Origin of the sequence: Streptomyces sp. URMC 129 (assembly GCF_051386415.1) — a bacterium.
Taxonomy (GTDB): domain Bacteria; phylum Actinomycetota; class Actinomycetes; order Streptomycetales; family Streptomycetaceae; genus Streptomyces.
Genome location: NZ_JBPQTQ010000034.1, coordinates 1 through 44,945 on the forward strand (window position 1 = coordinate 1; position 44,945 = coordinate 44,945).

31 protein-coding genes are annotated in these 44,945 nt (G+C 72.3%); 9 read left to right on the forward strand and 22 right to left on the reverse strand.

Translation table 11 applies throughout. The features are described 5' to 3' along the window. Nucleotides 1–115: 115 nt before the first annotated feature. From zwf to pgl, 3 genes are read left to right on the forward strand one after another with little or no spacing between them, the layout of a single operon-like run. Nucleotides 116–1,651, forward strand: a complete 1,536-nt coding sequence (gene zwf / locus ACSNOC_RS09890; RefSeq protein WP_436746935.1) for a glucose-6-phosphate dehydrogenase — start codon at nucleotides 116–118, stop codon at nucleotides 1,649–1,651. Next, the gene (opcA, locus tag ACSNOC_RS09895; RefSeq protein WP_436746936.1) at nucleotides 1,648–2,697 is read left to right on the forward strand and encodes a glucose-6-phosphate dehydrogenase assembly protein OpcA; all 1,050 of its coding nucleotides are present in this window, start codon (nucleotides 1,648–1,650) and stop codon (nucleotides 2,695–2,697) included. The genes zwf and opcA overlap by 4 nt, the downstream gene beginning before the upstream one ends. After that, nucleotides 2,694–3,416 carry a 6-phosphogluconolactonase gene (gene pgl, locus ACSNOC_RS09900; RefSeq protein ID WP_436746937.1) on the forward strand — a complete coding sequence of 241 codons (723 nt, stop codon included), beginning with the start codon at nucleotides 2,694–2,696 and terminating at the stop codon, nucleotides 3,414–3,416. The genes opcA and pgl overlap by 4 nt, the downstream gene beginning before the upstream one ends. Before the next feature lie 23 nt (nucleotides 3,417–3,439). Here pgl and pgi read toward each other — a convergent pair whose 3' ends face one another. The 13 genes from pgi to uvrC all read right to left on the reverse strand — a co-directional run bounded on the left by pgi (nucleotide 3,440) and on the right by uvrC (nucleotide 26,512). Beyond that, complete coding sequence (gene pgi, locus ACSNOC_RS09905; RefSeq protein WP_436746938.1) at nucleotides 3,440–5,092, reverse strand: glucose-6-phosphate isomerase; 1,653 nt, start codon at nucleotides 5,090–5,092, stop codon at nucleotides 3,440–3,442. 618 nt (nucleotides 5,093–5,710) lie between these two features. Further along, nucleotides 5,711–5,959, reverse strand: a complete 249-nt coding sequence (locus tag ACSNOC_RS09910) for a hypothetical protein (RefSeq protein WP_436746939.1) — start codon at nucleotides 5,957–5,959, stop codon at nucleotides 5,711–5,713. Between the two features lie 11 nt (nucleotides 5,960–5,970). Continuing rightward, nucleotides 5,971–12,831, reverse strand: a complete 6,861-nt coding sequence (locus ACSNOC_RS09915) for a polymorphic toxin-type HINT domain-containing protein (RefSeq protein WP_436746940.1) — start codon at nucleotides 12,829–12,831, stop codon at nucleotides 5,971–5,973. 67 nt (nucleotides 12,832–12,898) lie between these two features. Next, nucleotides 12,899–17,173, reverse strand: a complete 4,275-nt coding sequence (locus ACSNOC_RS09920; protein ID WP_436746941.1) for a LamG-like jellyroll fold domain-containing protein — start codon at nucleotides 17,171–17,173, stop codon at nucleotides 12,899–12,901. A 286-nt stretch (nucleotides 17,174–17,459) separates the two neighbouring features. Continuing rightward, nucleotides 17,460–17,795: an RNA polymerase-binding protein RbpA gene (locus tag ACSNOC_RS09925; protein WP_079032138.1), complete on the reverse strand. Its 336-nt coding sequence runs from the start codon at nucleotides 17,793–17,795 to the stop codon at nucleotides 17,460–17,462. Between the two features lie 83 nt (nucleotides 17,796–17,878). Further along, nucleotides 17,879–18,109, reverse strand: a complete 231-nt coding sequence (gene secG / locus ACSNOC_RS09930; protein WP_436746942.1) for a preprotein translocase subunit SecG — start codon at nucleotides 18,107–18,109, stop codon at nucleotides 17,879–17,881. Between the two features lie 128 nt (nucleotides 18,110–18,237). Continuing rightward, nucleotides 18,238–19,014 carry a triose-phosphate isomerase gene (gene tpiA / locus ACSNOC_RS09935; protein ID WP_436746943.1) on the reverse strand — a complete coding sequence of 259 codons (777 nt, stop codon included), beginning with the start codon at nucleotides 19,012–19,014 and terminating at the stop codon, nucleotides 18,238–18,240. 5 nt (nucleotides 19,015–19,019) lie between these two features. After that, nucleotides 19,020–20,222 carry a phosphoglycerate kinase gene (locus tag ACSNOC_RS09940; protein WP_436746944.1) on the reverse strand — a complete coding sequence of 401 codons (1,203 nt, stop codon included), beginning with the start codon at nucleotides 20,220–20,222 and terminating at the stop codon, nucleotides 19,020–19,022. A 109-nt stretch (nucleotides 20,223–20,331) separates the two neighbouring features. Beyond that, nucleotides 20,332–21,336, reverse strand: a complete 1,005-nt coding sequence (gap, locus tag ACSNOC_RS09945) for a type I glyceraldehyde-3-phosphate dehydrogenase (protein ID WP_436746945.1) — start codon at nucleotides 21,334–21,336, stop codon at nucleotides 20,332–20,334. Nucleotides 21,337–21,513: 177 nt separating this feature from the next. Further along, nucleotides 21,514–22,491 carry a DNA-binding protein WhiA gene (whiA, locus tag ACSNOC_RS09950; protein ID WP_436746946.1) on the reverse strand — a complete coding sequence of 326 codons (978 nt, stop codon included), beginning with the start codon at nucleotides 22,489–22,491 and terminating at the stop codon, nucleotides 21,514–21,516. Continuing rightward, the gene (locus ACSNOC_RS09955) at nucleotides 22,482–23,537 is read right to left on the reverse strand and encodes a gluconeogenesis factor YvcK family protein (RefSeq protein ID WP_436746947.1); all 1,056 of its coding nucleotides are present in this window, start codon (nucleotides 23,535–23,537) and stop codon (nucleotides 22,482–22,484) included. Before ACSNOC_RS09955 ends, whiA begins: the two co-directional genes overlap by 10 nt. 2 nt (nucleotides 23,538–23,539) lie before the next feature. Continuing rightward, nucleotides 23,540–24,460 (reverse strand): RNase adapter RapZ, encoded by a 921-nt coding sequence (gene rapZ, locus ACSNOC_RS09960; RefSeq protein WP_436746948.1) that lies wholly within the window; start codon nucleotides 24,458–24,460, stop codon nucleotides 23,540–23,542. Nucleotides 24,461–24,535: 75 nt separating this feature from the next. Then, on the reverse strand, nucleotides 24,536–26,512 hold the full coding sequence (gene uvrC / locus ACSNOC_RS09965) for an excinuclease ABC subunit UvrC (RefSeq protein ID WP_436746949.1): 1,977 nt from the start codon (nucleotides 26,510–26,512) through the stop codon (nucleotides 24,536–24,538). A 170-nt stretch (nucleotides 26,513–26,682) separates the two neighbouring features. Here uvrC and ACSNOC_RS09970 point away from each other — a divergent pair, with 170 nt between their 5' ends. Then, on the forward strand, nucleotides 26,683–27,048 hold the full coding sequence (locus tag ACSNOC_RS09970; protein WP_436746950.1) for a cupin domain-containing protein: 366 nt from the start codon (nucleotides 26,683–26,685) through the stop codon (nucleotides 27,046–27,048). A gap of 50 nt (nucleotides 27,049–27,098) precedes the next feature. Here ACSNOC_RS09970 and ACSNOC_RS09975 read toward each other — a convergent pair whose 3' ends face one another. Continuing rightward, the gene (locus tag ACSNOC_RS09975; RefSeq protein WP_436746951.1) at nucleotides 27,099–27,755 is read right to left on the reverse strand and encodes an MBL fold metallo-hydrolase; all 657 of its coding nucleotides are present in this window, start codon (nucleotides 27,753–27,755) and stop codon (nucleotides 27,099–27,101) included. 13 nt (nucleotides 27,756–27,768) lie between these two features. Continuing rightward, a complete protein-coding gene (locus tag ACSNOC_RS09980) occupies nucleotides 27,769–28,350 on the reverse strand; it encodes a maleylpyruvate isomerase family mycothiol-dependent enzyme (RefSeq protein ID WP_436746952.1) in 582 nt (193 codons plus the stop codon). Between the two features lie 175 nt (nucleotides 28,351–28,525). Between ACSNOC_RS09980 and uvrA the strand changes: the two genes are divergently transcribed. Together uvrA and ACSNOC_RS09990 are read left to right on the forward strand one after the other, a co-directional pair. After that, on the forward strand, nucleotides 28,526–31,435 hold the full coding sequence (gene uvrA / locus ACSNOC_RS09985; RefSeq protein WP_436746953.1) for an excinuclease ABC subunit UvrA: 2,910 nt from the start codon (nucleotides 28,526–28,528) through the stop codon (nucleotides 31,433–31,435). A 127-nt stretch (nucleotides 31,436–31,562) separates the two neighbouring features. After that, entirely contained in the window at nucleotides 31,563–34,985 is a 3,423-nt protein-coding gene (locus ACSNOC_RS09990) for a phosphodiester glycosidase family protein (protein ID WP_436746954.1), read from the forward strand. A 44-nt stretch (nucleotides 34,986–35,029) separates the two neighbouring features. On the opposite strand, the gene ACSNOC_RS09995 is transcribed toward ACSNOC_RS09990, so the two are convergent. Then, complete coding sequence (locus tag ACSNOC_RS09995; protein ID WP_436746955.1) at nucleotides 35,030–35,614, reverse strand: TerD family protein; 585 nt, start codon at nucleotides 35,612–35,614, stop codon at nucleotides 35,030–35,032. Continuing rightward, a complete protein-coding gene (uvrB, locus tag ACSNOC_RS10000) occupies nucleotides 35,611–37,716 on the reverse strand; it encodes an excinuclease ABC subunit UvrB (RefSeq protein ID WP_436746956.1) in 2,106 nt (701 codons plus the stop codon). The genes ACSNOC_RS09995 and uvrB overlap by 4 nt, the downstream gene beginning before the upstream one ends. Before the next feature lie 155 nt (nucleotides 37,717–37,871). Between uvrB and ACSNOC_RS10005 the strand changes: the two genes are divergently transcribed. From ACSNOC_RS10005 to ACSNOC_RS10015, 3 genes are all read left to right on the forward strand, one after another. Beyond that, nucleotides 37,872–38,798, forward strand: a complete 927-nt coding sequence (locus ACSNOC_RS10005) for a glycerophosphodiester phosphodiesterase (protein WP_436746957.1) — start codon at nucleotides 37,872–37,874, stop codon at nucleotides 38,796–38,798. Between the two features lie 113 nt (nucleotides 38,799–38,911). Beyond that, a complete protein-coding gene (locus ACSNOC_RS10010; RefSeq protein WP_436746958.1) occupies nucleotides 38,912–39,463 on the forward strand; it encodes a methylated-DNA--[protein]-cysteine S-methyltransferase in 552 nt (183 codons plus the stop codon). Nucleotides 39,464–39,514: 51 nt separating this feature from the next. Next, nucleotides 39,515–40,126 carry a hypothetical protein gene (locus tag ACSNOC_RS10015; protein WP_436746959.1) on the forward strand — a complete coding sequence of 204 codons (612 nt, stop codon included), beginning with the start codon at nucleotides 39,515–39,517 and terminating at the stop codon, nucleotides 40,124–40,126. 13 nt (nucleotides 40,127–40,139) lie between these two features. Here ACSNOC_RS10015 and ACSNOC_RS10020 read toward each other — a convergent pair whose 3' ends face one another. The 5 genes from ACSNOC_RS10020 to ACSNOC_RS10040 form a co-directional block, all read right to left on the reverse strand. Then, entirely contained in the window at nucleotides 40,140–40,838 is a 699-nt protein-coding gene (locus ACSNOC_RS10020) for a M23 family metallopeptidase (protein ID WP_436746960.1), read from the reverse strand. Nucleotides 40,839–41,211: 373 nt separating this feature from the next. Further along, nucleotides 41,212–41,943: a PIG-L deacetylase family protein gene (locus tag ACSNOC_RS10025; protein ID WP_436746964.1), complete on the reverse strand. Its 732-nt coding sequence runs from the start codon at nucleotides 41,941–41,943 to the stop codon at nucleotides 41,212–41,214. A 154-nt stretch (nucleotides 41,944–42,097) separates the two neighbouring features. Then, a complete protein-coding gene (locus ACSNOC_RS10030) occupies nucleotides 42,098–43,531 on the reverse strand; it encodes an exonuclease domain-containing protein (protein WP_436746961.1) in 1,434 nt (477 codons plus the stop codon). Nucleotides 43,532–43,535: 4 nt separating this feature from the next. Then, nucleotides 43,536–43,985, reverse strand: coding sequence for a type II toxin-antitoxin system PemK/MazF family toxin (locus ACSNOC_RS10035; RefSeq protein WP_436746962.1), 450 nt, complete (start codon nucleotides 43,983–43,985; stop codon nucleotides 43,536–43,538). 210 nt (nucleotides 43,986–44,195) lie between these two features. Next, nucleotides 44,196–44,834: a TetR/AcrR family transcriptional regulator gene (locus tag ACSNOC_RS10040; RefSeq protein ID WP_436746963.1), complete on the reverse strand. Its 639-nt coding sequence runs from the start codon at nucleotides 44,832–44,834 to the stop codon at nucleotides 44,196–44,198. Nucleotides 44,835–44,945: the final 111 nt, after the last annotated feature.

Below are 44,945 nucleotides of genomic sequence, written 5' to 3' on the forward strand. Positions count from 1 at the left end.
GTCCAGCTCCTCGAAGACGAAGGCGTCGAGAAATTCGAGACCGCCTGGAACGGCCTCCTCGAATCCACCCAGGCCGAGCTGGAGCGTCTGGCCGGCGGAGAGGGCTGAGAGACCGGTGAGCGGCAGCTCGAAGTCCAGCAATCCCCTGCGCGGTCCGCAGGACCGGCGGCTCCCGCGCATCGCGGGGCCGTCGGGCCTGGTCATCTTCGGGGTGACCGGGGACCTGTCCCGCAAGAAGCTGATGCCCGCTGTCTACGACCTCGCCAACCGGGGGCTGCTGCCGCCGGGTTTCTCGCTGGTGGGCTTCGCCCGCCGGGACTGGGCGGACGAGGACTTCTGCGCGGTGGTCCACGACTCCGTCAAGCAGTACGCGCGCACCCCGTTCCGCGAGGAGGTGTGGCGCCAGCTTGCCGAGGGGATGCGCTTCGTCCCCGGCGTCTTCGACGACGACCAGGCGTTCACGACGCTGCGCACCACCATGGAGGAGCTGGACAAGCAGCGCGGCACGGGGGGCAACTTCGCGTTCTACCTCTCGGTGCCGCCGAAGTTCTTCCCCACGGTGGTGCGGCAGCTCAAGAAGCACGGGCTGTCGCAGGGCCAGGGCGACAGCTGGCGGCGGGCGGTGATCGAGAAGCCGTTCGGGCACGACCTGTCCTCCGCCCAGGAGCTGAACCGGGTCGTGCACGACGTCTTCCCCGCCCACGAGGTCTTCCGGATCGACCACTACCTGGGCAAGGAGACCGTCCAGAACATCCTGGCGCTCCGCTTCGCCAACACGATGTTCGAGCCGATCTGGAACCGGTCGTACGTCGACCACGTGCAGATCACGATGGCCGAGGACATCGGCATCGGCGGCCGGGCCGGGTACTACGACGGCATCGGCTCGGCCCGCGACGTCATACAGAACCACCTCCTGCAGTTGCTGGCGCTCACGGCGATGGAGGAGCCGTCGTCGTTCGACGCGGACGCCCTGGTCACCGAGAAGCTGAAGGTGCTGAAGGCGGTCAAGCTCCCCGCCGACCTCGGCCGGCACACCGTGCGCGGGCAGTACACGGCGGGCTGGCAGGGCGGCGAGAAGGTGCGCGGCTACCTGGACGAGGAGGGCATCGACCCGGCGTCGGTGACCGACACGTTCGCGGCGATGCGGCTGGAGATCGACAACCGCCGCTGGGCGGGCGTGCCGTTCTACCTGCGCACCGGCAAGCGGCTCGGGCGGCGGGTCACGGAGATCGCGGTCGTCTTCCAGCGCGCGCCGTACTCGCCGTTCGACGCGACCGACACCCAGGAGCTGGGCCACAACGCGCTGGTCATCCGCGTCCAGCCGGACGAGGGCGTCACCGTGCGCTTCGGCTCCAAGGTGCCGGGCACCCAGATGGAGATCAGGGACGTGACGATGGACTTCGCGTACGGCGAGTCGTTCACGGAGTCCAGCCCGGAGGCGTACGAGCGGCTGCTGCTCGACGTGCTGCTGGGCGACGCGAACCTGTTCCCGAGGCACCAGGAGGTCGAGCGGTCCTGGGAGATCCTCGACCCGGTCGAGGAGTTCTGGGCCAAGCACGGCAAGCCCGAGCCGTACACGGCCGGCACGTGGGGTCCCAGGGCGGCGGATGACATGCTCGCGCGCGACGGACGGAGCTGGCGGCGGCCATGAAGATCGACCTGACGGACACCACATCCAGCCAGATCAACGCGGGCCTGATCCAGGCGCGCCGCGCGGTCGGCTCGGCGATCGGCATGGTGCTGACCCTGGTCATCGTGACCGACGAGGGACATCACTACGACGCGCTGAAGGCCGCCAGCGAGGCGTCCAGGGAACACCCGTGCCGGATCCTCGTGGTCATCAAGCGCCCGGGCCGCTCGCCGCGCGAGCGGTCCACCGCCCGGCTCGACGCCGAGGTGCGGGTCGGCGGCGAGGTCGGCAACGGCGAGACCGTGCTGCTGCGGCTGCACGGCGAGCTGGCGGCGCACGCGTACAGCGTGGTGCTGCCGCTGCTGCTGCCCGACGCGCCGGTGGTCGTGTGGTGGCCCGAGGAGGCCCCCGGCGATCCGGCCGAGGACCTGCTCGGCACGCTGGCGCAGCGGCGGATCACGGACGCGGCGGCGACCGAGGACCCGGTGGCCGCCCTGGGCATGCGGGCCGAGGTGTACGCGCCGGGCGACACGGACCTGGCGTGGACCCGCCTCACGCCGTGGCGCAGCGTGCTGGCGGCGGCGCTGGACCAGAAGCAGGCGGAGATCTCCTCGGCGCGGGTGGAGGGTGAGGAGTACAACCCGAGCACGGAGCTGCTCGCGCTGTGGCTCGCCGAGCGGCTCGGCGTGCCCGTCGAGCGGGACGTCTCGCCGGGCCCGGGGATCACCGCCGTGCGGCTGACCACCGAGGACGGCACGATCGCGCTGGACCGGCCGGACGGCGCGCTGGCCACGCTGTCGGTGCCGGGCCAGCCGGACCGGCACGTGGCACTGCACCGGCGGGCGACGGCCGAGCTGATCGCGGAGGAGCTGCGCCGGCTGGACCCGGACGAGGCGTACGCGCAGGCCGTCCGGTACGGCGTGGGCAGGCTGGGCACGCCCGGGCAGGAGCCCGGGGCCGACGCGGCGTCGCCACCCGCCCCGGGGGCCGCGGAGGCCGCGGAGGCCACGGGCAAGAAGGCGGCGAAGAAGCCGGCCGCGAAGCCCGCCGCGAAGCCGGCCTCATGAGCGGTCGGCAGGTCGTCGTCCACCCGGACCAGGACGTGATGGCGCGGGCCACGGCCGCCCGGCTGATCACGGCGATCGTGGACGCCCAGGCGGCGCGCGGCGCGGCCTCGGTGGTGCTGACCGGCGGGCGGAACGGGAACGGCCTGCTGGCCGCGCTCGCCGCCTCCCCGGCCCGGGACACCGTGGACTGGGCGCGTCTCCACCTGTGGTGGGGCGACGAGCGCTTCCTCCCGGCCGGGGACCCGGACCGCAACCACACGCAGGCCCGCGCGGCCCTGCTGGACGCGGTCCCCCTCGACCCGGCACGGGTCCACCCGGTGCCGCCGTCGGACGCCGCCGCCTCCCCGGAGGCGGCGGCCGAGGCGTACGCCGCCGAACTCGCGGCGGCGGACGGCCCGTTCGACGTGCTGTTGCTGGGCGTCGGCCCGGACACGCACGTGGGGTCGCTGTTCCCCGGCCACCCGGCGCTGAAGGTGACGGACCGCACCGTGGTGGCGGTCCACGACGCGCCCAAGCCGCCGCCGGTCCGGGTCAGCCTCACCCTGCCGGCGATCTGCTCGGCGCGCGAGGTGTGGCTGCTGGCGGCGGGCGAGGACAAGGCGGAGGCGGTGGCCGCCGCCCTGTCCGGCGCCGACACGTCGGCCCCGGCCGCGAGCGTCTCCGGCACGGAGCGCACCCTGTGGCTCCTGGACCGCACGGCGGCACCACCCACCGCCTGACGCCTGACGCGCCGCCTGCCGGATCAACGGCCGCGCAGCTCGCGGTACTTCGCTACGAGACCGGCGGTGGAGGGGTCGAGGCCCGGGACCTCGGCCCCCTCCGTCAGCGCGGGCTCCACCCGCTTGGCGAGGACCTTGCCCAGCTCGACTCCCCACTGGTCGAAGGAGTCGATGTCCCACACGGCGCCCTGCACGAAGACCTTGTGCTCGTACAGCGCGACCAGCTGCCCCAGCACGGACGGGGTCAGCTCGTCCGCCAGGATGGTGGTGGTCGGCCGGTTCCCCGGGAACGTCTTGTGCGGCACCAGCTCCTCCGGAGCGCCCTCCGCCCGCACCTCGTCCGCCGTCTTCCCGAAGGCGAGCGCCTGCCCCTGCGCGAAGAGGTTCGCCATCAACAGGTCGTGCTGCGCCTTCAGCCCGTCCGCCAGCTCCTCCACCGGCCGGGCAAACCCGATGAGGTCCGCCGGAATGAGCTTCGTCCCCTGGTGCAGCAACTGGTAGTACGCGTGCTGCCCGTTGGTCCCCGGCGTGCCCCACACCACCGGCCCGGTCTGCCAGGCGACGGGCCGCCCCTCGCGGTCCACGTACTTGCCGTTGGACTCCATGTCGAGCTGCTGCAAGTAGGCGGTGAAGCGCGACAGATAGTGGCTGTAGGGCAGGACGGCGTGCGCCTGCGCGTCGAAGAAGGCCCCGTACCAGATGCCGAGCAGCCCGAGCAGCACGGGCGCGTTCTCCTCGAACGGCGCGGTGCGGAAGTGCTCGTCGACCAGCCGGAACCCGTCCAGCATCTCCCGGAACCGCTCGGGCCCGATGGCGACCATCAGCGACAGCCCGATGGCCGAGTCGTACGAGTATCGGCCGCCGACCCAGTCCCAGAACTCGAACATGTTGGCGGTGTCGATGCCGAACTCGCCCACCTTCGCGGCGTTGGTCGACACGGCGACGAAGTGCCGGGCGACGGCGGCCTCGTCCCCGCCGAGCCCGTCGAGGAGCCAGCGTCGCGCCGAGGTGGCGTTGGTGATGGTCTCGATGGTGGTGAAGGTCTTCGACGCCACGATGAACAGCGTCTCGGCCGGGTCCAGGTCCCGCACGGCCTCGTGGAGGTCGGCGCCGTCCACGTTGGAGACGAACCGGAAGCCCAGCTCCCGCGCGGTGAACGGCCGCAGCACCTCGTACGCCATGGCGGGCCCCAGATCCGAGCCGCCGATGCCGATGTTGACGACGGTCCTGATCCGCTTCCCGGTGTGCCCGGTCCACTCCCCCGACCGCACCCGGTCCGCGAACGCCGCCATCCGGTCCAGCACGGCGTGCACGGCCGGCACGACGTTCTCACCGTCCACCTCGACCACGGCGTCGCGCGGCGCCCGCAGCGCGGTGTGCAGCACGGCCCGCCCCTCGGTCACGTTGATCTTCTCGCCCCGGAACATGGCGTCCCGCAGCCCGGCCACCCCGGTGGCGTCCGCCAGCTCCCGCAGCAGCCGCAGCGTCTCGTCCGTGACGAGCTGCTTGGAATAGTCGATGAAGAGATTCCCGACCCGCACCCCGTACCGCCCGGCCCGCCCGGGATCCCGCTCGAACAACTCCCGCAGCCGCACCTCCCCGAGCACTTCCCGGTGCTTCGCCAGCGCACTCCACTCCGGCATCCGATCAAGCCTGGCCCGACCAGCAGCGTTCATTCAGTCCTCAGCCCATCATCCGCGTCACTGTGTCCCCGCCGCCCCCCAACGCTAGTCGATCCCCCCACCGGGGCGATCCGGCACCACCGAACTGCCACCAGGTGACACCGCGCGTCGGTGCACGTGAGCAGGCACCCGTCATCCGAGCGACGGGCCGACACCCTCGTTCTCACCGCGCCGGATACCTTCCCGCGCCCCGACCCGCGCATCGCGAGTCCCTACTCCCGGGACCAGTTCCCAGCGATCCAGACGTACCCCTCAGCCGAACCGCTCGTTCCAGTACCTCCGTCAGCCCCTCCACCTGCTCGGTACGGCCCGGATGAGAAAGAAGAATGCCGGGAAGGTCCTCGATGATTTGTCTGACCTGCAGCAGATCGAACATGGTATCCCCATATTCAGCGACCCACCGCCTTGCTCCTCTCTCGATGCCACCACGCCTGTGGTTCTGGTCCTCCAGGGCACCCCCTTGCGGCCCGGATTCCGCATCGCGGGAGGTCAAATCATTGAAAACAGGCATACGACATTCTCGCCCCAAGACGACCTCTCCCAGCGGGCACACAGATCCGCCGAAGAGATATTCCGCCACATGGAGAAAAGCATTGGACAAAGATCAATTCATCAAGGCATGAGGGATGTCAGCCAGTGCCAGTCACCAGGTTTCTCACGCAAGTAACTCACGCCTTGCTCGACACACGCGGCAAGGCTCGAAGCATCAACTCGAATGAATTCTCCCTCCCCTACGCCGGGGCCCGACATCACGATTGTCCACGGCTCGGTTCCATCGGATACTCGTTCGTGGTCGATCTTGAGGATGACGGTGATCCCCTGGGCCGCCAATGCACTCATGATCGCTTCGACGTTCTCCAAGACCTTCTCCTTCAGTAGCCCCGCAAAGCAGATGAGATGTCATCGACAGTGCGCAACTCCCCTCGCGCCACAGCACCGATGACGCTTCTCAGCTCGCTCGAACTTGGACCGCTCAGTACATTATTGCGCTCCATCAATTCTTCGACGACGGCTTGAGCAGTTCGCTTGTTCCCGTTGTCGAACATGTGGCCGCCAGCCACGTCCCGAATAATGACAGCCGACCTGTCCCAAAAACCGTCATACCGACTGGCATTCGCCAAGGTATTCGCCGGAGACCCGTGCATGACGGTAAGGCCGCCATAGGATCGATTTATGTCCGTTATCTCTTCCGCTGTCACACCGTGCCTGAAGCCACCAGTAAGGCAGTTGTTGTTGTGAACGAGGAGAGGCGTGTCGCCAGCCAGCACATAGTACGTGTGCGGGCCTTCCACCGTGAGGTTGTGGACCAGGGCCCGGGTGGTGTGGTGGTGCACGGCCGTGACGTGGACTCGGGTGCCGGTGGTATCCAGGAGCCAGGTGCCGGGGCGGAGGTCGTCGGCCGTGGTCCAGGTTTGTGAGTCCGGTGTCCAGTAGGGGTGGGCGTCCGTCGAGGTGATAGTGGCGGATTCGCCGTCAGGCGTGGTGACGGTGAGGGTGGTGAGATCCTTCCGGCCCTCGTTCCACAACTCCGCGGTGACCGTTCTGGCTTCCGTTTCCCCGCTCTCCGGGTCGGTCGCCAGGATCTCGTCACCGATCTCGACGTCCTCGATCGGCTTGTACGTCCCGTTCGCCATCAGGACCTCGGTCCCCGGCAGGAAGCTGTTGCGGCAAGCGGACGGAGTATGGCGGGCGTCCCCCGCCGCCTCGTCGCCGCGGCGCAGGAACTCGTCAGCCTTGTCCCACAGTTTGTCCAACTTCCCGAACTTCAAGGGCGTGAACTCCAGATAGTTGAGAAGGCAATCCCAGCTGAAGTCGAGCCCGGACAGGCACGCTCCCGTCGCCTCGATATCAGGAAGCAGCAGGTCCCGGGCGAGTCTCGCGCTGTCCTCCACGAACTCAATGCCCCGGCCGATGCCTTCCTCGACGAAGTCCGTGACCCCCCACGGGTCGTCGTCCGGCACTCCAGGGATGTCGAAGCCGATCCCCTGGACATGGCCCCCGCCGCCCGTGCCGGCGACCGCCGGAACGGCGGAGGACGCCGGCATGGGCGATCCCTTGCCGGAGGCGCTCGATCCGCCGCGGGAGCCGCCGCGGCCGTGCTTGCTGCCGCCCTTCGTGCCGCCTCCGGTGGCCTTGCCCGGCTTGGGCCAGATCCGCGGGATGTACATCAGGCCGGTGGGGTCCGCGTAGGTGACCGGGTTGTTGGCGGCGTACGTGTAGCCGTGGATCTGCTGCGGGTCGGTCAGGTCCATCACCGGGTCGAGGGAGACGAACCGCCCGAGGGCCGGGTCGTACTCGCGCGCTCCCAGATGCGTCAGGCCCGTCGTCGTGTCCGTCGTGCCGCCGACGAAGCCGCGGGTGCCGGGCCAGGACGTCGGCTCGTCGCCGCGGAGGCCGCCGAAGGGCAGCGTGCGGCGCTGGGTGACGGCGGACGTGGCGGCGTCGACGCCGATCTGGCCGGTTCCGTGGTGGTCGGCCAGGGTGAAGGAGACCGAGCCGTCGTTCTTCCGGACGGCCGTGTGGCCGCCGCCCAGGTCGATGTAGCGGGTCGCCTCGACGGTGGACGACCCGGCGCGCAGGACGAGTTCGGTGTGCCCGAGGTAGACGGTCGTCTCGGTCGGGGTCCGCCCGATCAGCCGCCCGCCGTCGGCGTCGTAGAGGTACTCGGTCGTGGCGCCGTCGGCCTCCTCCACCGCCGCCAGGTGCCCCTCAGCGTCCCAGGTCAGCGTCTGGGTGTCGCCGCCGGTCTGGCGGGTGCGCGTGTTGCCGGTGGCGTCGTAGGTGTACTCCTCCAGCGACTGGATGCCGGGCGCGTTCTCCGTGACCGACGTCAGGGTGTGCGCCCGCGCGGTCCCCGGGTCGGGGTAGTCGTAGGTGCGCGAGGTGTCCTGCTCGTGCAGGGTCTCGGTCAGGCGGTTGCCCACCGCGTCATAGGTGTACGAGTGCCAGTACGGCGCCGGGCCGCCCATGGCGGCGGCCGACGGCGTGCTCGCGCAGCCCTCGGCCCCCTGCGCCCACGCCTCCGTCATGCGGCGCAAGTAGTCGTACTGGAAGCACTGCACATCCGTGCCGGTCCGGGACAGGTCCGCGATGGAGCGGACGTTGCCCGCCTCGTCGTACGTGTACGACTCGCCCCGGTCCCAGCCGGGCTGGTTCTCGCGCCGGATCTGCGTGGTGGCCAGCCGCTGGGTGCCCCACTCATAGGTGTTGGCCACCGTCACATCGCCGCCGCCGCGGTCGGACATGACGTACTGGAGCGGCTTGCCGGTCGGGCTGTACCCGACGTTGACGAGCAGGCCGGGATCGCCCAGGCCGTCGATCAGGGTGGGCCGGAGCGTGTCCGGCTCGTACCCGTACGCGTAGCTGTAACCGGCCTGGCCGCCCGCCGCGTTGAAGGCGACGCTGCGGACGGTCCCGGACAGGTCCCACTGGGTCTGCGTGGTGTAGGTGCCGGCGAGCGCCCCTTCCGCCGCGGGGATCACCGTCTGGGTGCGCGCGGGCCGGTAGAGGGAGTCGTAGTCGGTGACTTCCTGCGTGTAGGCCGCGCCGCCCTCGTGGCGGATGGACTTGGCGAGTTCGCCCTCCGCCCCGGCGACGGTGTCCCACACCCATTCGGCGCGCAACGGACCGGTCGCGGTGCCCTCCCGTAGCTGGGTCTGGCGCCCGAGACCGTCGTAGAGGTAGGCCAGCGTGATGTCACGGGCGTTGGTGCGGGTGGTCAGCAGGCCCCGGTCGTCGTACGTGCTGACGGTCCGCCCGGCGTCGGGGTCGGTCGTCGCGGTGTTCCGGCCGAGCTGGTCGTAGGTGTACGTCCACCTGTTCCCGGCCGGGTCGGTCACCTCGGCAAGCTGACCGGCCGGGGTGTAGCGGTAGCGCGTGGCGTCGTACGCGGCGGTCGCCGACCGGCTGTGGTGCTGGCGCAGTTCCGCGACCTGGCCGCGGGCGTCGACCAGCGTGGTGGTGGCGGTGGCGCCCTCGGGCGGGATCACCGTGGTGCGGTCGCCCCGGTAGGTGGTCGTGGTGGTGGACAGCACGTCTCCGCCGTCGGTGCTGCCCGCCATGACCCGGGACTCGGTCTCGCGGCCCAGCGCGTCGTAGGTGTGACGGGTCTGGGTCTCCACCTTGTCGACCTCGACCGGCACGAAGATCGTCTGACTCGGCGCGCCGGACGTGTGGTAGGCGGCGTTGGTTCTGGCGACCAGGCCGCGTTCGTCGTACAGGACGTCCGTCAGCAGGCGGGTGCCGCCCGGCCCCGGTGTCTGGGTCTGCCGTTCCCGCAGAAAGCCGTCGAGCAGTCCGTAGGAGATGATCTGGGTGCCGTCGAAGTCCAGCACCCGGGTGCCGACGGCGACCGGCTGGCCGTCGCTGATCTGGTAGGTGAACTGGTAGTTCGGGAGCTGAGTCGTCTGGCGGTTGGGAAGCCAGATCTTGGTGGCGCGGCCCAGCGCGTCGTACTGGGTCACCGTGCGCAGGTTGTTGGTGTCCGTGATGTCGGTCGGCAGGCCGCGCAGCGGGTCGAGCTTGGTGACGGTGACCTGTGCGGAGGTCGCCACGGACGGATTGGCCCGGGGAGACGTCTCGGTCACCTGCGTCGCGAAGCCCGTCGTCGGGCTGTACGCGGTGGTCGTGGTGCGGCCGTCGGAGCGGGCGGTCCGGGTGAGTGTGCCCCCGGTGACCGTCACGTTCGCGGTCAGGTCGGTGGCGGTCAGCGCGCGGCCGTAGACGTCGTACGTGGCGCCGCTCTCCAGGTAGGTCGCGGTGGTGCCGTTGTGGTCCTTCAGCACGGCGGTCGCGGTGACGTTCCCCGCGGTGGGTGCCTGGCCGTACGAGCCGCCGTCGTAGGCGAAACGCTCGTCCGCGATGACGTCCGTGTCCCGGTCCGGGGTGGCGCCGCAGGCCACGGCGACGGTCTCGGTCCTGCTGGGCAGGGTCAGCAGGTTGGCGCCGGAGTTCGTGGCGTAGGTGGTGCGTACGCACCGGTCATCCGCCGTGGTGGCGGTGTCCGCGAGTTCGTTGGTCTCCGTCAGGCGTCCGGCGACGGTGTCGTAGGTGTGGTCGACGCGGGTGGTGCGCCACTGGCCGCCCGCGCCGCCGTCCAGCGAGGTCCACGCGGTGATCCGGGCCTCGCCGGTGAAGTCGGAGGTGATCGTGCCCCAGTCGCGGACACTGCGCGCCGTCTCGTGGTGCCACGGCCGGGTCACCGACTTCTCCAGCACCGGGCCGCCGACCCCGTCGTAGGTCACCGTCCGGTAGGCGAAGCCCTGCGTCGCGGGATGGTCGGTGATGGGGTCGCCCTCCCCGGCGGGCAGGGTGACGGACACGTCCTTGGTGCCCCCGGACTCGTTGAGCCGGTCGCCGTCCATGCCGCGCAGGAAGAACGTGTCCTCCTGGCTGATCATGCCGTCCGTGCCCTGACCGCCGGTCTGTACCCGCACCTGGCCGTAGCCGCGCCACTGCGACCACGTCTTCTCGTCGTCGGGGACGAGCCCGTTGTCGTCGTCGAAGTGCCAGGCGGCGCCCCCGGGATACTGGTACCGCCGCACCTGGTCGGGTGACCCGCCGGTGCGGTCGGTCGCGGTCACGGACGTCACCACGTACTTGTTGAACCACTCCAGATCGGGGGCGATGTCCCCGCCGCCGCCGATGTACTGCGGGAAGCAGCGGGTGGTGTTGGTCTCCGGCACCGGCAGGTTCCCGGCGTCGCACGCTTCGCCGGAGTACTCGACGTCGATCTGCCCGCCGAACTCGTCCGTCACCGTGGCCAGCCGCTCCTTGACGAACGGGGCGTAACCGTCGCCGACCGCGTCCAGCCGGTTGGCCCGCTGCTCGTAGGTGAACGAGACCCTGGGCAGCGTGATCGGGGACGTCGTGCCCTGGCCGGTGCGCTGGACCGTGTCCAGCAGGAGCTGGTAGTCGACGTCCGCCGTGCCCCAGCGGTGTGTCAGGGCCCAGGAGTCGACGGGCGCGTAGGAGCCGGAGCGCAGCACCTGGGCGCTGACGCCGGTGAGCCGGTACCGGGTCCAGAAGGTGGGCGAGTACCGTCCGGTGTCGCAGTCCTCGGACGCGCCGCAGTTGAGGTCCCACGGAGTGTCGTACCAGTGTGTCTCATTGGCGTCGATGGCGGACTCCGAGCAGTCCACCCCGATCTGCGGCAGGCACCGGGTGCTGCCGGTGAAGTCCACCTTGGCGAGGGCCGGGGTGGCGTAGACCGTGTCGGACCGCAGGCCGTACTCGATCCGGTCCAGCGTGCCGCCCCGGATGTAGGAGGCGTTGTCGGTCTTGTCGAGGAACCGGCCGTAGGTGTTGGTCTCGGTGTCGTAGTAGTACGCGATGGCGTTGCCGCGCACGTCCACCACGTAGTCGAGGTTCCAGCGCCACGCCTGGGTACAGGAGGAAGCGGCCGTCGTGGACGCGTGGCAGGGCTCGCCCGCGTCGTTGCCGTAGACCGGCACGGTCCACGTCGAGTCGGTGGTCTCCTTGCCGGAGGCCCAGCCGGGCAGCCGGTGATAGCCGAAGTAGTACCGCGTGCCGTCCGGAGTGGTCAGCTCCCAGTACTCGTTGTTGTTGTCGCCGTTGGCCCGCGCGCTGTCCGTCAGATGCCGGATACGGGTGCCGTCGTCCTGCTGGAACTTCCACAGGTCGCCGCCGGCCGGGACCAGTTCACCACCGTGGCCGTTGAACGAGATGAACGCGTTGTCGTACTCCCAGCACAGGTCCCCCACCGTGTTGCCGTCGGCGTTCTCCACGCCCTCCTCGGCACACGACTGGTACGTCCGCTCGATGTAGCCGGGCCACAGGTCGAACCCGTCACCCACCCACGACGCCTGGTTGTTGGTCCCGCCGGTCTGGCCGTCGATGGCTCCCGAGGAGTAGGACAGTCCGACGGTCGGCATCAGCCCGCCGGGCACGGCCGGCACCGGCATCTCGTAGGACCACTGGAAGTCACCGGTGTTCAGGCCGACGTCCCAGGTGGAGGAGGGCGAGAGCTCGGTCGCGGTGTAGTCGCTCTCGACGCCCTGCTCGTCGGCCACGGCGGCCAGCACCACCGGGTCGTCGCCGCCCAGCCGCAGGCCACTGGCCGTCAGGGTCTCCCGCTCGGTGTCGTTCCGGGAGGTCACCGGAGTGGCTTCGCGACACCCGGGCTCGTCCGGCGTCCGGAGCACGCAGGCCGGCAGCGCGTAGAAGGTCAGGCGCGATCCATAGCCGCCGCCGTACGCACCGGCGAAGTCGCCGTACGCCAGCTCCACGTCCACGCCACCGGGCCGCCCGCGCGATCCGTCCCGCCGCTCGACGGTCAGCAGCACCCCCTCGACACCCGCCGCCGCGCTCGCGTCCTGGTCCAGGACCCGCACCTCGGCCGTGGCGCCCGCCGGTTCCTCGGCGGCCAGCCGCACGGGCAGTTCGCCGGATCGCGCGGACTCGGCGGTGGCCGCCTCTTCGGAGAGCCGCACGGAGCCTGTGCCGGCCTCCGGCCAGGCGGCGCGCGGGTCCTCCCGCGGGATGCGGGGAGTCTCCTCCTCCGGCCGCGGCTCGACCGGTATCCCGTCCCGGCCGCCGACCGGCTCCTCGGAGGAGAGGTGACTCCCGAAGTCGTCGCTGTCGCTGTCCGCGGCGATCGCGGACGGCAGCGACAGGGCCTGCAGCAGCGAGGCCACCATCATGAGCGAGAGCCACCACGCGACTCTTCGCCGCGTCACCGTGCGCGCTCGGCGCAGCCGGACCGTGCCGTTCATCCGTCACTCATCCTTCGTCGAGAACGTCGGCCGGGCCTCGCGGCGGACCGGCGGTACGGAGCGCCTGTCAGGGCACCTCGGTCGGGGCGTCGGGAGTGCCCGCCGCCAGGTTCGCGATCTGTCCGGGCGAGAGGGTGCCCTGGAAGGTCCACAGGTCGTCGACAGCACCGGGCCAGTACTCGCCCCAGGCACCGCCGGAACGAGTGCGCCCCGCCTGGAGGGAGTTCCCCGCGCGGAACGTCAGGACGTTTTCGGCCGTGGAGCCGGGCTCGCAGGCGGTGTCGCCCTCGTCGGTGCAGACGCTCCCGGCCAGCCGGCCGTTGACGTAGAGCTGGGCCTCGCGCCGGAACCCGTCGTGGACCAGCGCGACATGGTTCCAGTCACGGACATCGGGCGCCTGGCCGTGGTGGACCCGGGTGACGGTCGCCGTCGTGGAGTCAGCACTGGGCAGGGCGAGTTGCCACGCGCCCCAGCCGGGCACCTCCGGATCGGGCACGAAACGCGCGGAGAAGGCGCTCTGTGTCGTGCCCGCCGCGCTGACCAGGGTCACCGCGCCGTCCGGGGCAGCCGCCGCCTGGGCCCACGCCGCGACGGTGAAGCTGGCCGTCGTGTCCACGGGCACACGGGGCGTGGCGGCGTAGTCGTCCACCCCGTCCAGCGTCAGGGCACCGCTGTCGACCCAGCCGGGCCCGATCACGGGACCGCCGCCGAGCCGGAGCGCATTGGCCGCCGCGGACGAGTCCGGCGTCACCACCCCGCCGTCGCCACTCGGGCCCGTGGTCTCGAACTGCCACCGCGAGGCCAGCACCGGCCGCTGTTCGAAGAGCTGCCGCACCTCGCTGGCGGTGACGGTCCGGTCGAAGAACCGGACGTCGTCCAGCGTGCCCTCCATCTGGTTGTAGAGACCGGCGGAGTTCCGCGCCGACCCGAGCAGGACGGGCCCGGTCGCGTTCCAGCGCGGGGTGAACGAGGCCGTGCCCTCCAGATCGCCGTTGATGTAGAGCCGCATCGTCTGGGCGTCGCCGTCGTATACGCCGACCACATGGGTCCATGTCCCCAGGCCCGCCGCCGGGCAGTTGGGGGTGGTGGCGGAACACGGATTCTGGTTGACGCGCACGTGGGAGGCGTCCGCGGTGTCGGCGGTGGATCGCAGGAACGACCACCCCACGCCGTCTGCCCGGTGATAGAGCGCGAAGCCGTGTTGTTGCGCGCCCAGTTGGTCCGCCGCCACCATGACGCGGTTTTCCTTGTCGGCCGGGAGCTTCGCCCACAGCGAGACGGTGAACGACTGGTAGGTGTCGAGCACCGGCTGCGTGGTGGCCGCGTGGCCGGTCGAGCCGTCGAAGGAGACACCCCGGCCCTGGAGTCCGGCCTGTCCCGCCTGCGCCGCGCCGTGCAACTGGGCCTGCGTCGGCTGGCTGTGGCCCACGACGGACACCGCGCCGGCGGGCTCGTCCATGGACCAGATCGCCTTGGCGGGGCGGCTTGTCTGCGTGATGGGCTGGTGGGCGTGGAGCTGACCGACCTGCGCGGCGCTGAGCCCGTAGTCGTAGAACTGCACCTCGTCGAGACGGCCGTTGAAGAAGCTGTACGGATGCGTCCCGGTCAGCCTCGCGCCGAGCGTCGTGGCGCCTCGCGCCTCCCAGGGGGCGACGCTGACCGGCGAGGAGTCCACCAGCCGGCCGTCCACATAGAGGAGCAGTTCTTGCGTCACGTTGTTGAAGACGGCGACCACATGGGTCCACTGGCCCAGTGCGGGTGGTGTGTCCTGACGCGCGAACCAGCCGGTCGTCGGCGACGCGTCCGCGCTGGAGCGCTTGAAGCTCCAGCCGTCCTCGGGGTCGGCGGTGATCAGGAATGCCCAGGTGTTCATCCCGTTCGCGGAGACGGCGGTCCTCTCGCCCGTCAGCCCCGACTCCGGGAGGCGGGCCCACAGCGAGACGGAGTAGCTCTTGGACGTGTCCAGGACCGGCGTCGCCATCGAGGCGTAGCCGCTCGCCCCGCCGAGTTCCAGCGCCTCGCCCCGTATCCCCGCCGCACCGGCCGCCACATCCCCGGAGAGGGCGGCTTCCCACGGCTCACCCTGGCCGGTGACAGCCGTGGCCCCGCTCTCCTCGTCCAACCCCCACACCATGCGCTCGGGTTCCCCGGCGCGCACCGAGAACAGGTAGGTGCGCTCCTCCGATCCGTTGCCGGCACCGTCGAAGGACCGGACGATGATGCGGTTGACGCCGGCGGTCTCCGGGAGGACCTGCACGGTCCTGGCCGCGCCGCTGCTGGTGGTCACGGCCGTGGTCGGGGTCGTCGTCCCCGTCGGCGCCATGACGCGGAACTCGTAACGGACGACGTCCGTCTCGGCCGCGTCGAAGGTGAAGCTGCCGTACTTGCCGACGCCGTCGTGCCAGGGGTCGTTGGGGTCCGCGGTATTGGGCTCCGGGTACTGCGGTGACGTCACCGCGGGGGCCTTGGGCTTGGTGGCGTCATAGACGAAGGCGCAGCGCTCGGGCGTGCCGGTGGAGGACCATGCCCCGTACTGCGCGCCGTCGTACGCGCGGGCCGCCCACTCGATGCGGCGGTTCTGCGGGATGTTCGACGGCAGTGTCACGGAGTAGGTGGACCCGGACGCCTTGGCGGTGGTCGTCGTGGACCAGCGGATGATGTTGCCCTGGCCGTCGCCGGTGTCCCAGCGCGCGGCGAACTCCACGCTCACCCGGTCGCCGTCCGGGTCGGTGACGTTGACGGCGTAGAGCTTGCCGCGGGTGGCGACCATGGCCGGGCTGGAGGGCGGCTTGCAGGTGCCGCCGTACTCCATGCTGAGCTGGGACGTCCTGATCTGCGCGGGCGGCCGGTTGTACTCCACGCGCAGGTGGGCGTCGTCGGAGAACCGCTTCCACGTCAGCGGGTCGCCCTCGCTGGTGGCCCGCATGCCGAAGGTCAGCGTCGACCAGCGGCCGTCGGCGGCCTGCTGGACGGCGGAGGTGACGTCGAACTCGGCGTCCTGGGCGGCGCAGCCGTCCCAGCCGTGGGCGAACGACCGGGTGTCCAGGTGGTCGACCCAGAAGCCGGAGGCGTTCTGGCTGTCCCAGGTGGTGCTGGAGCTGATGCCCCGGGTACGCCACAACTGCACCTCTCGGGCGGTGCAGGAGGCGGAGTGCACGTTGGGCACGACGAACTCGGCGGACAGGATGTCGGTGTCCGCGAAGCGTGAGGTGGGGACGCGGTAGAACAGCCGCTTGAGGTCCTTCGGCATGCAGCCGTCCCAGCCGCAGTAGCCGAGACCCGCGTTGTTCTCGCCGTTGAACAGCCACTGCGGGGAGTCGTGCCAGTACCGCGAGGCCATCGTCCAGGCGGAGGCGCGTGGGCTGTACCACTGCGGGTCGATGTAGACGGGGTAGGTGGTGTCCTCGCCGTGCAGGATCTCCTGGTCGGGGGTGAGGACGAGGTGGTCGTCCGTCACCTCGACGTCCACGCGGCCCTGCCGCGCCGATTCACCGGCTCCGGGCTCGCCGGCCTGCTCGTCCGTCGTCCCGGAGTCGGCGGTGGCCGCCGCCGTGCGGGCGGCGGTTTCCTCCCCGGTGCTGGAGTCCCACATCAGCGGGGCCGGCGCCTCGAAGACCGCCGTGCCGGCGCCGTCGTCGATCGCCTCCAGACCACCGTCGGCGGCGACCCGGGTGCTCATGCCCTCGGCCTCCAGCCGCAGCGACAGCTCGGCCAGTTCGGGACTGGCGGCGGCCTCCGCGCTGTGGACAACAAGGAGTTGGGTGAAGCCGTCCGCCTCGGCACCCAGCCGGAGGTCGGCACCGGGGAGCACGTTCTCGTAGACGGCGAGCGATCCGTCCAGGCGCGGCTCGGGCAGGGCGCCCGGCCAGTACAGCTCAAGGGTCCGGCCCGCGCGCGTCATCCGCGCCATCGGCTGCTGGTCGCCGCCACCGGAGAAGGCCAGGTCGACGGTCGCCACGGCCGGGGCGACCATGCCGCCCTCGGCCGGGACGAGATCCGTGTCGACGTCCCGCCACGCGCCGTCCACGCGGGCGCGGACCGGGCGCAGGTACTCGCGGGCCTCCAGGGTGCCCTCGGGGGTGGCGTGGACGTCGCTGCTCTCGCCGCGCAGCGACAGCACTTCGACCGGCTCCCCGGTCCGCGCGGCCTCCGCCAGCGCCTCCTCCTCCGACGCGGCCCCGGCGTCGGGGGCGGCCGGCGCGGCGGGCTCCTCGGTGGTGTGCGCCGGCCGGCCGGCGGCATGGTCCGCGCCGCGCGAAGGCTGCGCCGTGCCCAGCAGGCCCGCCGCCAGCACCAGTCCCAGACCGGCGCGCAGCAGCAGCCCGTGTGTCCTTGCCCCCATGCCCGCCCCTCCCCCGTGCCCACATGGACTTCACGTGGCACACGCAGATCCAGAGGAACGGTAGAGACCACTCGCACACCCGTCCACACCGCCAAAACGGGCATACGCCGACGTACACGGCCCGCGTGGCGAGAAATCGCGCACAGGCCACAGCGGCCACGGCCCCGGCAGCGGGGCGGCACCGGCGCGGCAGCGGCCCGGCGGCCCGGGCGGAAAGTGGCCGGAAAACGCCGGTGCCCGGCGCCGCTCGGGAGAGCGGGCCGGGCACCGGGACGGCGGAGGCGCGTCAGATCTCGCCGCGGAGCTTCGCCAGGGCCTCGGCGAGGATCGCCTCGCCGTCGGCGTCGCTGCGGCGCTCGCGGACGTACGCGAGATGTGTCTTGTACGGCTCGGTGCGCGGCGGCGCCGGCGGGGCATCGCGCTCCGTGCCCGCCGGGAAGCCGCAGCGCGGACAGTCCCACGTGTCCGGGATCTGTGCGTCGCTGGCGAAGCTGGGCTGCGTCTCGTGCCCGTTCGCGCACCAGAAGGAGACCCTCAGCCGAGGCGCCGACTCCCCGCGTTCGGCCTCACCCATGGGCCCCGCCCCGACCCGGCTGCCCCGGATCGCGTTGCCACCTGCCACGGTCGTTACTCCCTGCCTGATGTCCTGCGAAGTCCTCAGTCTATGCAAGGCACAACGCACGTCCAGTGCTACGAGTTACTGACTTAGGACTTCATGAGCAGACCGAGCACCACGACGATCGAGGCCCAGATGAGTCCCACGACCACCGTGATCCGGTCCAGGTTCCGCTCGGCGACCGACGAGCCGCCGACCGAGGACTGCATGCCCCCGCCGAACATGTCGGAGAGGCCGCCGCCCTTGCCCTTGTGCATCAGCACGAGCAGTCCCAACAGGAAGCTGAAGACGATCAGGGCGATCTGGAACGCCGTTTCCACGACTGGACCAACTCTCTCGACGACGGACGAACGATGAACGGACGATGGACCGGGGGCCGGACGCGCGAGGTCCGGCCCCCGACAGGGTACAACCCGCGCGGCGGACCGCGCCGGTCATGGATCACTGATCACTGATCGCGGAAGCGCACGATCTTGACGAACTCCTCGGCGTCCAGCGACGCGCCGCCCACCAGGGCGCCGTCCACGTCGGGCTGGGCCATGATCGCCGCGACGTTCCCGGACTTGACCGAGCCGCCGTACTGGATGCGGACCTTGTCGGCCAGCTCCCCGTCGTACAGCTCCGCCAGCCGCGCCCGGATCGCCGCGCAGACCTCCTGGGCGTCCTCGGGGGTCGCGACCTCGCCGGTGCCGATGGCCCACACCGGCTCGTAGGCGATGACGATCGTGGCGGCCTGCTCGGCCGGGACGTCCTTCAGGCCGCCGTCGAGCTGGGCCAGGGTGTGCGCGACGTGGGTGCCCGCCTTGCGGATCTCCAGCGGCTCCCCGATGCACAGGATCGGGGTGAGCCCGTGCCGGTAGGCCGCCTTGACCTTGGCGTTGCAGATCTCCTCGTTCTCGCCGTGGTACTGCCGGCGCTCGGAGTGACCGACCACCGCGTAGGTGCAGTTGAGCTTGGCGAGCATCGGCCCGGACACCTCGCCGGTGTACGCGCCGGAGTCGTGCGCGGAGATGTCCTGCGCGCCGTACTTGATCTTCAGCTTGTCCCCGTCCACCAGGGTCTGCACGGAGCGCAGATCGGTGAACGGCGGGAGCACGGCCACCTCGACCTCGTCGAAGTCCTTGTCCGACAGGCCGAAGGCCAGCTTCTGGACGTGGGCGATGGCCTCCAGGTGGTTGAGGTGCATCTTCCAGTTGCCCGCCATGAGCGGGATGCGCGACGCCATGGTCGTCAGTCCTCCAATGCCGCGAGGCCGGGGAGCGTCTTGCCCTCGAGGTATTCGAGGCTCGCCCCGCCGCCGGTCGAGATGTGGCCGAAAGCGTCCTCATCGAAGCCGAGGATGCGCACCGCCGCGGCGGAGTCGCCGCCGCCGACGACGGTGAATGCCGGGCTGTCGAGCAGCGCCTGCGCCACGGCACGGGTGCCCTCGGCGAAGTCGGGGTGCTCGAAGACGCCCATCGGGCCGTTCCAGAAAACGGTGGCCGCGTCGGCCAGCTTCGCCGCGTACAGCTCGCGGGTCGCCGGGCCGATGTCGAGGCCCTGCAGGCCGGCCGGGATGGCGTCGGCGCTCAGCACCACCGGGTCGGCGGGGGCCTTGGTCTTCAGGTCGGGGAAGTCCTTGGCCGCGATGACGTCCACCGGGAGCACGAACTCCACGCCGCGCTCCTCGGCCCGCCGCAGGTACTCGGCCACGGCCGGGACCTGGTCCGCCTGGAGCAGCGAGTCCCCGACCTCCAGGCCCTGGGCCTTGAGGAAGGTGTACGCCATGCCGCCGCCGATGAGGATGCGGTCGGCCTTCTCCAGCAGGTGGTCGATCACGCCGAGCTTGTCGGAGACCTTGGCGCCGCCGAGGACGACGGCGTAGGGACGGCTGACGTTCTCGGTGAGCTGCTTCAGCACGCCGACCTCGGTGGCGATCAGGCCGCCCGCCGCGTGCGGGAGCCGGGCCGGGAGGTCGTAGACGGAGGCGTGCTTGCGGTGCACGGCGCCGAAGCCGTCCCCGACGTAGAGGTCGGCCAGCCCGGCGAGCCGGTCCGCGAACGCGCCGCGCTCGGCGTCGTCCTTGCTGGTCTCGCCCGCGTTGAACCGCAGGTTCTCCAGCAGCGCCACCTCGCCGTCGGCCAGGCCGGCGACGGTGTCCCGGGCGCTGTCCCCGACGGTGTCGGCGGCGAACGCCACGCTCCGGCCCAGCAGCTCGCCGAGGCGCGCGGCGACGGGGGCGAGGGAGAACTGCGGGTCGGGGGCGCCCTTGGGGCGGCCCAGGTGCGAGGCGACGATCACCCGGGCACCCGCCCCGGCGAGCTTCTCGATGGTCGGGACGGCGGCGCGGATGCGGCCGTCGTCGGTGATGGTCCCGTCGGCGAGCGGGACGTTGAGGTCGGCGCGGACGAAGACCCGCTGTCCGGCGACCTGGAGGTCGTCGATCGTCTTCATGGTTGTGTGGACTCCTAGAGACTCTCTGCCGCACTTGCCTGCCGTATGGCGCAAGGGCCCGCAGCGCGCGGTGAAGATCGCGCCCTGCGAGCCCTGCGGTGGCGAACGGTCAGAGCCGCTCGCCGACGTACACGGTGAGGTCGACGAGACGGTTGGAGTAGCCCCACTCGTTGTCGTACCAGCCGACGATCTTGACCTGCTTGCCCTGCGCCATGGTCAGCGAGGAGTCGAAGGTGCAGGAGGCCGGCCAGTTGACGATGTCCGAGGAGACGATCTCGTCCTCGGTGTACTCCAGGATGCCCTTGAGCTGGGTCTCCGCCGCGGTCTTGAAGGCGGCGTTGACCTCTTCCTTGGTGACCTCGCGGTCCAGCTCCACGACCAGGTCGGTGACCGAGCCGGTGGGGACCGGGACGCGCATGGCGATGCCGTCGAGCTTGCCCTTGAGCTGCGGGAGCACCAGGGCGGTCGCCTTGGCGGCACCGGTGGTGGTCGGGATGATGTTCAGCGCGGCGGCGCGGGCGCGGCGCAGGTCCTTGTGCGGGAAGTCCAGGATGCGCTGGTCGTTGGTGTAGGCGTGGACGGTCGTCATCAGGCCCTTGACGATCCCGAAGCCCTCGTCGAGCACCTTGGCCATCGGCGCCACACAGTTGGTGGTGCAGGAGGCGTTGGAGATGACGTCGTGGGCGGCCGGGTCGTACTTGTCCTGGTTGACGCCCATCACGACCGTGATGTCCTCGTTCTTCGCGGGCGCGGAGATCAGGACCTTCTTCGCGCCGGCGGCGAGGTGCTTGGCGGCGTCGTCACGCTTGGTGAAGATGCCGGTGGACTCGATGACGATGTCGGCGCCGAGCTCGCCCCAGGGAAGCGCGGCCGGGTCGCGCTCGGCCAGCGTCTTGAAGGTCTGGTTGCCGACCGTGATGGTGTCCTCGGTGTGGGTGACCTCTGCCTTGAGGCGGCCGAGGATGCTGTCGTACTTCAGCAGATGCACCAGGGTGGCGTTGTCGGTCAGGTCGTTCACTCCGACGATCTGGACATCCGCTCCCTGTTCAAGGAGCGCGCGGAAGTAGTTGCGACCGATACGGCCAAAGCCGTTGATTCCTACGCGGATCGTCACGAACCGATCTCCTCGTTGGTACGCCGGTGAAACGATCACCGGCGATGCTGTATTGGGATGTCCCCGACCGCTTCCGACCCTACCGCGCCCCGGTTTCGCGGCTGACATTGGCCATGCGTGTTCGGGCCTGGATACACGGGCCGGGCGGATCCCGCCGGCCGCTCGGTGGCGGCCGGATCAGCCGACCATCTCCTCGGTGAGGCTGGCTTCGGTGCCCGGAATGCCCAGATCCTGCGCCCGCTTGTCGGCCATGGCCAGCAGGCGGCGGATGCGGCCGGCGACGGCGTCCTTGGTGAGCGGCGGGTCGGCCAGCGCGCCCAGCTCCTCCAGCGAGGCCTGCTTGTGCTCCATGCGCAGCCGCCCGGCGGCGGCCAGGTGCTCGGGCACCTCGTCGCCCAGGATCTCCAGGGCGCGCTGCACGCGGGCCCCGGCGGCGACGGCGGCGCGGGCGGAACGGCGGAGGTTGGCGTCGTCGAAGTTGGCCAGGCGGTTGGCCGTGGCCCGCACCTCGCGGCGCATCCGGCGCTCCTCCCAGGCCAGGACGGAGTCGTGGGCGCCGAGCCGGGTGAGGAGGGCGCCGATGGCGTCGCCGTCGCGGACGACGACCCGGTCCACACTGCGGACCTCGCGGGCCTTGGCGGCGATCTGGAGGCGGCGGGCCGCGCCGACCAGGGCGAGGGCGGCCTCGGGCCCGGGGCAGGTGACCTCCAGCGAGGAGGAGCGGCCGGGCTCGGTGAGGGAGCCGTGGGCGAGGAACGCGCCGCGCCAGGCCGCCTCCGCGTCGCACGTCGCCCCGGAGACCACCTGCGGGGGCAGGCCGCGGATGGGCCGGCCGCGGCCGTCGACCAGGCCGGTCTGCCGGGCGAGCTGGTCGCCGCCGGCCACCACGCGCACCACGTAACGGCTGCCGCGGCGCAGCCCGCCGGGGGCCATCACCACGAGATCCGAGGAGTGCCCGAAGATCTCCAGGATGTCCCGGCGCAGCCGCCGCGCGGCGATCCCGGTGTCCAGCTCGGCTTCGATCACGATCCGCCCGCTGACCAGGTGCAGGCCGCCCGCGAAGCGCAGGATGGACGACACCTCCGACTTGCGGCAGCAGGTGCGGGTGACGGGAAGCCGGGAGATCTCGTCCTTCACCGCAGCCGTCATCGCCATGGGCCGATCCTTCCATGCATCCGAAAAATACGGTCGTACGCGGCGGCCAGCAGCTCCGGGTCGTGCCGGGCGGAACGGTCCGGCGCCGCCACCGGCGCCAGCTCGACCCCGGCTCCCAGCCGCTGCGCCGCGCGGCGCAGGCTCTCTTCGTCCGGCACGGCGGCGCGGTCCGCCAGCACCACGTCGAAGGCGAGTTTAGGGGCGTGTTGTACCAAAACCTCCACATGACGCTGCGGGGAGAACCCATCAGTTTCGCCGGGCTGGGGGGCGAGGTTGAGGGCGAGCACCCGGCGTGCCTTGGTGTCGGTCAGGGCCTGGAGGAGGTCGGGCACCAGCAGGTGCGGGATGACGGAGGAGAACCAGGATCCGGGCCCGAGGATCACCCAATCGGCGTCCAGGACGGCCTGCACGGCCTCCGGCACGGCGGGCGGATCGTGCGGGACGAGCACGACCCGGCGCACCTCGCCCGGGGTGAGGGCGACGGCGGCCTGGCCGCGCACGCGGCTCAGCTCCTCCGGGCGCGCCGGGTCGTGGCCGTGGACCAGGGCCTCCAGCTCCAGCGGCACGGCCGACATCGGCAGGACGCGGCCGTGCGCGCCGAGCAGCTTGCCCATGAGGTCCAGTGCCCGCACGTGGTCGCCCAGCTGCTCCCAGAGGGCCACCAGCAGCAGATTCCCCACGGCGTGGTCGTGCAGGGCGCCGCCGCTCTTGAAGCGGTGCTGGACGACCTCGGACCAGGTGCGGCCCCACTCGTCGTCGCCGCACAGGGCGGCCAGCGCCTTGCGCAGGTCGCCGGGGGGCAGCACGCCCAGCTCGGACCGGAGCCGCCCGCTGGAGCCGCCGTCGTCGGCCACGGTGACGACGGCGGTGAGGTCGCCGGTGATCCGTCGCAGCGCGGTGAGCGAGGCGGACAGCCCCATGCCGCCGCCGAGGGCGACCACCTTGGGCTGGGCGCCGCGCCGCCCGCCGCGCGGCGGCCTGACCGCCCGGCGGGCGCGGCTCTCGCTCTCCGCTGTCCGGCGCTGCCGGAGACCCTTTCGCGGCATTCCTACTCGCGTCCCATGTCGCGGTGCACGACGACCGTTTCGACGCCCTCGGCCGAGAGGCGGCGGGCGAGCTTCTCCGACATGGCGACGCTGCGGTGCTTGCCGCCGGTGCAGCCGACGGCGATGGTCACGTAGCGCTTGCCCTCGCGCCGGTACCCGGCGGCGACGAGCTGGAGCAGCTCGGTGTACCGGTCGAGGAACTCCTTGGCGCCGGGCTGGTTGAACACATACCCGGCGACCTCCTCGCTGGTGCCGGTGTAGGGGCGCAGCTCGGGGACCCAGTGCGGGTTGGGCAGGAACCGGCAGTCGACCACGTGGTCGGCGTCAACCGGGAGGCCGTATTTGTACCCGAAGGACATCACCGTGGCCCGCAGGCCCGGCTCGTCGCCACTGGTGAACTGGGCGTCCATCTTGGCGCGCAGCTCGTGCACGTTGAGGTTGGAGGTGTCGATCACCAGGTCGGCGTCGCCGCGCAGCTCGCGCAGCAGGTCGCGCTCGGCGGCGATGCCGTCCACGATGCGCCCGTCGCCCTGGAGGGGGTGCGGGCGGCGCACCGATTCGAAGCGCTGGACCAGCGCGTTGTCCGACGCCTCCAGGAAGACGACGCGCCGGGTGACGCCCTTGGTGTCCAGGTCGGTCAGGGATTGGCGCAGGTTGTCGAAGAAGCCGCGGCCCCTGACGTCGACGACGACGGCGATGCGGGCCACGTTGCCCTGGGAGCGGGCGCCGAGGTCGACCATGGTGGGGATCAGGGCCGGTGGCAGGTTGTCCACCACGAACCAGCCGAGATCCTCCAGACACTTGGCCGCCGTGCTGCGGCCGGCGCCGGACATGCCGGAGATGATGACCAGCTCCGGGTTGGTCAGCGCTTCCTCCCCGGCCGCCGCGGTCGGGTCGTCGTCGCCGCTGATGTGTTCGCTCATGATGCAGTCCCCCCGTATGCCTCTCGGGTCGTGCCGTGGGTGTCGATGGTGTCCGTGGTGTGCTGATGCCCCCGCTCAGTCCTCGATGATCTCGCCCGTGGCGGTGTTGACCGCCGGGGCGGGCCGGTCGTCGCGGGCGAGGGCCGCGGCGACCGTCTCCGCCGTTCTGCGGCCCACTCCCGGGACCTCGCAGATCTCCTCGATGGTCGCGGCGCGGAGCCGCTTGACCGAGCCGAAGTGCCTGAGCAGAGCCTTCTTGCGGGTCTCCCCGAGGCCGGGCACGGCGTCGAGGGGACCCTTCCTTATCGATTGTGACCGTTTGCCCCGCTGATAGCGGATCGCGAAGCGGTGGGCCTCGTCACGCGCCCGCTGGAGCAGGTACAGACCCTCGCTGGTGCGGGGCAGGATCACCGGGTCGTCCTCGCCCGGCAGCCAGACCTCCTCCAGGCGCTTGGCCAGGCCGCAGACGGCGACATCGTCGATGCCCAGCTCGTCCATGGCCCGGCGGGCGGCGGCGACCTGCGGCTGCCCGCCGTCCACGACGACGAGCTGCGGCGGGTAGGCGAAGCGCTTGGGGCGGCCGTCCTCGTCCCGGGGCGAGGCGGGGGCCTCGTCCTCGTCGTGCTCCTCGACGGCCCACTCGCCGGTCTTCTCGCGCTCGCGCAGATAGCGGCGGAACCGCCGGGAGATCACCTCGTGCATGGCCCGGACGTCGTCCTGCCCGGCGAAGCTCCTGATCTGGAACCTGCGGTACTCGCTCTTGCGGGCCAGGCCGTCCTCGAAGACGACCATGGAGGCCACCACGTCGTCACCCTGGAGGTGGGAGATGTCGAAGCACTCGATGCGCAGCGGCGCCGAGTCCAGACCGAGGGCCTCCGCGATCTCCTCCAGGGCGCGGGAGCGGGTGGTGAGGTCGGAGGCGCGCTTGGTCTTGTGCAGGGCCAGCGCCTGCTGGGCGTTGCGCTCCACGGTCGCCATGAGGTCCTTCTTGTCGCCGCGCTGCGGGACGCGCAGGCTGACCCGGGAGCCGCGGCGCTCGCCGAGCCACTCCGCGACGGGCTCGGCCGGCTCCGGCAGGGCCGGGACCAGGACCTCCCTGGGGACGCTGTCGCCGCGCTCCTCGCCGTAGAGCTGCTGGAGGGCGCTCTCGACCAGGCCGGGGGTGGTGACCTGCTCCACCTTGTCGGTGACCCAGCCGCGCTGGCCGCGCACCCGGCCGCCGCGGACGTGGAAGATCTGCACGGCCGCCTCCAGCTCGTCCTCGGCGAGGGCGATCACGTCGGCGTCGGTGGCGTCGGCGAGGACGACCGCGTTCTTCTCCAGGGCGCGCTTCAGCGCCTCGATGTCGTCCCGGAGGCGGGCGGCCCGCTCGTACTCCAGCTCCTCGGCGGCCTGGTGCATCTGCTCCTCCAGGCGGCGCAGATAGGCGCCGGTGCGGCCGGCCATGAAGTCGCAGAACTCCTCGGCCAGCTCGCGGTGCTCCTCGGCGGTGACGCGGCCGGTGCAGGGGGCGGAGCACTTGTCGATGTAGCCCAGGAGGCAGGGGCGGCCGACGGCGGTGGCGCGCTTGAAGACACCGGCGGAGCAGGTGCGGACGGGGAAGACGCGCAGCAGGAGGTCGACGGTCTCCCGGATGGCCCAGGCGTGGGCGTACGGCCCGAAGTAGCGCACGCCCTTGCGCTTGGGGCCGCGCATGACCTGGGCGCGGGGGAACTCCTCGTTCATGGTGACGGCGAGCGACGGATAGCTCTTGTCGTCGCGGTACTTGACGTTGAACCGGGGGTCGAACTCCTTGATCCAGGAGTATTCGAGCTGGAGGGCCTCCACCTCCGTGGAGACCACGGTCCACTCCACGGAGGCGGCCGTGGTGACCATGGTGGCCGTCCGGGGATGCAGGCCGGAGATGTCCTGAAAATAGGACGAAAGGCGCTGCCGCAGGCTCTTCGCCTTCCCGACGTAGATCACCCGGCCGTGGTCGTCGCGGAAGCGGTAGACCCCGGGCGAGTCGGGGATCTCGCCCGGCCTCGGGCGGTAGCTGGAGGGGTCGGCCATGGTCGCAACCCTACTGCGGGGGACTGACAGTCCGTAACCGCGCCGGGGCAGCAGCCGCGTTCGCCGACCGCCCCCGGACTCCGGGGCCGCGTCCGTCCCGGATGGCGGCTTCCGGCGAACGGTCCCAGGATGGAGGTGAGGGCGGGGCGATCCGGACGAAGGGAATCGTCATGCTTGAGGTGAAGACGCTGGACAAGCCGGACGAGCGGCGGGACTTTCCGCGCGGCCACCTGGAGGCGGTCCATCTCACCGGGCTGGACTTCGCCGTGGCCACGTTCGAGCCCGGCTGGCGCTGGTCCGAGTCCCTGGCCCCGATCGCGGGGACGCCGAGCTGCGAGATCCACCACAACGGCTATGTCGTGAAGGGACGGCTGCGCGTCCGCATGAACGACGGCGCGGAGGGCGAGGTCGGCCCCGGCGACGTCTTCGTGTGCCCGCCCGGCCACGACGCCTGGGTGGTGGGCGACGAACCGGTCGTGGTGTACGACTTCGCGGGCGGCATGGCGCAGGAGTACGCGAAGGCGGACGGGGACTAGGCACCGCGGGCGCGCCGGGCCGGAGGGATCCGGCGCGGCGCGCGCCGGTGTCACCAGCCGCGTTCGCGCCACTCGGGGAGGTGGGGGCGTTCGGCGCCCAGGGTGGTGTCGGCGCCGTGGCCGGGGTAGACCCAGGTCTCGTCGGGGAGCTGCCCGAAGAGCTTGGTCTCGACGTCGTGCAGGAGCCGGGTGAACGCGGCGCTGTCGCCCCGGGTGTTGCCGACGCCGCCCGGGAAGAGGCAGTCGCCGGTGAAGACGTGGGGGTGGCCGTCGGGGTCGTCGTAGACGAGCGCGATGGAGCCGGGGGTGTGGCCGACGAGGTGGCGGGCGGTGAGGCGGCAGGCGCCGACGGCGATCTCGTCGCCATCCTCGACCAGGACGTCGGTGGGGACGGGGATGGCCTCGGCGTCGTACCGGCCGGCGTAGGTGCGGGCCCCGGTGGCACGCACCACCTCGTCGAGCGCCTGCCAGTGGTCGGCGTGGCGGTGGGTGGTGACCACGCCGGAGATGCCGTCGCCGCCGATGAGGGACAGCAGGGTGGCGGGCTCGGCGGCGGCGTCGATGAGCAGCTGGTCGCCGGTGTCGCGGCAGCGCAGCAGATAGGCGTTGTTCTCCATGGGGCCGACCGCGGCCTTGGAGATGATCAGCTTGGCCAGCTCGTGCACGCCCGCCGGCCCGCCGACGGTGACGTTTCCGGTGTAGGACATGGCGGTCAGTGTGTCAGAGCGGGGGCAGCTCGGGCAGGGAACCGCCGACGCCGCCGATGGTCAGGCCGGTGCCGGGGGTGCGTCCGCTGAGCCAGCCGACGAGGGCGGCCGGGCTGCCCGCGATGACGTGTCCGTGCGCGCCGCTGCCGCCGGTGGGCCAGGTGCGGCCGTCGTCGGTGCGCAGCTCCAGGGGCGGCAGGGCGGGGTGGCCGGTGAAGCGGTCGGTGAGGTAGGCCAGGGCGCGGTCGGTGAAGGCGCCGGGCAGGTCCGCGATGGTGTGGCCGGCGTCCAGGTCGATGTGGTGCAGCTCGACCTCGACCCAGCGGCGCAGCGGGAGGGCGGCGGCCGAGTCGGTGACGCCGTTGCGCAGGGTGACCGTGGCCTGCCACTCCTCCTCGGTGAGGCGCTCGGCGGCGGCGAAGAAGCGGGCGGCGCTCTCCGTCAGGTCGGCGAGGTGGGCGAGGACGTGGCCGCGGGTCCAGCCGGGGAGGCGGGAGGGCTGGGCGAGCGCGGTGTCGTCCAGTCCGGCGGCGGTGGCGAGGAGGCGGTCGGTGGCGTCCTGGAGGCCGTGGAGGTCCGCTGCGGGTCCGTTCATGATCACACGCTAACGCTCTCCCCCACTCCATCGAGTGAAAGAGGGGGAAAATCCCCGAGATTCGAACTCACGTGCTATAGGCTCCGGATTGTCAGATGCCGCCCCTACTCTTGGACGGGGTTGCTCGCATCGGGCGGGTTCCCCATCGCAGTCATCAGGAAAGGTGCCATCCGGCGTGGCCGACCGACTCATCGTTCGTGGCGCTCGCGAGCACAATCTGCAGAACGTCTCGCTCGACCTGCCCCGCGACGCGCTCATCGTCTTCACCGGGCTGTCGGGGTCGGGCAAGTCCTCGCTCGCCTTCGACACGATCTTCGCGGAGGGCCAGCGCCGCTACGTGGAGTCCCTGTCCGCGTACGCGCGGCAGTTCCTCGGCCAGATGGACAAGCCCGACGTGGACTTCATCGAGGGCCTCTCCCCCGCGGTCTCCATCGACCAGAAGTCCACCTCGCGGAACCCGCGCTCGACGGTCGGCACGATCACCGAGGTCTACGACTATCTGCGGCTGCTGTTCGCCCGCATCGGCAAGCCGCACTGCCCGGAGTGCGGCCGGCCCATCGCCCGGCAGTCGCCGCAGGCCATCGTGGACAAGGTGCTCGGGCTCCAGGAGGGCAGCCGCTTCCAGGTGCTCTCGCCGCTGGTGCGGGAGCGGAAGGGCGAGTTCGCGGACCTCTTCGCGGACCTCCAGACCAAGGGGTACAGCCGGGCCCGGGTGGACGGCGTCACCGTGCAGCTCACCGACCCGCCGAAGCTGAAGAAGCAGGAGAAGCACACCATCGAGGTGGTCGTGGACCGCCTGACGGTGAAGGAGAGCGCCAAGCGGCGGCTGACGGACTCGGTGGAGACCGCGCTCGGGCTCTCCGGCGGCATGGTCGTGCTGGACTTCGTGGACCTGCCCGAGGACGACCCGCAGCGCGAGCGGATGTTCTCCGAGCATCTGTACTGCCCCTACGACGACCTGTCCTTCGAGGAGCTGGAGCCCCGGTCCTTCTCGTTCAACTCGCCGTTCGGCGCCTGCCCGGAGTGCACCGGCATCGGCACCCGGATGGAGGTCGATCCGGAGCTGATCATCCCGGACCCGGAGAAGACGCTGGACGAGGGCGCCATCCACCCCTGGTCGCACGGGCACACCAAGGGGTATTTCAACCTGCTGATCGGCGCCCTGGGCAACGCGCTGAACTTCCGGACGGACATCCCCTGGGCGGGGCTGCCGCAGCGCGCCCACAAGGCCCTGCTGTACGGGCACAAGACCAAGATCGAGGTCCGCTACGAGAACCGGCACGGTCAGGAGCGGGCGTACACCACGGCCTTCGAGGGCGTGGTGCCGTTCATCCGGCGGCGGCACGCCGAGGCCGAGACGGACTCCAGCCGGGAGCGCTTCGAGGGCTACATGCGGGAGGCGCCCTGCCCGGCCTGCCGGGGCACGCGGCTGAAGCCGCTGGTCCTGGCGGTGACGGTGCAGGGGAGGTCGATCGCCGAGGTCGCCGGGATGTCGATCAGCGAGTGCGCCGACTTCCTGGGCGGCATGACGCTGACCGCCCGCGAGAAGACCATCGCGGAGCGGGTGCTCAAGGAGGTCAACGAGCGGCTGCGGTTCCTCGTGGACGTCGGGCTGGACTACCTGTCGCTGGACCGCGCGGCGGGCACCCTGTCGGGCGGCGAGGCGCAGCGCATCCGGCTCGCCACGCAGATCGGCTCCGGCCTGGTCGGCGTGCTGTACGTGCTGGACGAGCCGTCGATCGGGCTGCACCAGCGGGACAACCACCGGCTGATCGAGACCCTGGTCCGCCTCCGCGACCTGGGGAACACGCTGATCGTGGTCGAGCACGACGAGGACACCATCAGGACGTCGGACTGGGTGGTGGACATCGGGCCGGGCGCGGGCGAGCACGGCGGCAAGGTGGTGCACAGCGGCCCGCTGTCGGAGCTGCTGACGAACACGGAGTCGCTGACCGGGCAGTATCTGTCCGGCGCGCGGGCCATCCCGACGCCGCCGAAGCGGCGGGAGACGGATCCCGGGCGGCAGCTCACCGTGCACGGCGCCCGCGAGCACAATCTGCGGAACATCGACGTCAGCTTCCCGATCGGCGTGCTGACCGCCGTCACGGGCGTCTCGGGCTCGGGCAAGTCCACCCTGGTCAACGACATCCTCTACACCCACCTGGCCCGCGAGCTGAACGGCGCGAAGTCCGTCCCCGGCCGGCACACCCGGGTCACGGGCGACGACCAGGTGGACAAGGTGGTGCACGTCGACCAGTCCCCCATCGGCCGCACCCCCCGGTCGAACCCGGCGACGTACACGGGCGTCTTCGACCACATCCGCAAGCTGTTCGCGGAGACCACGGAGGCCAAGGTCCGCGGGTACATGCCGGGCCGCTTCTCGTTCAACGTGAAGGGCGGCCGATGTGAGAACTGCTCGGGTGACGGCACCATCAAGATCGAGATGAACTTCCTGCCCGACGTCTATGTGCCGTGCGAGGTGTGCCACGGCGCCCGGTACAACCGGGAGACGCTGGAGGTGCACTACAAGGGGAAGTCCATCGCGGAGGTGCTGGACCTGCCGATCGAGGAGGCGCTGGACTTCTTCGAGGCGGTGCCCGCGATCGCCCGGCACCTGCGGACGCTGAAGGACGTCGGCCTGGGGTACGTCCGGCTGGGGCAGCCCGCGCCGACGCTCTCCGGCGGCGAGGCGCAGCGCGTGAAGCTGGCCTCCGAGCTGCAGAAGCGGTCCACGGGCAGCACGGTGTATGTGCTGGACGAGCCGACGACGGGTCTGCACTTCGAGGACATCCGCAAGCTGATCTCGGTGCTGTCCGACCTGGTCGACAAGGGCAACACGGTGATCGTCATCGAGCACAACCTGGACGTCATCAAGACGGCGGACTGGGTCGTGGACATGGGACCCGAGGGCGGCTCGGGCGGTGGCCTGGTCGTCGCGGAGGGCACCCCGGAGCAGGTCGCCTCGGTGCCCGCCAGCCACACCGGGAAGTTCCTGCGGGACATGCTGGGCGACGCCGTCACCGACGCGCCGCCCCTGGCCGCGCGCAGGCCGGCGCGGAAGAAGGCCGCCGCCGCGAAGGGGTAGGCCGAGGCGGCGAGTTGTTCGCCTGAAGTTCGGGAGGGCCCTCTGGTGTGGACCGGCTCCCCCTTGGGACGCTGAGCCGCCGGCCGCGCTCGATGCGCGGCCGGACCAGCGCCCGAGGGAGCCGCCCATGCCGGGAGCCGCCGTCCGCCGCGGAGTTCGCGCCCGCGTCCTCGCCCTGGTGGCTGTCGCCGGGGCGCTGACGGCGGCGGGGCTCGCGCCGCCGGGGGCGGCCGGGAGCGGTCTCCTCGCCGCGCCCGCCGGGATCGCCGAGCGCGACGGCATGGAGCTGTCGCGCACCGAGCAGCCGCTCGCGCCGGGCGCCGGGCTGACGACGTTCGAGCGTCTGGAGTCCGACAAGTGGCTGAGCGCCCAGGCGCTCAGCATCGACCTGACGAGCGATCTGCGCGTGGACTACCTCGCCGCGGACGAGGTCGCCGGCGCGGCGACCGTCAGCGAGCTGGTCGCGGCCCACGACCCGGGGGCCGGCCGCACCACGGTGGCCGCGATCAACGGCGACTTCTTCGACATCAATGGCTCCAAGGCCCCGCTGGGCAGCGGCATCGCGGGCGGCGAGCTGGTGCACTCCGGCACCGGCGGCGCCGTGGAGGCGGTCGGCGTCGGCCCCGACAGCGCCGGCCGCATCCTGGAGCTGTACTTCGACGGCACCCTCACCCTGCCCTCGGGCGAGACCGGCCTCGACGGCTACAACGCGGCGGGCGTGCCCGCCGACGGCATCGGCCTCTACACCGCCCAGTGGGGCGGGGCCGACCGGTCCTGGCCGGTGGCCGGGGCCACCGACGTCACCGAGGTCGTGGTCGAGGACGGCGAGGTCACGGCCGTGTCCGACAAGCCGGGCAGCGGCCCGGTCCCGGACGGCAGCACCGTGCTGCTGGGCCGCGAGGCCGGCGCCACGGCCCTGGCCGGGCTGGAGGCGGGCGACCGGGTGGCGGTGGAGTACGCGCCGAGGACCGGCGACGGCGGCCCGCTGCCCGGCACGGCGGTCGGCGGGCGGGGCGTGCTGGTGGCGGACGGCGAGCCGCAGGACTGGGAGGGCCGCCCCAACAACGCGACCGCGCCGCGCACCGCCGTCGGCTTCTCCCGCGACGGCGAGGAGATGTTCGTCCTGACCGTGGACGGCCGCCAGGCGCACTCCGACGGCGCCACCCTCACCGAGCTGGCGGTGATGATGGCCGACCTCGGTGCCTGGAGCGCGCTCAACCTGGACGGCGGCGGCTCCACCACCCTGCTGGCCCGCACGCCGGGCGACAGCGCCCCGCGCCTGGTGAACAGCCCCTCGGACGGGCAGGAGCGCGAGGTGCCCAACGGGCTGGCCATCACCGCCCCCGAGGGCAGCGGCGTCCCCGCCGGCTTCCGCGTCACCACCACCGCCGACCCGGCCACCGCGCCCACGGCCGACGCCGTGCCGGGCGGCCACCCCGACCGCGTGTTCCCCGGCCTCACCCGGCGGCTGACGGCCACCCCCTACGACGAGACCTACGGACCGGCCGAGGCCACCGGGCCCGTCCGCTGGCGCAGCGACCGGCCCGACGTGGGCCGGGTGAGCGGCGACGGCGTGTTCCGCGCGGCCGGCCCCGGCACCGCCGAGGTCACCGCCGCCCGGGGCGGGGCGGACGGCTCGACGGAGCTGACCGTGCTGGGGCCGCTGGACCGCCTGGCGCCCACCACCCGCCGGGTCGGGCTCGCGGACCCGGCCGCCGAGGCGTCCTTCGGCCTGCTCGGCCACGACGCGGCCGGGCACTCGGCGCCCGTCGAACCGGCCGACGCCACCCTGGAGTACGACACCTCCCTGTTCACCGTCGCCCCGGACCCGGCGCGCGGCGGCTTCCGCGTCACCGCCGCCTCGGACCGGCCGACCGGGTCCGGGCGGATCACCGTGACCGTCGGCGGGATCTCCACCGTGCTGGCCGTCACGATCGGGCTGGAGGAGACCGTCGTGGCGGACTTCGAGGACGCCGGGGCGTGGACGTTCAGCCAGGCGCGGGCCGCCGGTTCGCTCGCGCCCGAGCCCGCGGGGCACGACGGCGGCGCGCTGGCCATGACCTACGACTTCGGGCTGAGCACCGCGACACGCGCCGCATATGCCACCCCGCCCGCCGACATCCCGGTCGCCGGGCAGACCCGGAGCTTCACGCTGTGGATCGACGGCGACGGCCACGGCGCCTGGCCGTCCCTGCACCTGGTCGACGCGCACGGCACCAGCCAGACACTGCGGGCGCCGCACATCACCTGGGAGGGGTGGCGCCAGGTGACGTTCGAGGTGCCGGAGGGGGTGACCTTCCCGGTGTCGGTGCGCCGCTTCTACCTCGCGGAGACCCGCCCGGACCAGCTCTACGCGGGCCGGATCGCCATCGACGACCTGCGGGCGCACACCCCGCCCGAGGTGGCGCTGCCGCAGGAGCCGGTGCCGGCCGACCCGCTGATCGCGCCCGGCGCCGAGGTGGCCGACCGGGACTGGCGGTTCGCCGTGGTCTCGGACGCGCGGTTCGTCGCCGCGGACCCCGGCAGCGCCCTCGTCGCGTCCGCCCGCCGGACGCTGCGGGAGGTCAGGGCCGCCGACCCCGACTTCGTGGTGATCAACGGGGACTGGGTGGACGAGGGCTCGCCGGGGAACCTGGCGTTCGCGCGGCGGATGATCGAGGAGGAGCTGGGCGACGACCTGCCCTGGTACTACGTGCCGGGCGACCACGAGGTGACGGGCGGGTCGACCGGCGCGTTCGAGGAGGAGATCGGCCCGCCGCACCGCACGTTCGACCACCGGGGCACCCGGTTCATCACCCTGGACACCTCGTCCCGCACGCTGCGCGGCGGCGGGTACGAGCAGATCCAGGAGCTGCGGGCGCTGCTCGACGACGCCGCCCGGGACCCGGCCATCGGCTCGGTGGTGGTGCTGAGCCATGTGCCGCCGAGGGACACCATGGCCCAGCCGGTCAGCCAGATGACCGACCGGCGGGAGGCGGCCCTGTTGGAGACGTGGCTGTCCGGCTTCCGGCGGGAGACCGGCAAGGGCGCGGCGTTCTTCGGGGCCCACGTCGGGGTCTTCGACGCCTACCACCTGGAGGGCGTGCCGTACGTCATCGGCGGGAACGCCGCGAAGGTCCCGGCCGCCCCGCCGGACGAGGGCGGGTTCACCGGCTGGATCCTCGTCGGCGTGGACGAGCCGCGCGCGGACGGGCGCCCGGCCGACGGCGCGGACCGGCTGTCGGTGCAGACCCGGCCGCACGTGGACGGGCTGACGCTGACCGCGCCCGCGACGCTGGCCGTGGGCGCCACGGCGGCGGTCGGCGCCACGGTCACGCAGGACACGGCGGGCGGCGGCACCCGCGCGGTGCCCGTGGCGTTCCCGGTCAGCGCGGACTGGTCCGGGTCGGCCGGGCTCCATGTGGGGGACCCGGACGGCGCGGGCCGGCGGCACGTCGCCGCCCTCGACCCGGCGACCGGCGAGCTGACCGCGCTGCGGCCCGGCACGGTCACCGTGCAGGTCACGGTCAGCGGACAGCGGCAGCGGGCCGGGGTGACGGTCACCCGCTGAGCCGCCGACCCCCGGGGCACCGGTCCCCCGGGCCTCCGGACCCGCTACAGGTGCGGCGTGATCGCGGGCAGCAGATCCTGGAACGTCCGGCCGGTCGCCGGGGTGCCGATGGCGGTCATCTGCCATCCGGCGCCCTGGCGCCGCACCTTCGCCATGATCATCGCCGTGTAGTCGCCGCCGCCCGCCAGGGTGTACCGGGCCAGCTCCTCCCCCGTCTCCTCGTCGAGCAGCCGGCAGAACGCCCGCTCCACCTCGGTGAAGCTCTGCCCGGAGAACGAGTTCACCGTGAAGACGATCTGGTCGATCCGCTGCGGCAGCCGCGACAGCATGACCACGATCGACTCGTCGTCCTCCTGCCCGGCGCCTCCCGTCAGGTTGTCCCCGGTGTGGATGACGGACCCGGCGTCGTCGCTGAGCTTCCCGAAGTAGACGACGTCCTCCGCCTTCTCCCCCGCGAACAGCACGGCCGAGGCGTCCAGGTCGATGTCCCCGCCGCCCATCAGCTTCCTCAGCAGCCCGCCCCGCTTCTGGGCCGCCTGCCAGCCCAGGCCCATCCGGACCGTGGCCAGGCCGCCACCGCCGGTCTTCTCCAGGCTGATCGCCTGTCCCTTGCTCAGGTTCACACTCATCGCAGGCCGACCTCTCGCATCTGCCGCAGCTCCTTCTTCAGATCGGACACCTCGTCGCGCAGCCGTGCCGCGATCTCGAACTGCAGCTCCGCCGCCGCTGCCCGCATCCGCTCGGTCAACTGCTCGATCGTCTCGGCCAGCTCGGCGGCCGGGCGGTCGGTCAGCTCCTTCGGCGCGCGCCGGGTGCCCGCGGTCGGCACCGGCGCCTTGCCCTTCTGCACCTCGCCCGGCTGCCGGTACCCGCTGCCGAGCAGCTCCCGGGTGTCGACCTCCTCGCGGGCGATGGTGGCGACGATGTCGTTGATCTTCTTGCGCAGCGGCTGCGGGTCGATGCCGTGCGCCTCGTTGTACGCGATCTGCTTGGCCCGGCGGCGGTTCGTCTCGTCGATGGCCTTCTCCATCGCCGGCGTCACCCGGTCGGCGTACATGTGGACCTGTCCCGACACGTTCCGCGCGGCGCGGCCGATCGTCTGGATCAGGGACCTGCCCGAGCGGAGGAAGCCCTCCTTGTCGGCGTCGAGGATGGCCACCAGCGACACCTCCGGCAGGTCCAGGCCCTCCCGCAGCAGGTTGATCCCGACGAGCACGTCGAACTCGCCGGAGCGCAGCCCCCGCAGCAGCTCCACGCGGCGCAGCGTGTCCACGTCGCTGTGCAGATACCGGACGCGGATGCCCAGCTCCACGAAGTAGTCCGTGAGGTCCTCGGCCATCTTCTTGGTGAGCGTGGTGACGAGGACCCGCTCGTCCTTCTCGACGCGCAGGCGGATCTCGTGCACGAGGTCGTCGATCTGCCCCTCGGTGGGCTTGACCACGACCTCCGGGTCGATCAGGCCGGTGGGGCGGATGATCTGCTCCACCACGCCGTCGCCCCGGGACAGCTCGTAGGGGCCGGGGGTCGCCGACAGGTACACCGTCTGGCCGATCCGCTCCAGGAACTCCTCCCACTTCAGCGGCCGGTTGTCCATGGCGGACGGCAGCCGGAAGCCGTGGTCGACCAGGGTGCGCTTGCGGGAGGCGTCGCCCTCGAACATGGCGCCGATCTGGGGGACCGTGACGTGCGACTCGTCGATGACGAGGAGGAAGTCGTCCGGGAAGTAGTCCAGCAGGGTGTGGGGCGGGCTGCCGGTCGCGCGGCCGTCGACGTGGAGCGAATAGTTCTCGATGCCGGAGCAGGTGCCGATCTGCCGCATCATCTCGATGTCGTACGTCGTGCGCATCCGCAGCCGCTGGGCCTCCAGGAGCTTGCCCTGCTGCTCCAGGGTCGCCAGCCGGGCGGCCAGCTCGGCCTCGATGCCCGCGACGGCGCGCTCCATCCGCTCGGGGCCGGCGACGTAGTGCGAGGCGGGGAACACGTACAGGTGGTCGTCCTCGGAGATCACCTCGCCCGTGAGGGGGTGCAGCGTGGACAGCGCCTCGATCTCGTCGCCGAACATCTCGATGCGGACGGCCAGCTCCTCGTACACCGGGAAGATCTCGATGGTGTCGCCGCGCACCCGGAAGGTGCCGCGGGTGAACGCCATGTCGTTCCTCGTGTACTGGATGTCGACGAAGCGGCGCAGCAGGGCGTCCCGGTCGATCTCCTCGCCGACCCTCAGCGGCACCATCCGGTCCACGTACTCCTGCGGGGTGCCCAGGCCGTAGATGCAGGAGACGGAGGCGACGACGACGACGTCGCGGCGCGTCAGCAGCGAGTTCGTCGCGCTGTGCCGCAGGCGCTCGACCTCCTCGTTGATCGAGGAGTCCTTCTCGATGTAGGTGTCCGTCTGCGGGACGTACGCCTCCGGCTGGTAGTAGTCGTAGTAGGAGACGAAATACTCCACCGCGTTGTTCGGCAGGAGCTCGCGGAACTCGTTCGCCAACTGGGCGGCCAGCGTCTTGTTGGGCGCCATCACCAGCGTCGGGCGCTGGAGGCGCTCGATCATCCACGCGGTCGTCGCGGACTTGCCGGTGCCGGTCGCGCCCAGCAGCACGACGTCCTTCTCCCCCGCCCTGATCCGCTTCTCCAGCTCGGCGATGGCCGCCGGCTGGTCGCCGCTGGGCCGGTACGGGCTGACGACCTCGAAGGGTGCCGTGGTGCGTTCGATCTCTGAAACGGGCCGCATGGTCTCCACCGTACGACCCGCCACTGACAACGGGGTCGCACCGGCCGGTGGTCTCGCGCTGTTCAGCTCACGGTAACCGCCGCCGTCCCCGCTCGTTTCCGCCGGGCGGGGAGTCTTCCCGCGTCCGACCCGCACGGAAGCGAGGAGTCCCCCCCATGCCGCACACGACCGCCGCCGACTGGGCCCGGTGGCTGCTGGGCCTGGCCGTCGTCTGGGCCGTGCCGACCCTGGGCCCGGCCGCCGACGGGGAGAGCGTCGCCGCCGCGCCGGCCGCCGGGGCCGCCGCGCCCGCCGTCCCCCTGTCCGACCCGTCGGTCGTCGCCCACCGCGGCGCCTCCGGGGACGCGCCGGAGAACACGCTGGTCGCCGCCGACGTGGCGGCCGAACAGGGCGCCGCGTGGGTCGAGACGGACGTGCAGCGGACTGCGGACGGGGAGCTGGTCCTGCTGCACGACACGACGCTGGAGCGGACCACGGACGTGGAGGAGGTGTTCCCGGACCGGGCGCCGTGGAACGTCGCGGACTTCACGTACGAGGAGATCGCGCGGCTGGACGCGGGGAGCTGGTTCGGCGCGGAGTTCGCGGGCGAGCCGGTGCCGACGCTGGCGGAGTTCGTGGGCCGGCTGGAGGCGAACGGGCAGCGGCTGCTGCTGGAGATGAAGGAGCCGGAGCTGTATCCGGGCATCGAGGCGGAGATCCTCGACGTGCTGGCGGCCGAGGGCTGGCTGGCGGAGGACCGGCCGGGTGACCGGCTGGTGGTGCAGAGCTTCGACGCGGCCTCGGTGCGGACCGTGCACGAGCTGGCGCCGGACGTGGCGACGGGCTTCATCGGCGCCCCCGACCCGGCGGACATCGCCGAGTACGCGGCGTTCGCGGACCAGATCAACCCGCGCGTGAGCGAGCTGTCGGCCGACTACGTGGCGGAGCTCCAGTCGTACGACGGGCCGCACGGCGAGCCGGTCCTGGTGCAGACCTGGACGGTGAACGACGGGCCGACGGCGGAGGAGGTGGCCGCGCTCGGGGTGGACGGCATCATCACGAACTACCCCGACGTGATCCTGGAGGCCCTCGGGGCCCGGTAGCCCCCTGTCCGGGCCCGGCCCCGCGGCCGGGGCCGCCGATTGACCGCCGATTGACCGCCGATTGACCGCCGATTGACCGCCGATTGTCAGTGGCTCCCCGTACGCTCCTGGCCATGAGCAGTGACACACGGTGTGCGTGGGTGGTGCGGGGGACGCCGATCGGCCCGCTGTTCCTCGCCGCCACCGGCGCCGGGCTGGTGCACGTGGCGTTCCACGCGGACGAGCGCACGGTCCGCCGGTGCCTGGACCGGCTGGCGGCGGTCCTGGGCGTGCGCCCGGTCCCCGCCGGGGGGCCGGAGCGCGATCCGCTGCCGGCGCGGGCGGGGGCGGAGCTGGCGGCGTATTTCGGGGGTGGGCTGCGCGATTTCCGGCTGCCGCTGGACTGGTCGCTGGTCTCCGGCTTCACCGCGCGGGTGCTGCGGGAGCTGGCGGCCTCGGTGCCGTTCGGCAGCGTCGTGGGGTACCGGGAGCTGGCCGAGCGGGTCGGGGACCCGGGCGCGGCGCGGGCGGTCGGGGCGGCGATGGGGGCGAATCCGCTGCCGGTGGTCGTGCCGTGCCACCGGGTGGTCGCGGCTGACGGGGGCATAGGCGGCTTCGGCGGCGGCCTGGAGACCAAGCGGGCGCTGCTGGCGCTGGAGGGGGTCCTGCCGCGGCCGTTGTTCTGAGGTTCCCGGCCTGTGCGCGGGGGCATCTCTCCGGGGGACAGGAGGGGGACGATGGCCCAGCCCGAGGACCGGACCGCGGTCGCGTACTGCTCGCCGGCCGCGCTGCGGGCGCGGGGATGGACGCCGTTCCTGATGCGCGCCTTTCTGGGCGGGCCGGATGTGACGGCGCCCGAGGCGCTGTATCTGGCCTCGCGGGTCGGGGAGGCCGAGCGGCGGCCCGATTTCGTCGCCGCCCGTGAGCTGCGGCGGCGCCGGGCCGAGGCGCTGCGGGCGGCGACCGCGCGGCGGCGGGCGGAGGCGCTGGAGGCGATCCGGACCGCGCCCGTGGAGCTGCCGCGGCTCTCCCCGGCCGAGCTGACGGAGCGCGCCGTCCGGCACCGGAATCTGCGGGACGCGGAGCGGGCCGCGCTCTCGTGGGGGCACCGGCCGAGCCCGGCCACGGCCGGGTCGGCGTCCCCCGCGGAGCTGGCCCGCTGGAAGGTGGAGTTCTTGCGGGACACGGTGGCCCCGCTGGTGCTGCTGCTGGAAGCGCTGCCGCCCGGCGCGAGCCGGGCGGAGGGCCGTCGGCTGCTCACCGGGCGGATCTATGGCGCCATCGCGGCGGCCTATCCGGCACTCGCGAGGGAGTGCCGCAGGCAGCGGGCCGCCGCGCTCACCGGCTGAGGTGCCGGTCGGCTCACACGTCGGCGTCCTGGTCGCGCAGGAACTTCATGGGGTCGATGGCCGAGCCGTAGTCGGGCGTGGTCCGGACCTCGAAGTGCAGGTGGGGGCCACTGCTGTTACCGGTGTTGCCGGAGAGGCCGATCTGCTCGTCGGTGGAGACGGTCTGGCCGACCTTGACCTCGACCTTGGACAGGTGCGCGTACTGCGTGTAGGTGCCGTCGGAGTGCTTGACCACGATGGCGTTGCCGTACGCCGCGCCGTCGCCGGCACCGTTGCCGCCGGCCTTGACGACCGTGCCGCTGTGGACCGAGTGCACCGGGGTGCCGGACGGGACGGCGAAGTCCTGGCCACTGTGGGTCGAGGCCCAGCGGTCACCGCTGTTGCCGTACGTGGCGGACAGGGTGTAGTCGTCGGAGATCGGGGCGACCCACGCGCTCTCCTTGGCCTCCGCCTTGGCCTCGGCCTCGGCGGCGGCCTTCTTCTCGGCGGCGTCCGCGGCCTTCTCCTGCGCCTGCGCCTGGGCCTCGGTGGCCTCGGCGAGGGTGCTGGCGGTCTGCGCGGCGGCGATCACGTCGGCGTGGGCGCCCTCAGCCGCCACCGCCGCACCCGTCAGGGCCACCGAGGCGCACACACCGGCCGTCACGACGGCGGCGGCGCGGGCGCGGATACGGGCGGTCTTGGGGGCGCGGTTCGTGGTGGTGGTGTTCGGCATCAGGTGACTACCTCTGTGTCTCGGGAATTCCGACCTGTCTGGCCGGACGAGTTCATTGATAACCGCCCGATTCGCCCCCACCAAACACCGCTATTACTAAGCGGCCCCGTAGCGAAAACGAGGGAAAAAGGTCCCGCCACAGCGCGCCGGCGACCCGGTATTCGGGCCGATCCGGCACCGCAACCGCGCGCCACCTCCCACCTGCACCGCTGCCACCTGCGGATTCCCCCAGAGGCCCGGAAGTCGGCCGTCTCCCCCGCCGGAATTCCCGGCGGGCCGGGACCAAAGTCCCGGCCCTTGGTCACATTCATCTCCTATTGCGCGTCGTAGGCGCTCTGACCCCTGTGGCGAGCACCACTTCCGGGGCCGTTTTTCAGCGCGGAAAAACCTCGAAGGCGACGCCCCGGCGCCCGCCGAACCGGGCCGCGACGGCGTCGGCCACGGTGGTGTGCAGCTCCCGTGCGTAGTCGGCCGGGTCCTGATCGGTGAGCGCGGCGATGTAGGCGCGGTGCTCGGCCAGCGAGGCGTCCGCGCGGGCCATGGCGGACTCGCCGACGGCCTGGGCGTGGGTCGCCTCCGGCGAGCCCGCGACCGCGACCCACCGCACGCCGTCCCAGGGCTCCAGGGCGCCGCCGTTCTCGCGGAGCTGTTCGGGGAAGATCCAGCGGTTGCCCGCGTCCCCGGCCGCGTCGAGGACGGCGCGCCCGACGATCCGGTGGTCCGGGGTGTTCCAGGCCCGGCCGCCGCCCCAGGACCAGGTGTCGCGGTGGTTGAGCGTGATCAGCAGCTCGGGCCGGTGCGCCCGGATGGCGGCGGCCAGGTCGCGGCGGAGCGCGGCGCCCTCCTCGATGACGCCGTCCCGGTGGTCGAGGAACTCCACGGAGCGCACGCCGACGACGGCCGCGCTGGCGATCTGCTCGGCCTCCCTGATCCGGGCGCTCTCCTCCGGCGCGAGGGTGTCGATCCCGGCCTCGCCCCGGGTGACGAGCAGATACGCGACCTCCCGCCCCCCGTCCGTCCACTCCGCGACCGCCGCGGCGGCGCCGTACTCCAGATCGTCGGGATGCGCGACGATCGCCAGCGCACGCCGCCAGTCCAGCGGCATCTCCTCCAGGGCCTCCACCGACTCCGTCACCGACTTCGTTACCACCGACTCCGTCACCACCGGCCTCCTCACAGGCGAACACACGTCCGTTCGGCACGGACCATGATCACCCTAGGCGCGGGCGCCCCCGGAGCGGCCGAGCCGGGCCGCCGGGTCAGCCGACGGCCGACAGATGGCGGCGGCAGCGGGCGGCGCGGCGGGTGATCGCGTCCCAGGTGGCGCGGGCGGTGCCGGTGGCGGGGCGGGTGGCCAGCGCCTGCTCGCACAGGGCCAGGGCCGTGGCGTGGTCACGGCGCCGCTCGTGGTGCATCGACAGGCGGTTGAAGATCACCGGGTCGCGCGCGCCGTGGTCCAGCGCCCAGTGCCAGAGCCGGACGGCCTCCGCCACGCGGTCCTGCCGCTCCCACACCTGCCCGGCGTACCGGGCGCCGCGCCCCAGCGCGGCGCGCTCCCCGGCGGCGGCCAGCAGCGGCAGGTGACCGGCCAGCTCGTCGGCGTGCGGGGTGGCCGCGCCGTAGTGGGAGACGAGGGCGCCGCCCGCGCTGCCGGTGTCGCACAGGCCGAGCGCGTCGCACGACCAGCAGCCGGCGCAGGCGGGCAGGGCGGCGATGGCGGCGGCCGAGTCCGGGTAGAGGCCGAGCAGGTGGGCGGGGGTACGGGCGCCCCGGTCGAGCGTGGCGAGGTGCGTCACGATCTGGCCGACGTCCTCGCGGTGCGCCGTGCCCGGGTCGGCGAGCTGGAGCCGCAGCCCGGTGCGGAGCGCCTCGCGGGCCAGCGCCGGGCTGGGCGGGCCGAAGACGGACGTCTCGCCGCACAGCATGCCGCCGAACCATCCCCACAGCCGCCCCGCCTCCGGGCAGCCCTCGGCGCGCAGGGTCTCCAGCGCGGCGAGCCACCCGCCCGCGCCGCCCCACCACTCCGCGATGACCAGGTGCGCGTCCCGGTGCCCGGCGGTGATGCCGTCGGTGTCCGCGTCGCACCGCACCCGCTTGCGGCGCTCCTGCCGCAGCACCTCCTCGGCCGGGGCGCTGAGGCGGCTCAGGTCCGTGTGCCCGTTCTCGGCGGCGCGCCGCAGCAGCTCGCCGAGGAGCACGGCGGTGACCTCGGCGTCGGAGTCGGCCCGGTGGGCGCGGTGCGGGATGCCGAGGGCGGCGACGCAGGTGGTCAGCCGGTGGTTGTCCAGCTCGGGCAGGAAGCGCCGGGCCAGCCGCAGCGTGTCCAGCGCGGTCGCCGGGAGGCGGTCGCTCCCGGCCAGCTCCAGCTCCATCGCGAGGAAACGGAGGTCGAAGCCGACGTTGTGCGCGACCAGCACGGCGCCGTCGAGCCTGCGGAGGATCTCCGGCACGAGGCTGGCGAAGCGCGGGGCGGCGGCGGCCTCGGCGTTGGTGATGCCGTGGATGTGGACCGGGCCGGTGTCGCGGCCGGGGTCGACCAGGCTGCTCCAGCGCTCGGTGATGACGCCGCGCTCGACGGTCACCAGGGCGAGGGAGACCATGCGGTCGCCGCGCTCGGGGCTGAAGCCGGTGGTCTCGCAGTCGAGCACGACGAAGCGGTCGGCCCGCAGGCCGGCGGGTATGTCCTGGGGCATCGGCTCAGCGCCAGCCGTGCCGGGCCTGGAGGCTGTGCACCACGCGCTGGAACCGGGCGCGGTCCAGCGCGCACGCCTCGCGCCGCATGCCGCCCGGGTGCACGCGCAGGACGCGCTCCAGGTCCACCCACGAGTCGCGCCCGGAGCGGTCCCAGGGGCCGGAGCCGAGCGGCAGCCACTCCGCGTCGCCGCTCCGGTCCCGGCTGGAGAGCTGGACGGCGAGCACGGTCCCGAGCGCCTCCTCGCGCGCCACCACGAGCACGGGCCGGTCCTTGCCCCGCCCGTCGTTCTCCTCGTAGGGCACCCAGGTCCAGACGATCTCGCCGGGGTCCGGATCGCCGTCGGGATCCGGCGCGTACCGCGTGCGGACCGGTCCCACCCCGCGCGGCCGGACCTCTGCGGTGGCGGCGGGGCCGGCCCGGCCGGGGATCTCGGCTGTCTCGATGCGCTCCATGACGACCACGCTATCGCCGGGCACTGACAGCGCTTCGGGGGAGTGTCCGTGGCGGTGCGCGCGAGTTCTCCGGAGTGCCGGTGAACGGGGCGGCCGTACCGGCACGTTACGGGCGCATAGGGTCGGCCGGTCGGCCGGTCAGTCGATCGGTCGGCCGGTCAGCAGGAGCCGCCGGTGTCTCCGCGACGCCGCCCGGCCCGTGACGCGGCGTCAGCTCACCCTCACGTCCCCGCCCCCGGGCGCCGGGTCCGGCGGCCGGGCCAGTTCCGCCGTGGTGGTGAGCAGGCGCACGCAGTAGGCCGTCAGTTCGGCCCGGTCGGCGGGCAGGGCGCCCTCCAGCCACCGGGTGAACAGGCTGGTCAGGGCGCCGATGATCGCGGTGGCCGTCATCCGGGTGTGCGGGGCGCCGGGGTCGACGCCCAGGTGGGCGCCGACCAGGTCCGCGAAGACGGGCATCAGCTCGCTGCCCCGGCGGCCCAGCACCGGGTCGGTCAGGGGCTCCAGCAGCAGCACCCGGCCCTTGCGCGGGTCGTCCGCGAGGACGGCGAGGAACCCCTCGACGGCGGCCCGCGCGTCCGGGGCCGCCGCCCGCAGCGCGGCCAGCGCCTCCCCGGCGACCTCGTCGTACAGCGCGAGCAGCAGAGCGTCGCGGGAGGCGAACGACTCGTAGAAGTACCGGTCGGTGAGTCGCGCCGTGCGGCACGTCGACCGCACGGTCACCGCCGCGCAGCCCTCGGTCCCGGCCAGGCGCAGCGCCGTGTCGAGCAGGGTGCGGCGGCGGGCGGCGCGGCGGGCGTCCAGCGTGGTACCCGCCCACGTGGACCGCGCGGCCGGCGGCTGCTGCGTCATGGGGCGGCACACTCCCGGGCGTTGACGGCGACTGCCACCGGATCCTAACCTGAGGACGCCCGTCATCAGTTCGGCGTGACCCGACCCGCCCACCCCGGTCCGGCGCGAAGG

Coding starts and splice junctions, on each gene's coding strand:
- opcA (WP_436746936.1), top strand. CDS start 1,648: ATGAAGATCGACCTGACGGACACCACATCCAGCCAGATCAACGCGGGC.
- pgl (WP_436746937.1), top strand. CDS start 2,694: ATGAGCGGTCGGCAGGTCGTCGTCCACCCGGACCAGGACGTGATGGCG.
- pgi (WP_436746938.1), bottom strand. CDS start 5,092: ATGAACGCTGCTGGTCGGGCCAGGCTTGATCGGATGCCGGAGTGGAGT.
- ACSNOC_RS09915 (WP_436746940.1), bottom strand. CDS start 12,831: ATGAACGGCACGGTCCGGCTGCGCCGAGCGCGCACGGTGACGCGGCGA.
- ACSNOC_RS09920 (WP_436746941.1), bottom strand. CDS start 17,173: ATGGGGGCAAGGACACACGGGCTGCTGCTGCGCGCCGGTCTGGGACTG.
- tpiA (WP_436746943.1), bottom strand. CDS start 19,014: ATGGCGTCGCGCATCCCGCTCATGGCGGGCAACTGGAAGATGCACCTC.
- ACSNOC_RS09940 (WP_436746944.1), bottom strand. CDS start 20,222: ATGAAGACGATCGACGACCTCCAGGTCGCCGGACAGCGGGTCTTCGTC.
- whiA (WP_436746946.1), bottom strand. CDS start 22,491: ATGGCGATGACGGCTGCGGTGAAGGACGAGATCTCCCGGCTTCCCGTC.
- ACSNOC_RS09955 (WP_436746947.1), bottom strand. CDS start 23,537: ATGCCGCGAAAGGGTCTCCGGCAGCGCCGGACAGCGGAGAGCGAGAGC.
- rapZ (WP_436746948.1), bottom strand. CDS start 24,460: ATGAGCGAACACATCAGCGGCGACGACGACCCGACCGCGGCGGCCGGG.
- uvrC (WP_436746949.1), bottom strand. CDS start 26,512: ATGGCCGACCCCTCCAGCTACCGCCCGAGGCCGGGCGAGATCCCCGAC.
- ACSNOC_RS09970 (WP_436746950.1), top strand. CDS start 26,683: ATGCTTGAGGTGAAGACGCTGGACAAGCCGGACGAGCGGCGGGACTTT.
- ACSNOC_RS09975 (WP_436746951.1), bottom strand. CDS start 27,755: ATGTCCTACACCGGAAACGTCACCGTCGGCGGGCCGGCGGGCGTGCAC.
- ACSNOC_RS09980 (WP_436746952.1), bottom strand. CDS start 28,350: ATGAACGGACCCGCAGCGGACCTCCACGGCCTCCAGGACGCCACCGAC.
- ACSNOC_RS09990 (WP_436746954.1), top strand. CDS start 31,563: ATGCCGGGAGCCGCCGTCCGCCGCGGAGTTCGCGCCCGCGTCCTCGCC.
- ACSNOC_RS09995 (WP_436746955.1), bottom strand. CDS start 35,614: ATGAGTGTGAACCTGAGCAAGGGACAGGCGATCAGCCTGGAGAAGACC.
- uvrB (WP_436746956.1), bottom strand. CDS start 37,716: ATGCGGCCCGTTTCAGAGATCGAACGCACCACGGCACCCTTCGAGGTC.
- ACSNOC_RS10005 (WP_436746957.1), top strand. CDS start 37,872: ATGCCGCACACGACCGCCGCCGACTGGGCCCGGTGGCTGCTGGGCCTG.
- ACSNOC_RS10010 (WP_436746958.1), top strand. CDS start 38,912: ATGAGCAGTGACACACGGTGTGCGTGGGTGGTGCGGGGGACGCCGATC.
- ACSNOC_RS10015 (WP_436746959.1), top strand. CDS start 39,515: ATGGCCCAGCCCGAGGACCGGACCGCGGTCGCGTACTGCTCGCCGGCC.
- ACSNOC_RS10020 (WP_436746960.1), bottom strand. CDS start 40,838: ATGCCGAACACCACCACCACGAACCGCGCCCCCAAGACCGCCCGTATC.
- ACSNOC_RS10025 (WP_436746964.1), bottom strand. CDS start 41,943: ATGCCGCTGGACTGGCGGCGTGCGCTGGCGATCGTCGCGCATCCCGAC.
- ACSNOC_RS10030 (WP_436746961.1), bottom strand. CDS start 43,531: ATGCCCCAGGACATACCCGCCGGCCTGCGGGCCGACCGCTTCGTCGTG.
- ACSNOC_RS10035 (WP_436746962.1), bottom strand. CDS start 43,985: ATGGAGCGCATCGAGACAGCCGAGATCCCCGGCCGGGCCGGCCCCGCC.
- ACSNOC_RS10040 (WP_436746963.1), bottom strand. CDS start 44,834: ATGACGCAGCAGCCGCCGGCCGCGCGGTCCACGTGGGCGGGTACCACG.